Genomic DNA, 56,770 nt, shown 5'->3' on the forward strand with positions numbered 1-56,770 from the left:
TGCTACGTGCATCGAACCCAGGGAACCCAGGATCGAGGCCCTGACCAGGGATGGCTCTTTGGGGCAGGTCGACAGGGCTTTCAGAAGCCAGCGCTGTCCGTTCTTGAGATCACCGTCATTAAGGTATATGCCGGCGAGCCGGTACATCATGTCGCCTGACTGGCGGCGGTTTGACTGTGCCGGCAGAATGCGTATTGCCCGGCGCAGGTATTTTTTCGCGTCACCGGGCCTGCCAAGATAAACCAGTGATTGCGCATACTCCTTCATCAATTGATGATCTTTCAAAAAGTAATTCCTGGGTATTCGTTCAATATACGAACAGAGGGCCAGGTTCTTGCCCTGTTCGATCAGACGGCCAGCGATCTCTCCAAGAATCACCGCGGCTTTCTCATGATCATCCGACTGCAGGTACATCCTCATGGCTTCTTCCTTGCGCCCGGATCCCAGGTACATATCGCCTGCGTCATGGAGTATTTTCTTTGTTCTTTGAGGATCGTCCACTTTGGCGCGCAGAAAATCGCGGTAAAGGTTGTGCATGCGATAGCCTATGCCAGGGATACTGAAGATAAAGGAATTCCTTGATGCCAGGTCAGCCAGAACTGTCTTCGAGTTCTTGTTCTTGGTTACATGATCGCAGAGATCCGGACTTAGCCAGTCAAGCACTGAACAATCGATCAGAAATCGCTTGACGGCAGGCGTTTCCTTTTCAAACACTTCTTGTGAGAGAAACTCGAATATATTGTCCTGGACAATCTGGAAGCGAGGATTTAGGCGGGATAGCCATGAACGCACGCTCTGAACATTTTTGTGCTGGAATGTCTGGATCAGCATCCGCAGGTTTGTGGGCCAGCCTTCGGATCGCTCAGACAGCCATTCAAGGTCCTTCGGGTCTACGGGCAGGGAATAGATCTCCTGGAAAAAGGCGCGGATCTCGTCTTTGGTAAATTTCAAAAGGTCCGTATCCAATTCGAACAATTCATCGCGCGCGCGCAGCAGGGCGCTTGCAAACGGCGGTCTGGTACGTGATGTGATGATGAAATGGGCATTGGGCGGCATGTACCGGATAAGTTTTGTCATGATCTCGTCGATTATATCCTGAGGCGCAAGCTGATGAAAGTCCTCAAGGATGAAAAAAAGATCACTGTTGCCGAAGGCCTGGAGTTCATTAGCGAATACCGTCACGATCTGGGTGACATACTGCGTCGAATAATTGAAAAGATGCAGCAGGGAACGTGTTTTCTTGCCGCTGCCAGGGTAGATCCTTTCCAGTCCTTCGAGGAGGTAATTGAAGAAAACCGCGGGATCAGCGTCTTCTTTTTCCAGGTGGTAAAAGACATAAGACTGCTTCAGATCGGCTAGAAGATGCGACAATAAAGTGGTTTTCCCGTATCCGGCGCCGGCCTGCAGCAATATTATTTTTTTATCCAGGTTTTTCCGGAGGAGTTCGACCAGCCTGCGGCGGCGCAGGGTTTTTGTCTTGATCTGCGGCGGTTGCAGTTTGCTCAGGATTATCATATGATACCACCCTACCTTAGTGATATAATAGCAAAATGGGCTTACATGTCAAGTTTGTGTAAATGAAAAACCCCGCCGGTTATCCAGCGGGGTTTTATTGTCTTTAATTCCTTAGCTTCTCAGCTTCTCTTCACATCTTCATCCCTGCATTCATTATCACGTTCCCATTTCCCAGGACGAGAGGTATTTGATCTGCTCGGGCGTGAGTTTGTCGATCTTGATACCCATGGACTTCAGCTTAAGGCTGGCGATTTCGTTGTCGATGGCAGGGGGCAGGGAATGCACACGCTTTTTCAGTTTAGGATTATTGAAAAGGTATTCCGCGGCCAGCGCCTGGTTCGCGAACGACATGTCCATGACCATTGCCGGGTGGCCTTCGGCCGCGGCAAGGTTCACGAGCCTTCCTTCGGCCAGCAGGTAAATGCGTTTTTTATTCTTCAGCGTGTATTCTTCGCAGGAAGTCCTGATCAACCGTTTCTTGCGGGATATCTTTTTGAGCCCGACCTTGTCGATCTCCACGTCGAAATGCCCCGAGTTGCTGATTATGGCGCCGTCCTTCATTTTCAGCATGTGGTCTTTTCTGATTACGTTGATGTCGCCCGTGACCGTGACGAACACGTCGCCGGTCCTTGCTGCCTCGGCCATGGGCATGACCAGGTAGCCATCCATCCTTGCTTCCAGGGCTTTTACCGGATCGACCTCAGTGACCATGACAGTGGCGCCATGCCCCTTGGCCCTCATCGCCAGGCCGCGGCCACACCAGCCGTAACCGGCCACGACGAAGTTGCACCCGCTGATCAGGATATTGGTCGCGCGCAGGATACCGTCAATGGTCGACTGGCCCGTGCCGTACCGGTTGTCGAACAGGTGCTTGGTCAGGGAATCGTTGACCGCGACGATCGGGAACTGCAGGACTTTGTCCGCTTCCATCTGTTTTAGCCTGATCACGCCGGTGGTCGTTTCCTCGGTGCCGCCGACGACGCCGGGCAATCTTTTCTTGTGGACGGTCGAGATCAGGTCGGCGCCGTCGTCAATAAGTATATGGGGCCGCCGATTCATAACCTGCGCCATGTTCGCGTAGTAGTGGCTGCGAGATTCACCCTTGACCGCAAAAACTCCGATACCCTGTATTGCCAGCGCTGCCGCCACGTCGTCCTGGGTCGACAGGGGATTGGACGCGGTTAGGTAGACATCGGCGCCGCCGGCGCGCAGAGTGATGATAAGGTTCGCGGTCTCGGTCGTGACATGGAGGCAGCAGCCGATCCGTTTATTCTTCAAGGGACGCTCTTTTTTGAAGCGCTCGCGGATCAAACGCAGGACCGGCATTTTGGACTCGGCCCATTCAATCCGTTTCAATCCTTCAGAAGCCAGGGATTTGTTCTTAATGTTGTATTTCATCATAGACCCGCTTCCCGTTTTATCGCATCGGCCATATCGCAGATCTCCCAGGTAAAGCCCTCTTCTTCGCGGCCGAAATGGCCGTAACAGGCGGTCTTTTTATAGATCGGCCGGCGCAGGTTCAGCTTGTCGATGATACCCTGCGGCGTGAAGTCGAAAAGTTTTTTCAAGATGCCGGCGATCTTGTCTTCATTGATCTTATTGGTGCCGTGGGTATCGACATTGATCGCCACCGGTTCGGCGACGCCGATGGAATAGGCGAGCGCCACCTCGATCTTGGCGCAGACGCCCGCGGCTACCAGGTTTTTCGCCACGTAACGCGCCATGTATGCCGCCGAGCGGTCGACCTTGGTCGGGTCCTTGCCGGAGAAACAGCCCCCGCCGTTGCGTCCGGCCCCGCCGTAGGTGTCGACTATGATCTTACGGCCGGTGACACCGGTATCTCCCTGAGGCCCGCCGATCACGAACCGGCCGGTCGGATTAATGAATATTTTTGTCTTGTCATCGATGAACTTCTGAGGGATGATCTCGTCGATGATGATCTTTTTCAACTCTGCGTGGAGTTTTTCGTTCTTGACGTCGGGATGGTGTTGAGCAGAAAGCACGACCGTGTCCACGCGTACCGGTGTATGCCCGTCGTACTCGACCGTAACCTGCGCTTTGCCGTCGGGGCGCAGATAATTGACGACATTCGTCTTCCTGACCTCAGCCAGCCTGCGTACGATCTTATGCGCCAGCATGACGGGGAGGGGCATAAGTTCCTTGGTTTCATTCACGGCATAGCCAAACATCATGCCCTGGTCGCCCGCGCCGCCGATATTCACGCCCATCGCGATATCATGCGACTGTTCCTGGATCGCGGATATGATCGCGCACGTGTGGGCATCGATGCCCATGTCAGTGTCCGTATAGCCGATCTCAAACAGCAAGGCACGGATAGTGTCCGCTATGTCGACGTAGCACGCGGTCGAGATCTCGCCGGCGACAAAGATCATACCACGGGTAGTAAGCGCTTCGCACGCGACCCGTCCAAAAGGATCTTTTTCAAGTATGGCATCGAGGATCGAATCGGCGCTCTGGTCGCAGATCTTGTCCGGATGCCCTTCAGTCACGGATTCCGATGTTATGAAATGGCGTCCCATTTGCCTCCTTACACGATAATTGTCATTAATTATATGGATTTACGGGAAAAAATCAAGATTTGATCTCCGCTAATACTTTCTTCATGAGATCGGGGAGCATACCGGCCTTGTCCATGCGGTCCAGAATCTCGAGGGATCGGTCATAATGCGCCAGCGCTTCCAGATTAGCGTAGCTTTTCTTGGCGCGATCGCCGGCCTCGATCGAATAGCTGAAAGCCTTTTCCCAGGCTTCGCCCTTGTAAAAATGGTGCGCCAGGATGGCAAAGGACGATTCCGGGTCTGCCTGCACTTTTTCTTCGATATAATCACCGATGGTCCGATGGAGCATCTTGCGGGTGTCAAAAGACAGGCTTTCGTACGCCACTTCCTGGGTAATGACATGCTTGAAGCCATAGCCTTCTTTTGTCGGGATCAGGAGATCATGCTCGTTCAAAGCGCGCAGGCTTTGCTGGAGGATTTCCGGGTTGGGGAATATGGACTGGATCGTGTCGCCGGTGAATTCTTTCCCGATCACCGAGGCATACTGGATGGTGTTTTTGATATCCTCACCCAGATTGTCGATCCTGCTCATGATCAGGCTTTCCAGGCGGTCCGGCACCGAGATCCGCGAGAGGTCTTCCTGGACCTTCAGCTTGCTTTCCTCGATGCTCAAAACGTCGTTTTCGATCAGCACTTTCGTCATTTCCTCGATGAACAGGGGATTGCCGTGGGTCCGGTCTGCCATGAACTGCAGTAAAGCGGTCGGGACCTCGGTGATATCAAGGAGCGATTTGACCAGGTCGGCAGTGATGTCGCTCGAGAATTCGGCGAGTTTCATCTCGGTGTGGAATTCATGCTCGGTGAAAGCCAGGGGTGTATCAAACGGACGGTACGCGCAGCACAGGAGTACCGCGTGCTCTTTGATATTACGCGCCAGATAATTGATAAGCAAGAGCGAAGCGTTATCGGCCCAGTGAATGTCTTCGATAATGACCGCCACCGGTTGCTTCTTCGTTTCGCTTGTGAGAAGGTCGACCGTCAGGTCAAAAAACCTCTGCTGGCGCAACTTGGCATCGAGGGATCTGGTGAAGGGCGTTTCGTCGATGGTCACGCCGATATTTTCGCCGATTATAGGCGTCCACTCTCTGAGCGATGGGTCGATGCCGGTCATTATATTCGAGATCTTTTCGACGCGGAGCTCGCGCGTATCATTCTTGTCAAAGCCGAAATAATCCGCCAGTACGGCCTGCAGGGGATAGTACGACATATCCTTACCGAAAGATTCGCAGTTGCCGACGAAGATCTTGAAGCCGCGCTGGCTGCAGGATTGGAACACTTCGCGCACCAGGCGCGATTTACCGATGCCGGCTTCGCCGACGATCGATAAAATGCGTCCGCTTCGGTCCCGGACCGCGGCGATGGTGCTGTCGATGAGCTTTCTTTCTTCATGCCGTCCCACGATCGCCTCGCTATGGCTGAGCCATGAGGTTTTGGCCTCGGCCCGGGCGATCTTCTTAAGGACCATCGACGTGTTGACCGTCAGTTCTTTGCCTTTCACGCGGACCGGTTTTACCGGCGTGAGCTCAAAATATCCGCGGACCCGGGAACGCACGCTGTCACTGATGGTGATCTCCTGCGTACGCGCAAGATCCATGAGCCTGGCCGCCAGATTGACCTCATCGCCCATGACCGTGTATTCGCGGCGCTTGCTCGAACCGACGTCGCCGGCGAAGACCGACCCGCTGTTGATGCCGATCCGCAGGGAGATCTTATACGGTTCGGCCACAGGCAGGATCTCGAGCGCGGTATTGACGGCGCGCTGTTCGTCATCCTCGTGAGCGACGGGGGCTCCGTACACGACCATCAGGCGCTCCCCTGTGGTGCTGAAATCGATCTTAGCGATTATGCCGTCGTACTTCTTGACGATCTGCTGCAGACGCGCGAAGAACGCCCGCAATTTGCCAGTGGCCGAAGGATCCTGGTAATAATCCAGCCCCGAGATATTCAAAAATATCGTGGCCGCATGCCGGTGCTCACCGCTGATCCGCGACAGGGTTGGGTCGGCCTTGATTTTATTGATCAGACCGTGCGGCAGGTACAGGGCAAGGTGATCGAGGCGGGCGCTTTCGGAGGTCAAGGACTGCAGGACATCTTGAACCGGTGCTGTTTTGATGCCGGTGGCCGTTTTCCGCGGATGCTTGACAAGGTGCATCCCTGCTTTTTTCCTTATTGCCGATATCCCCGACCCTGCCTCTTTCAGGAATTCGTCGCTGACAAAAGTCTCACCGGATTCCGCTTCCTCGGTAAGTTCGTAAACGCGGTTGAGGATCGGACCGAGCATCGCGAGTTTATGCCCGATCGATCCATCGCCGAGCTCGAGCAGGATGATCTCACCGCAGTGCAGGCCGACGTGCAGTCCGAGATTGAACACGCCGACCAGCGTGTGGATCTCGCCAAAGCTTTCGATGATCCGGTGCATTTCCTGAACCGCTGCCAACGCCCTCATTTCCTTGGAACTGGCATTGCGGTCAGCCGTGAATATGACATTCATCGCGTCGCCGGAAAAATTTATCAGGTCGCCGCCATATTTGAAAATTATGCTTAGAAAGGGTGCAAAATAACTATTGACCACCTTGGTGACTTCCTCGGAACCCTGACGGCCCATGCCCTTGAGTTTCTCGGAAAAAGCCGTGAACCCCGATATGTCGGCCATCAGGACCGCGGCCTGGATCTTCTTGCCCATTTTGAGTTCGTCTTTATCAGCCTGGGTGACCAGGATGCGGGGTAGATAGCTCGCGATGGCATTTATTAGCACGTCATTTGTGATCGTGTCTTTCTTGGTCATAGAGGGTCATATTATAGTAATAATTATGTTATTGTCAATGAAACGCTGAGAGAGATTTCTGGAAAAGCCCAGAAATCTTCGATTTCACTTTGATAGATTGACATGATTTTTTTTACGTTTATAATAGCGTATGATTGACGCCAAGCCAGATAAGCCGGTCTTGCATCGCGATCCGGTTTGCGGAATGGAGATAACAGAAGCAGACGAAGCCGGGCGCTACGAGTATCATGGTGTTACCTATCATTTTTGCAACCAGAACTGCCTGGACCGTTTCAAGGCGGATCCGGAAAGGTTCCTCGCAAAGCCCAAGCTGATCCTGGATGAAAGTCTGGTGAAGAAGATCCCGGGAAGAACCGAGACCGTCATAATGCCGGTATCAGGCATGTCGTGCGCGAGCTGCGTGCTGACCATTGAAAAGACCATCAATAGCCTCCCCGGAGTCGCTAATGTCGCGGTCAATTTCGCGGCTGAAAAGGCCGTCATCGAATACGACAAGAAGATCACCACGTTGACGGATATCAAGAAAGCGATCAAGGATGTCGGGTATGACGTACCTGAAGAACATGAGGCCGGAGAGGACCGCTCGGCAAGCGAATGGCGGAAAGCGAAAGCAAGACTTATCACGGCCTGGGCCATAACGCTGCCGATCATTGTGTTGATGCTGCTGGAGATGGGTTTTGGCGTGATGATCCATGGCATGGACATGATCATGCTGGTTCTTGGAGCCCTGGTGGTCGCGGTACCAGGTTTTGCGACGCTGCGTTCTGCGGTGAACGCGCTTCGCAATGGCGCGGCTTCGATGGATGTGTTGATCGGCATGGGCACGGTAACCGCTCTTGCGACCGGCGTCTTGCGTATTTTTCACGTGCCGATCGAGAACTACGCCGGGATCTCCGGTATGATCATGGCGTTTCACCTGACCGGACGCTATATCGAGACCGTGTCCAGGGGACGGGCATCCCAGGCGATCCAGCGCCTCGTCCAGCTGGGCGCCAAGACCGCGAGGATCCAAAGCGAGGGGCAGGAAAAAGAGGTCCCGGTCGCCCAGCTCAAGATCGGCGACGTCATGATCGTGAAACCCGGGGAAAAGATACCGACGGACGGCGTGGTCGCTAATGGTGAATCCAGCGTTGACGAGTCGATGGCGACCGGCGAGTCCATGCCCGTGAAAAAGGGTGTTGGGGATCAAGTTATCGGCGCGACCCTGAACCAGCAGGGGTTGTTGTCGATCAAGGCGACCAAGGTCGGCAAAGACACATTCCTCGCGCAGGTGATCAAACTGGTCGAGGAATGTCAGGGCACCAAGATCCCGATCCAGGCATTCGCCGACCAGGTCACGGCTCGGTTCGTGCCGGTCATTCTCGCCTTGGCACTGCTCGTGTTCGCCGTGTGGGTCTTCGGGGGACAGCATCTACGGCCGGTCCTGTTCTGGGCTCGGTATTTTTTGCCCTGGGTCAACCCGCAGCTTAATCCTTTGTCCCTGGCCGTGTTCGCCGCCGTCGCGGTCCTGGTCATCGCTTGTCCCTGCGCGCTGGGTTTAGCAACACCGACCGCCCTGATGGTCGGTACCGGGATCGGCGCCGAGAAAGGCATCTTGTTCCGCTCGGGCGAAGCGGTCCAGACATTGAAGGACATTAAGGCGGTTGTATTTGACAAGACCGGCACGATAACGAAAGGCCGGCCCGAGGTGACCGATATCATCAGCACGGGCGAGGGGATGACCGAAAATGATGTTCTTGCCTATGCCGCTGCGCTGGAGTCGGGTTCTGAACACCCGCTGGCAAGCGCGATCGTCGAATGGGCACGCGTGCACGGCATCCGGTTCGATCCACCCGGACATTTCGCGGCGCATTCAGGGAAAGGCGCCAGCGGTATCGTGCGGGGTAAGGAAGTCGTTATCGGCGGCGGCAAATTCATGGAGGAAATGAGAATAGATCAAGGTTTGTTCCATAAAAAGGCATTGGCGCTCGAGCAGGAAGCAAAAACCGCGGTCCTCGTGGCGGTCGGGGGAAAATTGGCCGGTATTATCGGCGTCGCCGATACGATCAAGGATGATTCAGCCGCTGCGTTGTCGGCGCTGAAAGCGATGGGTATCGAACTGGTGATGCTGACCGGCGACAACGAGCTGACCGGCAGGGCGATCGCGGCCAAGGTCGGGATCGAACGCGTGGTCGCCAATGTCCTGCCCGGCGACAAACAAATGGAGATCGAAAGGCTGCAGAAGGAATTGGGGTTGGTAGCGATGGTCGGCGATGGTATTAACGATGCGCCCGCCCTGAAGCAGGCGAACGTCGGCATTGCCATCGGCACCGGGACCGATATCGCTATCGAATCGTCGGACGTGACGCTGGTCAGGGGTAGCCTGACGGCCGTGGTCACAGCGATTAAGCTGTCGCGCGCTACTTTTAAGAAAATAAAACAGAACTTGTTCTGGGCGCTGTTCTACAACGTCATCGCGGTACCGCTCGCCATGCTCGGCATGATGCATCCGCTCATCGCCGAGATCGCCATGGCGTTCAGTTCGATCAACGTGGTGACCAATTCCATCAGCCTGCGCCGGGTCCGGTTATGAAAGGATGTGATAATGAAACCAGATATTGAGATCGCGCAGCAGACCAAGCTCTTGCCGATCCGAGAATTGACTGCGAAACTGGGAATAAACGACGATTTTGTGTTGCCCAACGGTAATTATAAGGCGAAAATATCGTTGCGGTTTTTTGACGCGATCAAACAGCGTCCGGACGGCAAGCTCATCCTGGTAACGGCGATCACGCCGACCGCGTACGGCGAAGGAAAGACCACGGTCTCGATAGGACTGAGCATGGCCCTGAATAATCGCGGCAAAAGCTCGATCGTGGCGATACGCCAACCGTCGCTGGGACCGGTCTTCGGGATCAAGGGCGGGGCAGCCGGCGGCGGGTATGCCCAGGTCCTGCCCATGGAGGATATCAACCTCCATTTCACGGGCGATATCCACGCGGTGGCCGCGGCGCACAACCTGCTGGCGGCACTGCTTGACAACCATATCCATTTTGGCAACGCTCTGAACGTCGACGAGCGCGAGATCATGTTGAAACGGACCATGGATATGAACGACCGTGCCCTGCGCAATATCGTAGTCGGTCTTGGCGGCAAGCCGAACGGGCCGGCCCGGGAGGAAGGTTTTATCATTACTGCGGCGAGCGAAGTTATGGCGATCCTGGCGCTGTCCGGTTCGCTTGCCGAACTCAAGGAGCGGCTGGGCAGGATGCTGGTCGCCTTTGACATGGCCGGCAAGCCGGTCGCAGCCTGCGATCTGAATGCCTGCGGTTCCATGGCGGTTCTGCTCAAGGACGCCATCAAGCCCAACCTGGTCCAGACGATAGCGCACACGCCGGCATTCATCCATGCCGGGCCGTTCGCCAACATCGCCCACGGCACCAGCAGCATTGTTGCGACGAAAATGGCATTGAAACTGTCCGACTACGTGGTTACTGAAGCCGGTTTTGGATCGGACTTAGGAGCGGAAAAGTTCGTTGATATCGTGTGCCGGACTGCCGGGTTCACCGTGGACGCCGCGGTCATCGTGGCAACCGTAAGGGCGTTGAAACTCCATGGCGGAGCTCCGGAAAAGGATTTGAAGGCAGGCACGATGGAAAATTTGAAGAAAGGATTTGCCAACCTCGCCAAGCATATCGAGAATGTGAAAAAATTCGGCATCCCGGCCATTGTAGCGATAAACGTGTTCGAAGGCGATACGGCAGATGAGATCGCAGAAGTAAGAAATTTCTGCACGGGACAGAAGGTCCCGTGTGCTGAAGTCCGCTCCTTTGATTTGGGGGCAGAGGGCGCTTTGGAACTGGCTGATGCCGTGACCGCGGTGATGGCCGGTGAAAAAAGTACGCAGCAGACGATATATGATTTGGAGGACCCGGTCGAACAAAAGATCGAGAAGATCGCGACTGAAATTTACGGCGCGAACCGCGTCATCTACACTCCCAAGGCCGAGAAAGACCTGAAAAAGATAGAAAAATCAGGGTTTAACAACCTCGCCGTGTGCATTGCCAAGACCAACCGCTCGCTGAGCGATGATCCAACGGTCTACGGGCGTCCGGAAAACTTCAAGATTGCCATCACCGACGTAACGATCTCGGCGGGCGCCGGGTTTTTGGTGCCGCACGCGGGTGAGATCATGCTTATGCCGGGCCTGGCCAAGGCCCCCAACGCCGTTCGGATCGATATCGACGCGGCCGGCAAAATCACCGGCCTGTCGTAAATGTGGGGTCAAATCTCAACAATATAACATGCCGCAATTAGTAATTCTATAACAGTGTAAAAACTTAATTGTTATAATGTTGAGATTTGATCCCAGGAGTACCCAAGGGGAGTGACTAAAAATCACTCCCCTTGTTCTATTACTACGATAATGTCTAACAGATTTCTATCTAACTTTTACTGCTTTGTGTACAATATTTCCATCTACTTCTATGAAATAAATCCCTGGTTTTATCTGCTCTGACATGACAACCTGACCGATGATGTTAAAAACCTTGTACTTTTTATCCTTTGGTAATCGCAGAAAATCGCTAACGATCGTAGCACCAGATTTGCTGATTTTTATGAAATTGGAATTATTTTCCACTATCCCAACCACATCCTTCAAGATCGATACGCTTGAACTGTAATAATTAGCTGCGTAAACGCGGTTTTGAATCGGATTCCAGGCGAAAACCCGGGGACCGCTCCCCACATTAATATATCCGATTATGCCGTTACTGACACCATTAATAATTGAAACGTAATCATCCGCATAGTTAGCGCAGTAGATTTTGTTGTTATTAGGATCATGGATCAGCGCCTCAGGGTATTCCCCAACAAACTTGGTAGTTATAATAGAATCTCCTTCGCCATCGATTATGGTTACGCTATAACTGAGCTCATTAGCGCAATAGACTTTATTGCTGTTTGGATTGTAAATTATGGCACGAGGTTGTATGCCAACTGCAATCGTGGTAATTACCACATCTGTCTCTCCATCAATGATCGTTACATTCGTGCCCAGCCAATTAACACAATAGATCTTATTATTGATCGGATTGAAGGCCATTGAAACAGGGCAGTTATCAACAGTGATCAAGTTTATCACTGAATCGGTATTGCCGTCAAATACTGTTATATTGTTGTCACCGCTATTAGCACAGTAAACCTTATTGTTGGTTGGATTAAAAACAAATGCACGAGGGCCATCACCAACGGTGATGGTTATGATAATATCATTAGTGGCGCCGTCGATTATCGTGATATTGTCATTATCGCTGTTTGCGCAATAAACTTTATTGTTGATTGGATTGTGCAGCAAGGATGTTGGACTGTATCTAATATCGATTGTCGTAATAACGCTATCAGCCACGCCGTCGATCACGGTTACGTTATTACTTTCCTCGTTGGCGCAATAAATTGCATTGTTATTGGAATTGTAAGCCAAAGCCACGGGAAAATCACCGACCGGAACCGAAGTGATAACCGAATTAGTTGCTCCGTTAATAATCGTTGTATTATTGCGCCTCCGATTAGCGCAATAAATCTTATTATTGTATGTATTATATGCCAAAGCGCAGGGCATAGATTGCCCCAAAGCAATCGTTGCTGTCACAACATTATTGACACCATCGATGACCATAACATTATCGCTGCCCCAGTTCCCGCAAAATACTTTCATATTCGCTGGATTGTAAACTAAAGCCAAGGGATTATATCCAAGGGCGACTGTAGCGATGACATTATTGCTTGCACCATCAATCACGGTCACACTCTGGCTGTTGCTATTAGCGCAGTAAATTTTGTTATTGGTTGAATTGTAGATCAGTTCACATGGATTGGAACCCACAGGGATCGTTGCGATGATTCCGTTGGTTGCACCATCGATCACGGTTACATTATTACTCCCCGTATTTGCACAGTAAATTTTGCTATTAGTTGAATTGTACGCCAGGGCATGCGGACCAGATCCAACAGGGACCGTGGTGATGACCGCATTGGTCGCGCCATCGATTACGGTGATATCACCACTTCCTTCATTGGTGCAATAGATCTTATTATTAATCGGGTTGTAAACCAGCGCAGACGGCCATGTTCCTGCCGAAATTGTCACGATGACCGAATCGGACGCGCCATCAATCACAGTGATATCATCACTTAAATAATTTGTGTTATAAACTCTATTATTAGTTGAATTATATGCCAGAGCCCTTGGTGCGGTCCCGACTGCAACCCATCTGATAACATTATTGGTAGCGCCATCAATTATTGTGATATTATCACTCCATTGATTGGTACAATATATTTTATTATTGGTGCGATTGTGAGTTAACGCATATGGATAACCTCCTACTGACACAGTGGTGATCAAAGAATTAGTTGCACCATCAATGACCATGACATCATGGTTGCTTATGCGAGTGCAATAAACTTTATTATCTATAGAATTATGGATCAATGCGCAAACATAATAACCAGTGTCAGATGCTATCCTGGCAATCCCCTTATCGGTTGCACCATCAATTGCAATCACATAATATTTACCACCGACATATATCGTATTATTTATGTCATTATAGGCAAGGGAGTATGGTCCCTGTAGTCCGCAATAGGAATCGGGCACACAAATCGTTGTTTCCAGCCACTGAGCACTGGTTACACTTATGAATATAAAGAATATACCTATATAAAATTTTGTCGTATTCATAAACCCTCTAGTAAATTGTATACCAAACGATTCCGATGTCAAGGCATTCCTGAGGACTGTTAGGCCACTACGCGGTGTTATGCAGGTTGACCCTGCCTTGATGATCAGCTTTTTACTAGATACCCGAGATCGGTCAACGTTTCAATGAATTCGTTAAAATCCCGGTCAGCGTACGCGCGGACCGGTGAAGAGCGTGACCCCGGGCGCGACCTTTTCCGGCGCGCCGCCTGTGAAGATGATCACTTGCACCCGGTTGAGCTTGGTATAAACGTTGATCTAATTAACCTGCCCCTTTAAGATCCGGGTGCTGACAAGATCTTTGCCCCGGCGCAGGGTTATGCCCTGGGCATCTACCGTCACCGAACGGATCACGTTTTTCTGCCACAGCATGTAATCAACCAGCATGTAAAGCCGATAAAAATGCTGCCGATTATGAACAGCCCGAGCGTGAAGATCGTCCGTATGAAAAGCAGCAACAGCAATAAAATGATCCCAATGATTACGCCGCCCGCGCAAAAGTGGGGTCAAATCTCAACAATATAACATACTGCGATTAGTAATTCTGTAACAGTATATAAACTTAATTGTTATAATGTTGAGATTTGACCCCAGGAGTACATTAATAACAACGGATCAAAAATCGTTTTTTGGGTATCCTGATCGCAGCTACTTGCCCGTCAGCTCGAATTCAAAAATTGCCGCGCATTCCTTGCGGGCCATGATATCCGTGTCGTGGGAAATTATCATGTATTTTCCCGCGGGCAGGTCCATGGGGTGATATTTTGTGGTCAGGTAGGCGGTCCGCCCCTTTCCGATCTCTTCCTGGATCATGACATCAACGATCTCCTTTTTCATTTTGACCTTATTATACACTTCATAGGTGGTCCGCAGCTGGTGCAGACTATCATCGGTCTCCAAATTATAGACTTCATGATACAGATAAAAGGGTTTATGCACAGAAAACGTATTTTTAGCCAGAGGGATGAACCGGCCCGGTGGCTTGCGGAATTTTTCAACCGTAGCGAAATTATCGATCAGTATCGCGGGTACAAGGTCGCTAATCTTTTTCGCCTCCTCGGCATATTCCAGGAGATTTAAATTAAGATCTTTTTTACCCACCTTACGGTTCTTTAGATCATACAGGCGATAAACAGCGCGATACTGTCTTGGCTCAAGCCATAAATTCAGTTCATCATAATATATGCCCGCGCCTTCTCCAACGGACTTTAATGATCTTCGTGATTCGTAGACCAGACTATCATTGCGGCGGTCATAAACCTCGGTCACCTGGAGAAATAGCAGTGACGTATCGGCGATTTCAATATTCAGGTACAGCTCTACGCGAGTCAAACCTTTTTCCTGGATGAACCGCCCGAATGTCAGATCAAAATCTAAAACCCCGGTTGATTCTGCGGTCATGTTGCTTTCGGTCGTATCTTCATTCAGGTAGTTGATCTTTGCCTGTTCCCCAAATTCGGTCATCGCGATATTTTTAAATGCCCGGAATTCCTGGACAAAATCGAATTCGATGCCAATACTTTTGTAGGTCCAGATCTCGGCCGGTTTTACGATCTCTTTTGATGCGCTCATCATCATCTTCTGCTGGTTGTATACGGTCCGGTCAGTGGGCATCCCGTATTTTATATAGACCGGCAGCCGGTCGTCATTCAGGGGTTCATACCGGCCGAATTCCCGAAAGGCAAAGTCAGTCCGTTCCTCGAATTCGCTTCTTTTCTCCTCGTTACCCTGCCAGTACGCGTCACAGAACGAGGCTCTTTCGCTCGCTGATGTCAGGTCCAGGTACGTCGCTGCCAGGCTGGAATCGGTCGCCTTGAATCCAAGGAACGTTTTTTTCTCTTTATCGGTCAGGCGATAATACCGCGCGGCCAGGCGATGCATGTAGCTAAGGCTGCACCCCGCGACGATCACGGCCAGCAGTACAATTTTAATACAACGGCTCTTTATCATGATGCGACCGGCCTTTGGACTATCCATGTTCAATGCAGCAATACCGGTATCCAGAACAGAAACAGGATCACGGGAAGAAGCAGCAGCAGCTTTTGATTGGATGATCTTGAGATATTCTGAACAAAAAGCCCGCTGTCGCCGGCTATGTATGCATAAACATCGACCAAACTGACCGCGCAGGCACGACCGGGGGTGTAATGGAACCCCGCTTCTTCCAGGTTCGCCGGTCGATTGATATTTATGATGCGCAGGCCCGCGGCGTGATCCGCAATATAAGCATATGGCACGCGCACGCAAACACCGCGGGCGATGCCGATCGTTTTGTAATAACCGGTCATTACCGGTTTGAAAATATCCCTGACATCGACGATGCAGAGACCTTTATAGTCCGCCACATAGGCATAGTACCCTGCGACATCGATATCGAGGGCATAACCGGGCGTATCACAAAAACCGACTTCGCAAGGGGATCCTGGATCGGCCACGTTCACGATCCGCAGCCCGGCATCATGATCCGCGATGTATGCCTGATACCCTTTGACACGGACGCTCAAAGCCGGGCCCGGCGTTCGATGACGGCCGGTCATCACGGGGACCGCAGGATCTGATATGTCAATGATCATCAACCCCGAATCTCCAGCCGCTACATAGGCGTGGATATTGGCCATATCAACGGCATAGGCATAACCCGGGATTGCGAGCGAGCTTAATTTACGCGGAATTGCCGGATCCTTGACATCCCAGATCTCGAATCCGCCGGCACCGCAGGCAACGCAAAGGATATACGAAGAACAATCCAGATCATGGATCAGGCCCGAGGCCACTATGCTTTCCGACAATTGGCGGGGTTTACCGGGTCTTGAAATATCATATATGACAACGCGGTTGTCCAGACCGGCGAACGCCAGGCTGTGATACTCATCGCAGGATGCCGCGTAGGATACCCCATGAACTTTCTCTTTCTGCGATGATGATGCCGCCGGGAATAATTGCAGCAATACGGAATCAGCCGGGTTATTCAGGCTTTGTGCCAGGCCTGCGGACAACGCCGCGGTCATGAAGAATAACATGAAAGATCGCATGGTACCTTTTTATTCTATGGCTAAGCCTAGGATATTGAATTATGATTGTTTGTCAACACTCCGTGCAGATCAATGTCACTTGACATTCCCCGGACAATCGTTATCCTTGTTAAGAAGGAAAACCCATGCTGGCGTTAATGCTTTTTCAGGTTTTGCCCCTTGAAGTCGATTGTTATCGGTTCGGACAGAACCAGGTGGAATGCTGGTACCAGATCGACCTGGCTGCCATTCGCACAGCCACTGGACAGGATACGGCTTTCAAGAGTTATTCATACCGTTTCGTGGTACGATCAGTGACAAATCAGGATTCGATCGTCCGAGAAGGCAGAAAAGTCGCCAGCACCGCCGGCCTTGGCGCCGGCAGTTACATTCTTGATTTTGTGCAGCTACACCTCTTCCCCGGAACGTTCACCTATCGGTTGGAAATCACCGCCGGGGATAGCACGGCAACAAAAGAAGACACTATCATGGTGGAATCCGACACCGTAGTTTTTAGTGCCAGCGATATTATTCTTTCTAAGAAAAATCTTGCAGGTTCCAGGCCTTCCAGCAGTGGTCATGAATTTATCCCCATGGTCGCGCCAGAGTACACTTTTACCGATACGCTTGTTTCTTACATGGAAATCTACGGGCTTGTGCCCGACAGCCTGTTTTACGAAGTCATATATGAGATAATTGACCGTGACGACAGATCAATCTGCGGAAAAAGCGTGAAACGGACCAAATATGCCTATAATCAGGTCGACACGTTGAATGTTCCTTTGCGGGATCTGGACAACGGTGATTTTGAGCTTAGCTTGACTATCATTGATCCGGCACAGGATCAAAAACTCAATAGAAGCGCGCCGTTTGTGGTCAGACCGGGTCCGGATTCGCTGGTTTTGAAAAACATGGCGTACTGCCATGAGATCCAGTATCTCGTTTCAGACGCTGAATACAAAAAATTCAGCAAACTGGATGAAAAAGAGAAAGCCGGCTATCTCGTTAAGTTCTGGCTGAAGAACGATTATCATCTTTTTGAGCAGAGAATGCTATTGGCCGACGAAAAATTTTCGACCTCAAGATGCCAGGGGAAAGATAGTTACCGGGGCCGGTTCTATATATTAAAAGGACCGCCGGATGAAATTGAATCAATGCCCATGCTGAACTGGGCAAGACCGCTAGAATTGTGGCATTATTACGCGCTGGGATTTTCGGCGCTCTTTTGCGATAAAAAACAGGACGGTAATCCGCTCCTGATCAAGGTCTTAAAAAGCGGTGAAAGTTACGATGAAGAAAGCGTCTTGAGGGATATCGCACCGGGGACCTTTAAAGCAGAGCGCACGCCTGAAGACGAAGAGTGGGATAAAACGCGCTAACTATTTTTTACGGGATATCCTAACCCTTTCAGTGTCTTGATAAATTCGTCAAAATCGCGATCGGCGAACGCGTCGTTCGTCAGACGGACCCGCGGTCCGGTGAAGAGCGTGACGCCGGGCGCGACTTTTTCCGGCGTGCCGCCCGTGAAGATCACGATCTGCGCGCGGTTGAGCTTATAGTAAACGTTCACCTGGCTGACCTGTTCTTTCAGGATCCGGCTTGAGATAAGGGCTTCACCGCGTCGCAGGGCGATGCCCTGTCCATCGACCGTCACCATCCGCACGCCATTTTTGTGCCACATCAGATAATCAACCAGCATGTAAAGCGCGATAATAAAACTTCCGATGATGAAAAGCCCGAGCGTGAAGATCGTCCGTATGAAAAGCAGCAACAACAGCAAAATGATTCCAACGATCACGCCGCCCAGGTTTACGATCAGGAGCGAGCCGCGAGAGGCGGTCATGGAAAAAAATGCATTTTTGTCTTTTTGCTCTTTTATCTGCTGTATTTCATAACGGTCAGGGCGATAACGGCTTTCCATGACCCTGACGGTCAACTGCTGAAGGATCTGCAGTTCGTCATCCAGCTTACTCCCCGGCGTCGTTTCATCGATGCGGATCCTTTCCACTTCTTTGCCGGTAGTTTTTTCCCGGACGACCACGAAATAATCGAAGCCGTTACAAATACCCGGTTGTTTTATTTCGGTCATTGATTCAGAATATAAAATTAGTTGTGCAATGTCAAGTATGAGATTGCTTCGTCCCGCATAGGTGGCACGGGATTCGCAATGACAGGATGGGAACCATGGGTTTTAGCGCGGCATCATTGTGCCGATGGGCAGGATCATTTCCTCCATCGATATGCCGCCGTGCTGGAACGTGTATTTGAATTCCTTTTCGTACTCGGAAGGTTTGGTGGCATAAATAAAATAATAGTCTTCCTTGGCAATGGCGAACCTTACCGACGAGTTCTCGGCCGGCAGTGCGACATCGCCCGGGTTGTTGAGCATATATGCGGTTTTTTCATCGACCCGCAGGGCGGGTCCGTACTTGTAACGCAAATTTGGGGAAATCTCCCGGCCACCGTAGATGATCGAAGGTCGTCGTACATGAATGAAGCCGTGATCGGTCGTCAGGATGACGGGTCTTTTTCTTTTGGCGATCAGCCGGAAGAGCTCCTGGATCGGGGAGAGCGGGAACCAGTAGCTCAGGAGGTTCAACAGGACGCGCTCGTCATCGAGCAGGCCTTTCATGTCACCGCGGCCCGGTATGGAATGGAGCAGCAGGTCGAAGAAGTTGATGATGATGATGGCGATATCGCTGGTATCGCCGGCGATCTTCTGGACATTTTTTTCGATCTCATCGATCGTCGATAATTTATGGAAGGAAAAATTGAGCCGCAGCCCGCTGCGGTTCAGCAGTTCGGTAAAGAGCTCTTTTTCAAAGCGGTTCTGGCCCTTTTCCTCGAACAGCCAGTACTGCGGGTATTTCCGGACAATATCGAGCGGCAGAAGGCCGGAAAAAATGGCATTCCGTGAATAGGGCGTGGCACTGGGGAGTATGGAATAGAAGTATTGCGTCTGGATCTCGTAATAGTCACGGAAAAAAGGCTGGAGCCGTATGTACTGGTCAAGCCGCATCGAGTCGAAGATCACGAAGAACACCGGACCTTCCTTAAGATGAGGGAAAATGACCTGGGGGAATACGTTATGGGACATCAAGACGCTGTCTTTTTTTATGAAATTCTTATAATTGTACTCGATATACTTGGTGAAACCGGCGTTGGCTTCCCGTTTTCTCTCGTCGTGGATCTCCTTGAGTTCCTTGCTGCCGAATTCCAGGAACTTGGTATCCCAGGCCACCAGGCTGCGGTAGTATTCGATCCATTCATGGTGGTCACTGGGCTGGCCCAGGTCCCGAAACTGCGTGGCATAATCCTCCGCCATTTTTTCTATGATCAGCGACCTGCGTTTGAGGATGCGGTTGAGCACGGAAAGCAGCTGGTTGAAGCTGAACGGTTTTGTGATATAGTCGTCGACCCAGCCGCCGTACGCCTGTTTCATAAGGCTTTCCTCTTCGCTCTTGGTGACCATGACGACGAGCTGCTGGGGATTGTCGGTTTTCACTTTCTTCAGAACTTCCAGGCCGTCGACCCCGGGCATGATCTCATCGAGAAAGATAAGGTCAAAGACCTCTTTGGAAGCAAGGTTGACGCCGTCCTCGCCGGAAGTGGCGGTTTTCACTTCATATCCTTCCTGGTTCAATAAATAAATGAAAGGTTTTAAAAGATCGATCTCATCGTCTATCCATAAAAGCTTCATTTCTTTTTCCTCTCCGGCTGAGATGCCGCCGCTGGGATCACGATCTGAAAGGTCGTGCCTTTGGGTCCGGTTTTTTTCAGGATCAGCTTACCTTCATGGTAATCCTCAATGATCCTTCTGGTCAGGACCAAGCCCAGTCCCCAGCCGTACTTTTTAGTAGTATAACCGGGTTTAAAAATTTCTTTTTCTTTCTTGATGCCGCCGCCGGTGTCCGATATCTCGATGACCGCTCCTTCGTTCGCATACGTCTTGATCGAGATAACGCCTTTTCTCGATCCCATCGCGTCCAGCGCGTTCTTCAAGATGTTCTCCACCGCCCAGCCGAGGAGGACATCGTCAAATAACGCCGGTGGGAGCGGTTCGTAGTTTTCAACGAACTCGATCTGGGCATGCGCGCGACGTTTGATGTAGTCAACGCTCCGTGTGACCATGGGCATCATGTCTTTTTCCACGAGCCGGGGCGGAAGGCCGATGCGCGAGAATTTCTCCAGCACTTCCTTCATCCGCTCGGTGTCCTCGGCGATGCCGGTGTAGATATCTTTCGGCAGGTTGCCTTTCAGCGTCTCAAGCCAACCGCCCAACGAACTGAGCGGGGTCGCCAGCTGGTGAGCGGTCTCCTTGGCGAGACTGTTCCAGATCTTTTCCTCCTCGCTCTTGCGGTATATCAAATAACCCCAGAAACCGAGGAACAGGAAGGCGATCAGAAAAGCGGTCTCGATAAAAGGGAGGATCTGCAGCAGACGGGTGAACGGCGAAAGACCGTAGTGTACGTAACCGACGACCGTGGAATCTGCGCCCTGACGGATCACGATGGGGATCGGGATCTGGTTCCGGTCGAGTTTTTTTACGACCGTTGCGAGGCTGGTATCCGCGACATTCCGGGACGAGTACGGGACGCCCTTTTCGGTCGTGAGGATGACCGGGAAATCGATCCGCTGGATCACTTCCTGGAACAGGATCTCAAGGAGGACTTCTTCGTCCATGCCCGGTCCGGAAGCATATTTGGCGAAGATCCGGGAAGTGGTCTCGGTTTCGCGCCGGATCCGCTGGATGAGAAAATTGGAATAGATGTAGGTGACGATACCCATGAGTCCGATACCGATCAGAAAATATATCGCCAGCGTACGGGAGGTGAATTTATGGCCGAGCTTCATGGCGTCTCTTTGATTTTTCGCGATACACGATCTGGTCCGCGTGATCGATCAGTTCGCCGAAATTCCTGCCGTCAACCGGGTACGTGGCGATGCCGAAGGAAAAATCAACGGTCACGTTCCGCGCCGTATCTTTTTTCAGGTGGCGGATGATGTTTTGCACGGTCAATCGCGCCGCCCTGGCGCCCGCACCGGGGAGGAGGATGATGAACTCATCACCGCCATAGCGCGTGACAAAACCGGTCTTGCCGACCGCAACCGCGAAGATGCCGGATATCTCCCTTAAGATCCTGTCGCCGCGCAGATGGCCGTACTTGTCGTTGAACTGCTTGAAATTATCCAGGTCGATCATGATTATGGAAAAAGGTGACGCATCGCGCGTCACCAGGTCCGCCATCCGGTCTCTCAAGAAGCGGTAGTTATAAATGCCGGTCAATTCGTCGGTGTTGGAGAGCCCCTCGACCTTGGCAAACAACTGGTTGTTCTCGATCGCCAGCCCGAGAAAATCCCCGAAAGTTTCCAGAAGCTTGATCTTTTCCAATGACGGCGCCAGGTTGTTGACGGGAGCATCCAGTGACAGGTAACCAAGCAATTCCCGGTTCTTGGAATAGATCGGTGAGATCAGGATATCGCCCTTGTGCCAGAAGTTGGCAATGCGCTCCTTGGTCTTGAGCGGGTGTTTATATACCTCGTACTCGTGAATGGTGTCCGGCGTTTTGCTCACCGGTATGTAAAACGAATTGGATATCCGGAAGCGGTTTTGAAGCAGCGTGTTGATCATGCTCAACGGCGGGTGGATGTCCCGGGCCTTGCGGTATTTGTCCGCCGAGATGCCGACCTGACTCACCCGGTTGAACGTTTCGGTGCGCTGGTCATACAGCGACAGCAGGATCCGGTCGAAACCGAGTATTTTCTGCACCTGGTTCAGCAGGCTGCTGAAGAACGAGCGCAGCTCCAGCGTCGACATCATCATCTTGGTCAGCGTCTGCAGGCCCTGGCTTTCGTTCAGCGCCCGGTTCAATTCATGGATCAATTGGACGCGCTCCAGCGCGATCGACGCCTGGTTGACCAGGAATTTGAGTCGGGTGATCGCGGTATTCCAGCTGAATTTCTGCGGATCTTCGAACAGCAAAAAGAAACCATGAACTTCATTCTTTATCGTAAGCGGCACAAACGTTACCTGCTGGGTTTTGGTCTTGAGAACCTTGTTAAGAAAGCGGTGCTTGGGGTAGTCGGAAGTGAATATATGACGGTAATTGAAGATCTGATAATAGAATTCGGCGGGGATCTTTTCCAGGCTCAGCGTTCGCTCCGTGCCGATCAGGTTATCCTCGGCCAGGTAGAACATCAGCACCTGCTTGGTCGCCAGCATTTTCTGGGCGGCGGATTCGATCTGCTGGATGATCTTTTTCTCATCCAGAGTGGTAATGATGTGCAGGTTGAGTTCGTTTATGATCTGTGATTCAATGATCCGGTCCTTCGAGACCTTGCGGATCGAGACCGCTTTGGTTATCAGCCCGAGCAGGGTCAGGATCGTCTTTTGCTCGACCGGGGAGATAGGGCTCTTGGCCAGCAGCTGGTTGACGATCGCCGTCACCGTGGCCAGGTCCGTGTCCCACAGGTCAAGGGAATCGATAACGGTCAAGATCGTGTCAAAATGCTGCCGCTGACTTATCATGGCGTTACTATCGGTTTGCTAAGTATCCTCGCCAAATGGCCGAGCTCGTCATCGGCACCGCAATATGCGTCGCTGATACAGAGCAGCCTGTAGATATCGGTCATGGATGTGAGTTTCCGGTCGGGAACGATCATATCGCCGTCCCACGACGCGGGAGCGCGGCCGTTTACGAAAAGCAGCGGATGTCTTTTGTTGATCTCCTTGCTCATTTTTTTCAGTTCCGCGACCGGCAGCTTCAGATAGTGGACCGGCTCTTCGATCTTTACGGGGAAATAGCTGATAAACCCTTTTATATCGTCCTTGAACAGTATATTGTAATACGGGAAACAACCGGTGCCGAAGAAGGTCATCCGGCGTTCCACGTCGGTCAAGAACGGCAGGCTCAGGTTGACAGGGCTGTTTAGTTCGATCAGATATATGAATGTCCTGCCGGCCAGGCTCGCTTTAGCGCGATCGAATTCCTTGGTCAGGACGGTCAAGGATTTTTCATAGAAGATGATCTCGAACAGGTTCGGCTTGGCGATCTTGAGGATGGGTTCCAGGTTTCTGGAAGCAAGCATGACGATGTGACCAAGCGAATGCAGTTCGCCCAGAAAGGGCAGCCATGTTAAAAATCCAGTGGTCGCAGCCGGCGGGGAAACCAGGTAATTTACCCTTTTCTTAATGCCGATCGGCTTGAAGTTCTTCACAAACCGTTTTTTGTTGGCGCGGATGTACAGTGATTGTGCGATGTTCATTGGGCCAATTTTTTCTGGCTTTCAATATATTCGGGCGGTTTGCCGCGAGCGATGACATCCTTGGTTATCACGCACCGCTCGATCGCTTTTAACGAAGGAAGGTTGAACATGATATCCAGCATGTGATGCTCTATGATCGACCTCAGCGCGCGCGCGCCGGTATTGTATTTCATGGCTTGCTCGACGATTTCTTCCTTGGCATCGGGCGTGAATTCAAGCTTGACGCCTTCCATTTCAAAATACTTGCCGTACTGCTTGAGCAAGGCATTGCGGGGTGTCTCCAGCACTTCCATCATGACTTCTTTGGAAAGCTTGTGGACCGGCGCAATGACCGGGACGCGGCCGACAAACTCCGGGATCAAGCCGTACTTGATCAGGTCTTCCGGCGCCACCCGTGCGATCAGTTCGTCATGGGAAAGGTCGGCCAGGGAGCGGTCGGTAACGAACCCGATCGTCACTTTTTTAAGACGGCGGGCAATGATCTCCTCGATCCCGCTGAACGTGCCACCCAGGATAAAAAGAATGTTCCGCGTATTGATCTTCAGATATTCCTGCTCCGGGTGCTTGCGGCCGCCGTGCGGCGGGCAGTTGGCTTCCGTGCCTTCCAGGATCTTCAGCAGCGCTTGCTGGACGCCTTCGCCAGATACATCCCTGGTGATGGAAGGCGAATCGCTCTTGCGGGCGATCTTGTCGATCTCATCAAGATAAATGATGCCCATCTCCGCGTTTGGAATATGGTAATTGGCCGCCTGGATAAGACGCAGTAAAATATTCTCGACGTCTTCGCCCACGTAACCGGCCTCGGTCAGCGGCGTAGCGTCGGAAATGGAAAAGGGAACGTGCAGGAGCCGCGAAAGCGTTTCCGCCAGCAGGGTCTTGCCGGTGCCGGTCGGTCCCAACAGCAGGATATTGCTTTTCTGGAGCTCGACATCGCTGTTCTTGGTCGTGATCCGCTTGTAATGATTGTAGACGGACACCGAGATGACCTTCTTCGCCCGTTCCTGACCGATGACATACTGGTCAAGGAATGTTTTTATTTCCAATGGTTTGGGCAGCACGAAGGGTTGCAGCGGGGGCGGTTCTTTTTCGTCTTTGAGCAGGTCGTGGCACAGCTGGATGCAGTCCGAACAGATGTAGGCTTGTTTGCCGCGGAACAGCCGTTTTACGGATGCTCGCGGCCGCTGGCAGAATGAGCAGACCGTCTTTTTCACGATTCCTTGGTTTCCTTCGTTTCTTTTGTTTCTTTCCTGGTCACGATCACGCTGTCGATTATTCCGTACTCATTTGCTTCTTGCGCGGACATAAAATAGTTGCGGTCCGTGTCCTTCGCGATTTTTTCCACGCTCTGTCCCGTGTGTTTGGACAGAAGTTTGTTGAGCGTTTCGCGGATCGTGAGCACCTCGCGCGCATGGATAGCGATATCTGATGCCTGGCCCTGGTAAGCGCCTTCGGGCTGGTGGATCATGATGCGGCAGTGGGGAAGACCGTAACGTTTGCCCGCTGCCCCTGCGGAAATAAGCAGGGCGGCCATGCTGGCGGCCATGCCGATGCAGATCGTGGAAACCGGGGATTTTATGTACTGCATCGTGTCATAGATGGCGAGGCCGGATGACACGATACCCCCCGGCGAATTGACATACAGGAATATTTCTTTGTTCGAATCCTCGGCATCAAGGAACAGAAGCTGCGCGATCGCAAGGTTGGCAACGTTATCATCGATCGGCGTGCCGATGAATACGATCCGGTCTTTCAGTAGTCGCGAGTAGATATCATATGCCCGTTCTCCGCGACCGCTTTGCTCAATGACGAACGGTACGGTTAGCATCGCTTGCCTCCTTGGGCGAAAGGATCCGCCCCTTTTCGCTGATCTTGCCGTTCTTCAAAAGATGCTCAATGGTTTTTTGACGCGTCATGATCCGCCGGAAATACGTAATGATGTCAAGGCGGTTATCGTCGTCCAGTTTCATGCCCATATGCTCTATGAGGGTAAGGATCTCTGATTCATCGATCGCGATATTGTCTAAAACGGCGATCTTGTCGAGGATGAGATTGAACCTGACCCTTTTTTCCGCCATGTCCCAGAATCTTTCCTTGGTCGCGTCGGAATCCGGGAGATTATTCCTCTTTATCATGTCCTGATACTCGTTGTTGATCATTGATTTGGGCGTATTGAAACGGACCCGTTCCAGGAGCACCTGGGCGATGGACTCTTTCATTTCCTCTTCGATCCTTATTTCCTCGCGTTTCTGCAGGTCTTCGGTCAGCTGTTTTTTCAAGGTTTCCAGGCTCTCGAACCCGAGATTCTTAGCAAACGCTTCGTCTATGTTCGGCAGGACCTTTTCTTCGACCTTTTTTATTGTCATTTTATAGATCTGGTTCGCGGCCTGGGCTTCTTTATACTGGCCCTTTTGCACGCCGACCAGCGTGCGGTTGATCTCGTCCGGAAAGTTCCGGTCGCCGATCCTGATCATGACGTCCTTTTCAGAACTCTTGACCTGGTTATTCTCGATGATCTCAAGATCCATGGTGACGAAGTTGTCGACCGCGGCTTGTCCCGTCACCTCCTGGATCAAAGCTGCCCTTTCCCTCATGTTGTTCAGCGTTTCATTCATTAGGTGTTCAGGCGGTAGCGGCTTTTCCTTGATTATCTCAAGCCCGATGTAGTTTTCCACCGTGAATGCAGGCACGATCTCAAGCCGCATCTGAAATTTGATCTTATCGCCTTCTTCGATGTTCAGGAGCTGGACCGGAGCCGCGGGTTGCCATTTCTTTTCCGTGAGCAGTTCAATGTAGTATTTGGTGATCAGGTCGTTAAGGGCCTGTGCTTTGATCGTGTCCTTGAATTTGGTTTTAATTATCTCCCTGGGCACCCGGCCTTTGCGAAAGCCCTTGACCGACGTATCTTTTCGCAATTTGTCCGTCTCGTGTTCCATGAAAACAGCAAGTTCTTCGACAGGGACAAGTATCTCCACTTCCTTTTCAGATTCATTGTCGACTTTCAACTCATATTCCAAAAAAGACCTCCTTGGTCAAAAGACAGAAGTTGGGATGTTAAGAAGTTAAGAGGGTATGAAATAAATGAAAAACAGTTTTTTTGTTTAAATATTTTCTTTATTCTCAACTTCATAACTTCCCATCTTCATTTTATCATTTTTTCTGCTATTCCCAGCCTCATAACTTCATAACCTCATATCTTCATTACTTTAATGCGAGGAGGGGGAGTTGAACCCCCATCCCTTACGGGGCTGGATCCTAAATCCAGTGCGTCTGCCAGTTCCGCCACCCTCGCGTAAAACCATCAGCTCAAGATTTAAGCGCCAGATCAGAACGCTAAAAACCATGTAGAACTGATCATCAAACGCAGAGTATAACGATCTTATGCTAATTATACCCTAAATGATTGTAATGTCAAGTAAACCGAATTTCGGGGTTTTTGCTGAAATCTCGGCAGTTTTCATCACTGTAATCATCAGTGAATCGCTGTAATCGAAGATTTCTTGTATTATACAGAAATCTCGGCAGAATTATCTGAGGGTTACTCCTATAATACCATTATGCGTAGGATATTCCTGAAGGAAATTGTAGTCATAGTGAAGATAAAATATGCCTAACTTAAGGGTGAAACCGGCCATTGCCCGGTGTTCATTCTGGGCTGACATTGTGACGTTTATTTCCTCGGTTTGAGGTACGGAACCTCCCCCGGATTCCGGGATCTCATACTCAAAATTATAATGGAAGTAGATCTTTGTCCCTTCCAGGCCGACCCCGATAAAAGGCTCAAAGACGATCAGGTTCTTTGATACCAGGAATTGAAGGTTCCAGGTTTGGCTGCTTAGGATATCTGTTCCGGTGGAGTCGATCAAGTGGAACCACTGCATGGCGCCGCCGATCGCCAGGTCAATGGGAAGCGGGATGGTTTTCATGAACGGCAGTGAATTTAGGTTCTGCTTGAGCCCAATACCCAGGAAATGTATCCGGGTGTCCTGATAAGTATAAGGAATGTATCGGATCGCTGCTTCGGTACCGAACATAAGGCCGACATTGAGCTGAGGCATGACAAGGGGAACACCGGAAACGTTAAAGCCGCCGGGTATAAACGGGGGGATACCGCGGGCATTTTCAGATGCCGGTACATCGGTCCGGTTATCCGGTCCGACTATCGTGCTCACGCTGTCAAGAAAGAGCGTGTCGTATACGAGCACACCACTTTCAAGCGAACATACGACAACTTCGGCTTGATTGAATATCTTTGCCATCTCGGGGATCTGGATCCACATGGCGCGGACGCCGAGATCGAACCCGAGCAAACTGTGGCTGGTTGCGGAATGGAACAAACCAGTTGAGATCCCGGTTCCAAATGCGGTAACTATGGGTTGGGTATAACCTTCAAGCAGGTTCTGGCTTACGCTCTTGATCTTTTCGGCAAGCGAGGACTGCGCCTGGATGACCGGCGTCAGGCAGAAAAAGCCAATGACCAGCAATGTAACTGATAATGATGCGCGAGTTTTCATTTCATACCTCCTTTAAAAGCTGCGGGGCCGACGAGACTCGAACTCGCGACCTCCTGCGTGACAGGCAGGCGTTCTAACCAAACTGAACTACGGCCCCTGTCGCAATTATATTCATTATCGAATATTAGTCAAGGGGAGTCGATTCTTTGACCTTGACTACGCCTGTGATTTTATTATATTATTTAAATAAAATGACAAAGAAAATAAAAAAGAAAAAAGCAACGGGAAAAAAGTCCAGGTCACCGCCATTCAATTACTGCGACTACCGCTGTGAACGGTGCGCCGAGCAGGAAAACTGCCGCGTCTACAAGGACGACCGTGACCGCATGCTTGAACACTATGTCAAGGGCGAGGACCCGTATGATCCCAAGGTCTTTGCCGATGATCTGAAAGAGATCTTTGAAAAAACCAGTAAAATGATATCCAGAATGGCAGAAGAGGAAAATATCGACCTCGGCGCGGTCCCTGAGGAAGAGGTCCCTAAAGCCGATCCTGATTCGTATATCATATACCGCCTGGCCCATCAGTACTGCATGGACGCCCACGCGCTGGTAAAGAAAAAGCGGCACGAAGGGATCCCCCAGTGCATCGAAGAGGAATGGGGCGATTTCGTTTGGTATCATACGCTGCTGCCAGCCAAAACAGCAAGGCTGGTTTCCGGCTTTATCGATGATGACCTGGAAAGGGAATGGCGCAAGGCTGAAGAGGACGGTACGATCAGCGTCATCGTGAAAAGCATCACTCTTTCCCGACAGGCATTGCAGGTCATGCTTGACGAACTGCCCGATGATCTCCATGATATCGCGGATCTCCTTGAGCTGCTGGGCCGGTTCGAAAAACAACTGCAGACCGATATGCGACAAAAGGTCGGCGGGGAAACCTTAAAAAATAAGTGACCGATCATTGAAGAAACAATTTTCTTCGCAGCCGCGCAAAGCCAAAGTGAAAGGTAAGCTCAAAGCGCCCGACGGAATAACATTCCTGGGGACGGGCGGCGCGCGTTTTGTCATCGCCAAGCAGCTGCGGGCGACCGGCGGCATGTTGTTCAGGATCGGCGGCAAGAACGTGCTGGTCGATCCGGGACCGGAGTCGCTGTGCCGGTTGCTTTCATACGTGCCGGGAGTGACGCCTGATAAGCTTGACTGCATAATTTTGTCGCACAAGCACATTGACCATTCGGCCGATGTCAATGTCTACCTGGACGCGCTATCCGAGGGTGGCTTTAAGAAGCGAGGGCTACTGGTGGCTCCGCAGGACGCGTTCGGGCAAGACGGCGTGATCTATAATTACCTGCTGGATTTCATGAAGGAAATAAAGATCATAAAACCGGGTTTGTCATTCACGCTCGACGGTTTGGAATTCACATTTCCTGTCCGGCACGATCACCGCGTCGAAACGTATGGTTTTAAACTGGGATACGCCGGATATGCGGTGTCATACATAACGGATACGCGTTTTTTTAAGGAATTGATCGATGCTTACCGGGCGGATATCATTATCATGAACTTGATCAAGCTTGAGCCGTCCGATATCGATCATCTGTCCGTGCCAGACTGCGTCGAACTGATAAAAGGCATAAGACCAAAAGCCGCCATCATCACGCATTTTGGCATGACCATTATCAGGGCTGGTCCATGGAACATCGCGCGTCAGCTGACGAAAGAAACCGGGGTCAAAGTGCTTGCGGCCGAGGACGGCAGACACTACGAGATAAGCAAGCTGTTAGCTACCTAATCAAAATCCCCCTTCGTCCCCCTTTTTAAAGGGGGATAAGAGGGGGATAAGATTTTTTAGGATGTGAGTATATTAAATTATATTTTCACGACCTTGACCGTGTGCGTTTTCCCACTACAGTCGGCTTTCAATATATAAGCGCCGTTAGGCAGCGGCCGGCCGGCATCGTCCTTGAAATCCCACTGAATTATTCTGTTCCCGGTCGTTGAGATCCCCGACCATAATGTCCTGACCGATTGGCCCAAGCTGTTGTAGGCGACAAGGTTGACCGGTGAGCGTATCGATACATTCATTTCGATCACTACGGAATTACCAGACGGGTTGCCCCGGACAACGAGCCGGTTATTAACCGCCGCCTGTTGTCGCTGTTCAGCGACCGCGTAATTATGGCCCGTCGGTTTGAGGAACGGGTCGCTAAGCAGGGTCATGCCGTAATGCCAGCATAGCTCATCGAAAGTCACGCCGTCCGATGTGATATATGTGAACCAGTCCTTGAACGCTTCTCCCAACGTCTTTTGCTGTGAAAGCGGTTCATAGAAGTAATAAAATTCAAGCATGCTGCCGGTTTTTGTCGAACCCACTTCGCCCAGACCATAGCTTTGGTTGAACATCGACTGGCCGCCGCCATACCCACTTGTGGTGTAGCGCGAGAAGGAGCATGCAAAATGGTTGTAGAAATTAGCCGGGGGGTTCTGCGACGCGTACTCAGAGGAATAGTAGTAGTCATAGCTGCCGCCGTTATTGTAGACGAACTGATGCAGGTTGGGCGACGAGTGGGCAAAGAGCGCGACCCAGGCCATGGGCGTGTTGAGCTTGACACGGTAGATCGCCGCGCGCGTGGTCTCTTTATCCCAGTAATTCATTGTATCAGGATAGAGCAGAGAGACGTTTGCCGACCATTCGGGCCCCCAGTAGTTCCAGTCATCGTCGCAAAAGACTAAAGCCTGATGCTGGAGCGCTAGAGTATCATAGCGATAAGCGTTGTTCTTTCGGAAATAATTTTTTAAAGTCACGGTATCCGTGCCGATCCCGGTAGGTGTCAAGCGTCCGATAAAGATCTCGGGGTTGATCTCGCCTTCATGACCGTCGAATTTACCGTTACCTGCCGCCATCGTGTCCAGCCACGTGCCGTTGAGGTCCATGTAATACAGGTCCATGGGAAAATCCGCGTATCCATAGGTGTTGAAGTCATCGGCGACCTCGAACCATGCGACCGGCAGACTTCCGACCAACAACGCGCCTTCGATGTTATTTGTATTATACTGGCTCTGCAGGAAAGTGCGGAGCGATTCGGGCGTGCCTCCCGTCATCTGGAAACTGTAGATCGTGTAGCCTTCATACTGAAGGTTGTCAGTAAGCTGGTCGAGCGCGCCGATCAGCGCCGCGGCGATGCTCTGCTGGCAGATGATAACAACATTGCCCTGCCGTCCGTCGCCCTGAACAAATCGGTCCTGTAACCACGAGAAGGTTGTATAAGGGTGCTGGTTGATCCAGTCTTCATACGTTTCCGGATGCGAGCCTGGCGGGCCTGCCCAACGAAGCAGTGGGATCCGGGAATAATCAGCGGCAAAAGACAATGTAATTGCTGCTGTTAACAAAATCAAAATTGATGGTTTAGTATTCATGCAATCTCCTTTTTTAGCGAATATATTTAATGTTTTGAACATGGTCTTTATTGCCTTTTAAAATATGCACGAAATAACTGCCTGAAGAGACCTGGATACTTTTTTCATCTGAGCCGTCCCAAACAAGCTGATACTTGCCCTGGGCTGCTGTGGTATTATCGAGCAATGTTCTTACCAGACGACCCGCCGCGTCATAGATAGTTACCTTGAGCGGAGCGGAGATTTCTTCGGCAGCTACATTAAAGGGGATCGTGACATTGGTATTGCCCGAGGCAGGATTAGGGTAGATTCTGCCGGCGGATTTTATCGCATAAGTGCCTTTTTGATCCTCGACCCCCGAGGTATAAGCGTAAACCACCACGTAGGAATCGCTCGAGCTGCCGTAACGTACGATAATGATCTCATCACGGCCGTCGCCGTCCAGGTCCTCAAGGGTCCCGTTTCCGTAGAATCCGGTTATCAGCGGGCTTTCGTATTCCTGGGTATGCGTTGACGCATCGTAGACCCTGAATCTGCCGTAATAAGAAGGACTGGAATAATAATAACCTGCGATGACAAGTTCGCCCGCGGCATCATTATCAGTAGTCAAGGGAACGAGCATGCCGTTGCCGTCGATATCGCGGGGGTGGAACACATTGAGGTAGTCATACCCGGGAAATGATATTGTCCAGGCGGAAGTGTAATTGCCATTGTAGAACATGAAGGCGCTGCTGGAACGCGCTTCCAGTTCGACCAGGTTATCTGCGTCAATATCAAAGCCATAGGCACCGCCCCATCCGTATTGCCCGAGGTTCGGGCTGGTCCATTCAGCGGTGTACTGGGCAAAGCAAAGGTTGGTAAATATTAATACTACCATAGTTTTTATATTGAATTTCATATAACCTCTTTTTTGTTTAATCGATCTCAGCATATATTGTTTACAGCAATAAACAAATTTAGATTCTTCGCTTCATTCAGAATGACAGATTCAAGTGTCATTCTGAGTTTCGTGAAGCTAAACGAAGAATCTGAGATTGCCACGCGACCTGCGGTCGCTCGCAATGACAGAACGGTGGTAATCCCGTTTGCTGCAAACAACAGCAGCATCGGGGCGGAGGGATTTGTCGAGTTCCGCACGACTTGTGCGGGACGCAGATCCTGTTTCTACCTTCATTAGATAAAAGAAACAGGGAACCCGCGACTACCCTAACTTATCCCCGTACGACTTCTGTAATCCATACGCCTTCAATTCGGGGCGGAGGGATTTGAACCCACGACCCCATGGTCCCAAACCATGTGCGCTAAGCCGCTGCGCTACGCCCCGTAAACTTCAGGTTACAGATCCAGTACCTTGATTATTATATACCTAATTCAGCATGTGTCAAGGAAAGGAAGTTCTCGACTCTCTCGACTACGCTCGAGACAAGTCCGCTCGAACGGTATTCAGTTTTATAGACACCCCTCACCCTTACCCTCTCCCACAAGGGGAGAGGTAATATTATGGAAGATTGGGAGGCAAAATACATGGACTCCCGTTGGAATTGATCCCGTACCATGATATGGAATAGGAATGACAGGTGAAAAAAAATGGATTCCCGCTGGAGTTTACCCCGTACTCTGTCTGATACGGGGCGGGAATGACAGCACCGTGGAATTAAAAACCGATGGACCAGTCGATGGTCCAGTGCGGCTGGCTGGTCGCGAGGTCTTTGTACAGGAACGGAAAATTAACAGAGACCGGACCGATTGCGATCTTCAACCCCGCGTCGTAAGCGTCGCGCAGACTTCCGTCGCCTGCGGTTTGATCACGATATATGCCGTAATCTCCGAATAAACGGAACGGGATGTTCCGCGGTAGTTCCAAACCAATGCAGTACAGTTCGCTGGTCTTGATATGCTGCGTCTGATAGCCGTTCATGTTGCCATCGCCGGTAATATGTACGTGTTCCTGGGGCGAGAGGTAGCCCTCTTGGCTGAACACGAGGTCTGCCAGCTGCGATATCCTTAGTTTCCCGGCCAGGAAAAACTGCTCCTGGCGGGGAGCCGTGCCAAATATCTTTCCGCAGAACAGGCGGGCCTGGACCGGTATCGGGACCGATTTTATTGTCGATACTTCAAGAAAAGCCTTCGCGTAGGTGTAATCGCCGTTCACGGACCGGTCGGTCAGTGATAAAGAGACAACTACGGACAGATCTTTCGCGATGACCTTCACAGAATTGTCCAGGATCATATTCTCGCCCAGATCCCAGTCCAGAGAATCCACAAAATCGAACGAATTCAGACGGTAGTAAGCCAGGTTATTTTCTATCGCGATCGATCTCTGGGTTGAGAAAGGGATGCCCAGGTTGGTCATAAAACCGCCTTTTATCTTGTCCTCATTATGGGAATTAGAATACTGGGCAAAGATCCGCGAGCGCAAGCCCTTTTTAAATATCACCGGTGTCTGGTAGCTGAAATTGGGATAGAATCTTCTACTTTTTGTGCCGTAAATAAGACCCGCGATCCACTGGTGACGACCCTTGACAAAGTCAAAATCAATGAATTCGGCACCCGCCAGGTACAGACCGGGCGTGAAGCCGTTGTCATCGCTGTACCACAGGTAAGGGCAATAAAAGATCTGGTAGGCATCGAACGACGGCAGGGCAAGGATCGGTTTTATTTCAATACGCCGGGGATAATAGTTATTGTAGTAATTCGTCTCGAGCGCGTAGCCGTAGGGATCGATGTGGACGCGCTTGACTTTTTTTGCGGGTGCGCAGTCGATGATCATTGTCTTATCGTGCCCATCGACGTGGTAGATCTGGCCGCCAAGCTCGGTCTCAATGAATACATCGACCGGCACGGGGACGTCGCCGCGGTTGACGATCTCGACCGTGCCTCCGCTTACGCTTTTTATATACCAGTCGCAGAACTCGGTCGTATTGAGAAAACCATGAAAGAACGGCTGCAGGTCCTGCTGGCTGACCGATTCGCACACGGCGATAAAATCAGCGCTCGATGGATGTTTGTACGCGTACTGCCCGTAATATGTCCGCATGATGCTGTCGAACATCGGGCGTCCGAGCATGCCCTCGAGATTTTTCAGCATCAGACCGGGTTTGGCATACGCGGCATTAACGTAAGCCAGCGGGAGTTCAGTGAACTCGTAGCTGGGTGTGAGTACCGGTTTCTCAAGGCCGTTCGTTTGAGTGAGGTAATAAAATAAACGCTGATAATATGGTTCGGTGAGCGGCGGCAGGAAAGGCGATTTCAACAACGATCCCTGCTCGCCATATTTATCTTCAAAATAGCGCATTTCGACGTAAGTGGTGAAGCCTTCGTCGAGCCAGGCTTCGTCGGTCTCGTTATTGCCGATCACACCGTAGAACCACTGGTGGCCGATCTCGTGGGCAATGGCCTGTTCGAAAACGCGCGTGATAGGATCTTCGTCTAAGCCAATGATGACCAGTTGGGGATATTCCATGCCGCCGCCACTGGAGGCGTATCCATCCACGATACTCAAGGTTTTGTACGGGTAAGGACCGAACCATCTTTCGTAACGCTGGACCGCGTCGACCGCATACGTGGACGCGTTCTTCCATTTTTTACGGTCCTTAGCCGTAAAAAAAACGTCGATCGAAATATCACCGACCATCGTCTGCTCGACGTGAAAATCAGGGTCGCACACCCAGGCGAAATCATGGACATTCTCGGCGCTGAACCGCACGGTCTTGCGACCGGCCGAAGGTGGTTTTATATCATCACGGATCAGTGAACGCGTGAATTCCACGTCGGCTGAATCCACCCGTTCACCCGTGACCGCGATCACGTAATTGCCGGGCAGCTCGATCGATACGTCAAACTGGCCGTACTCACCGTAAAATTCGCCCAGCGCGTGATATGGGTCATTATGCCATCCGGCCTGGTCATAAACACACGGTTTTGGATACCATTGGGACATCTCAAAGTGATCCTTGCGGTAGCCCATCCGCGATGTAATGCGCGGAATCTTAACGCCGCAATCTATACGCATGGTCAAAGAATCGCCGGGCATCAGCGTTCCGGACAGGGCTACGGCCATGATCGTTTCATTGATCAAGCAGGACAGGGACTCATCGTTTGCGGTGATGCCGTAGATGTCTATGAAGCTGCGATCCCTGACCGGTACATCCATTATCGTTGAGAAGGAGATCTTTTTCATTTCCCGGGCGAATGTGGTGTTATCATCGCGAAAAGCGTTAGGGTACAGGTGGAAGTATATCGTGTCCAGGGGAGAGGGTGAATTATTGTGATATGTGACATACTCTATACAATTCAAAAACTTGCGCTCGGTGTCGAGGTCTGCGCTGATCGCATAAGAGACGTACTGCTGCCACGCCGCGGCCAGTACCAGGATCAGGATCATCGCGTTAATTATACGGATTTGATTGGAATATTCAAGGGTATCCCGCCGCAGGACTTGACATCCCGTGAATCAGTGGTTATAATCCGGAAAAGGAGGCAATTCATGAATAAAAACATCGGTATTAACGCATGCGCGCTGTTGTTCATTGTTATATGCTCGGTAAACCTATCCTTTGCCCAGTGGATCCCTCAAAACCTTCTGGTAATGCCCGGCCAAAGTTATTATCCGGAGATCGTTGACGTGAACAACGACAGCATTTATGACATCGTCTCGCACTGCAATCCTGGCGGAGTATGGTTATGGGCGAGCGACGGCGGTTACTTGCCAAGCTGGACGCCGCTGGATACGATCACCATGCCGGGTATCTATATGTTTTGCGCTGCGGCCGGTGATTTCAACCAGATCTGTTGTTCTGGTCAGGTAAGGATGGCGCTTAAGGCCTGAGTCCGGTTACTGGAGCGGGAATATCTTTACGTAAGTTTTTTGTTTGAGTTCTTCAATGAGCCGGTCGTAGTGTTTTTGCAGTTCCTGTTCATACAGGTATTGGTAGATCCGTTCCCGCAGTTCGTCGAATTCAAGATGCTTCTCCGGCGTCTTTTCCCGGGCATAAAGCAGGTGATAACCGTAGGGCGTTAGGATCGGTTCGCTGACCTGACCCTGGGCCAGGTCTTTTACCACTTCGTCGAACGGCGGGGTCAGCTGGTTCACATAAAAATCGCCCAGGTCAACGTTAGGATCCATTGAATTGATCTTTGCCAGGCTGTCGAAATTCGCGCCTTGTTCGATCTGTTCCTTGATCCGGCGGGCCAGGTTGGCGACACGGATAGTGTCGGCTTTTGTCGTCTCGACCGTGAGCAGGATCTGCCGTGCCAGGACCCAGTCTGGTCCTTTGTTCAGCACTTCCACGATATGGTACCCGAGGCGAGTGGGGAACGGCTGCGAAACGACCCCGGGTTTGAGCGAGAAAATGACCTTTTCAAATTCCTCGAGCGTTTCGCCTTTCTTGATCCTGCCAAGCATGCCGCCCTGCCGCTTGGAATTTTCATCTTCGGAAAATTCCTGGGCTATGACGCTGAAATCTCCGCCGGCCAAGATCAGTTTGTATACTTCGATAGCCCGGTCGAACTGCTTTTTCAGGGCATCCTCGCCCGGTCTGATGACAAGGAGGATATGGGCGAGCTTTATCCGGCCCGGCATGAACGCGATCGAATCTTTGTTCTGGTCGTAGAACCGGCGGACCGCGATCGGCGATATCATGATCTTGGTGCCCCATTTTTTCATGATCAGTTCCTGCATTAGCATCTTTGTCCGCTGGCTTTCCTCGGCGTTCTTTTTGATCTCCTCAAGGGTAATCCCGCGTTCTGCAAGCCACTTATAAAAATCGGCCTCCGACGGGAAATTCTGCTTGATGTTCTCGATGATCGTCTTTACGCGGCTTTGCAGCTCATCGTTGGAGATCCCGATCGATTCCACTTCCGCCTGCACGACCATGAGCCGGCTGGCGATGAGCTCGTTGAGGACATAGGTCCTGATCTCCTCATCGGTCCCGAACATGGTCTTTGCGGCCGGATCGCTGGCGATGTACGCCGAGTTGGCGGCGACCTCGCTTTCCAGAATGACATCATCACCGACAATGGCGGCGACCTGGTCGGCGAGCGCGCCAAAAACAATAGACAGGAGTGCGATCAGCATCGGCATCGCTGGATCCCCCGGTGTTGTATCCTTATTTCTTGAGCGGCGCCAGGTCGACCGTGATCTTGTATTTTGTCTTAAGACTGTCTACATAGGAGCGCAGGAATTCCTGGTATTTCTGCGACATCAGGTAATTGTAGATCTGGGAACTGTACGTGTTGAAATCGACCTTGGAAAACATTTTTTTCCTGTCGACCATCTTCACGATAAGAAAGGTTCCCTGGACATAAGGGATGATGCCGGACAATTCGCCGGGCTGCATCTTGAAGATCTGCTCCTCGACGGCAAAATCACCAAGACTGCCGCGCGGGATGTAATCGGTGACCACTCTCGGGTCGGCAGGGTTCTCAAGCCTGGTCAGGGAGCGTTCCCTGGCGATCTTGAAGAAATCCGCACCTGATTTGATCTCCGCCAAAGTCCGCGCTGCAAGCTCATAGTTCTGAAGGACGATCTGACCGAGCTTGACCGCGTACAGGAATTCGTCATTATGCAGGTCGAAGTAGTTCCTGACGTCCTGTTCGCCCACGGCCGAGCCGCCGAACTCCCGGCGGACGATCTCCATTGCCAGCAGGTTCTTGCGATACTGGCTAATGACCAGTTTCACCGAATCTTCCTTATCAATGCCTTTTTTCAGGGCCTCGAGATACAGTATTTCCTGTTCTGCCCAGTTGTCAAGAAAGGCCTTGATATTGTCGTCCGAAAGCTTGCTGAGCTCTGATTCGGGAACGTATTTTCTAAGTTCATCAACGGTCAGGACCGAACCGTTGATCCGGACCAGTATGTCGGTGCTCTTTTTTGTGCATGTCGTGATGACCGCGCAGAGCATCAGGCAGGCAATGAGCCCGGTACGCACAAAAGATCTCGGTGTCATTTTTCCTCCTTCTTTGACATCAATTCGCTGACCGCTTTTTCGTTCAACTGGGGATTGTACTTCGCCCGCAGTTCGGTAAAGAGCGTCTCGCGCAGGGATGCGATCGTATTTTCACGGATCTTTGACGAGACTTGAGTGTATACGTCCTGGAGTTTTTTATCCTTGTAGGTTTCCGGATGATCTTTGAAGTATTTAGTGACCATCGCGGAATCGATAACGATCTTTTCAAGAACATTGTCAGAATAGAACTTCTGGTAAAGCAGCGTGTTCAGGGCGCTGCGCAGGTCGTTCTTGATCTTGGGCAGATTTTCGGCTTTCGTTCGGACGGCTTCTTCGTAGAGCAGGTCCGGAAGAAGAGCGCGCTGGACAAGGATCTTGGGGTCGATGCTGGAACGCTGGTATTGGTAACGGACCGCGTCAATGATCGAACGGACCCTGACGATGTTCGTATCCTTGCCGGTCACTTTTTTCACGATCCAGGTATCGAGGTCCTTGTCGGTGATCAACGAATCTGGTTTTAAAAGACTCGCGAACCCTTCATCATTATATTCCACGTGGGCCTTGTCGATGAGCGCCGTCGTAAATTTCTCGCCCAGTTCCAGGGCTTTTTCGCGCAAAAGTGAGCTCTTGATGCTTTCTTTGACGTCATCGAATTTCGGGGTATCAGCCTTCTTGTGTTCGATAACCTTCAGGATATAGAAGTACTCGCCGAAGAGGATGGGTTCGGTCGTAGTACCGAGCTTTGCTTTCTTCACCGCTTCGAATATCTCGGGCGGCAGCGACAGCGCGGAAAAAGAGCCGATGTCGCCGTTCGCCGTTAAAGTGTCCAGCGAATATTTCAGGAGCGAATCGAATTCGATCCCGCGCTTGAGTTCCTTCCCCAGGAACGTTGCCAGCGATTCACTGGGCAGCACTATCTGCGCAAGGTGGTACTGGTCCATGTACTGGTTATACAATTTCTTCGCGTCGTAATCCGAGATCTTGATCTTGTCGATGACCTGTGCCTCGTAAAAACCGCGGGTGATGATATCTTTGCGGTTCGTTTCATAAGCCGCGGTCACAACCGGGTCTTTTTCATACCCCTGTTCCCGCGCCGCGTAGATCACAAGCATCTGATTGACGAATTCATTGATCTTTTCGGTCCTTTTTATCGAATCGTCGGTAGGAGCGAACTGGATACGGCTGTTAAAATCATCGACCGTGTATTGCTCTTTATTGATCGTAAGCAGGACCTTATTGTCGACACAACTGGCAAAAATCGATAATGCCAAACACAGTGCGAAAACGTATTTTAAGTATTTCATGATGTAAGCCTCCTTGACCGAAATTATACACAATCTCGGCATAAAGTCAACCCCGTCTTCCAATTCCCCTCCCCCTTGATGGCAGCATTAAAGATTAAACCCTCACCTTATTCCTCTCCCTTAAAAATGGAGAGGGTAGGGGTGAGGGATAACTGGTGTCCCTGTGGGAGGGAGGATAAAGGTGGGGGTGATTTGTAAATACTCGACTTTCACAAGTCTATAAATTCGAATTTTTGCACTAGTTAAGGTGGTTCTCGACGCTCTCGACTACGCTCTAGACAGGTCCGCTCGAACGGTAAACCACTGATGAACGGCTGAGATTGCTTCGCACGAAGATCACTCGCAATGACACCCCCCACCCTAACCCTCCCCCTCAAGGGGGGAGGATAAAGGTGGGGGTGAAAGGCCCATAAGATTGCTTCGTCTCCCTCGATAAACTCGGGATTCCTCGCAATGACGGAAAAAAGTCTGGATTCCCGTTTGCACGGGAATGACATAGGGCTGAGCTCTTGACAATGGAAGCGTTGATATTATAATGTAAGCAGAGGGTAAAGATGGTTAACCTGCTCATGCTTGTCATATTCGCCGGGACCACCGGTAAGATCCAGGGCGTGGTCAATGACGCGGATTCCGGCGAACCCATTCCCGAAGCGAACATTGTCATCACGGGCACGGGTATCGGCGCGGCCGCGGATGATAAAGGCTATTTCGCCATTTTAAACCTTGTGCCCGGCTCCTACGATGTGGAAGTATCCTGCATCGGATACGAAACCAAGCATATAAAAAAGGTCATGGTTCAGGTCGATAAAACTTCCAGGCTGTCGGTCAGCTTACAGCCGGCGCTGATCGAGATGCCGCCGGTGAGCGTTATTTATAAGCAAAAAGACATTGAAAAGGACTGGACCGGCACGACCTATATTATCAGAAACGAGGAGATTCGCACCCTGCCCATCGATTACACGACCGGCCTGATCCAGTTCCAGCCGTCGGTCGCCCTCATGGATACGTCATTGCACGTGCGGGGCGGCAGGCCGACCGAAGTCGCGTACCTTATCGACAATGTCTCGATCATTGATCCGCTCACCGGCGAACCGGCGATCAACCTTTCAAAGAGCGTCGTCGAGGAGATAATTTTTTTACCGGGCGGCTTTGACGCCGAGTACGGTCGTGCCATGTCCGGCGTCGTCAATGTGATCACGCAGAACCCGATCGGTAGATTAAAAGCGGAAGCATCGGGCAAGAGCGAGCGGGTCATGCCGCTATATTATGATTTCGGCTATGAGAACGCGCAGGCAATCATGCATCTACCATCATTCTTGCGATCGAAAGCGCTGATTTCACTGGACATGATGCACACGGATGACTGGCAGCCCAGGCTGGTATTATTACCGCACAAACAGCGGGATGATTACGCTTTGTATGGCAAGTGGGTAATGGCACCTTCGGGCAAACTTAGGGTGAGTTTGAGCGGAGCACAATCCCATTCCCAGTTTGATTTGTATAACGGGTATCACTGGCGTATGCATCTTGAGCGTTTCCGCTCAGATCTGAAAAAAGGGAATTTGCAGGCTTTTAATTTGAATTATCTGCCGGATTCGCGCAAACTCTTCAACCTGACCTTGAGCCGGCTGTACTCCAGATATGTTTACGGTGTCAGGTTATACAAAGATTACGGTTTGTTCGAAGATTTTGAGTTTAAGGATTACCGCGACCTGGAGTTTTTCATCGGAGCCGGCAGCATAAATAACCCCTTCGGAGTGCGTCGGGCATATGTACCTTATGACGCTGATTATTATGAGTACCGCGACCGGTCATCGCAGGTCTTTAAAGCCAATGCCAGCACAGTGCTGGATATCCACGAGTATCATGAGATCAAAGGAGGCTTGGAATATACCTGCAATATCTTCGATAATTTCACTTATTGGGTCAGCAATGATACGCTTGATCCGATCGTTGATGTATGGAATTACAAACCCGAAGAAGTTTCGGTTTATCTTCAAGATAACATTGACTATAAAGGATTGTATGCGAAGATCGGGTGCCGATATGATTATTTTTCCAGCAAGATCCCAGGTGTGAATCCAAAATCCAATATTTCACCGAGGCTGGGATTCTCTTTTTTAGTTACCGAAAAATTCTTGTTCCGGGCAAATGTCGGCAGGTATACCCAGCCGCCATTGTATGACTGCATGTATAGGTATTATTTGCAGCTGCCATATCCTGATTGGGTGTGGTATTACATGAAAATCATCGGTAATCCCAATCTGGAGCCGGAAAAAACAACAAGTTATGAAGTCGGATGTCAGGGCGCGATCCGCAAAAATATGAACATCACATGCAACGCGTTTTATAAAGACATAACCGGTTTGACCGGGACAAGAGCAATAGAAAATGAAGCTCATATCTACTGGTCTTACTTCAATGTCGAATATGGCAGCGCCAAGGGCATCGAAACAATCCTTGATTATTCCAATTCCGTGTTCACCGGCAAGATATCGTACACGTTATCCTGGGCAAAGGGCACGAGTTCCTATGCCGCTGAAGTCCATGACGATTACTGGCGCGATACGACATATATCCCTTCGGCCGACGAGTATGACCTGGACTTTGACCAGCGCCACCGGTTCCTGGCGCAGGGCACGTTCAGTCTGCCCATGGCGGTCAAACTGCACCTTTTTGGTTATGTCGGTTTTGGTTTTCCCTATGCCGAGCCAAACGCCGAAAACAAGGTTTCAAACGCCCCGCGTTCAGAACTGCAGAAACAAATCGACTGCGTCGTGACCGCGCCCATAAGGATCGGCCGGTTCACGGTGAACGCGCTGGCCGAGGTCATTAATATTTTGGATATCAGGTACCAGAAGACTCCGTACAGTTCGATCTATATGTATTCACCTCCCAGGGCCGAGGAACTTGATGATTACATGACCATGGATGCGCCCTATTATCACCCGGCCGTGGATTTTAACCATGACGGCGTGATCACTCCCCGGGAAGAATATACTGCGCATCAAGACATGTGGAGATTTTATAACCAACAAGCCTGGATTAACGTTAATTCCGCGCCGCGGCGGGCAAGGGTGGGGATAACGCTGAATTTTTGATCCATCTGGACTGGAAGACATAAGCCATTCGGCATGGATGCAGTTATGGTTATTGGTAATTGGTTAATGGTTAAATATTTAACTATATTATTTTCGATTATTTAACCATTTAACGATTTAGCCAAGAATTCTTTTTCATGCGTGGTTCTTGATTTAATATAGAGATTGTATATATTTATTCATGGAAAGGATCATCCTCTACATCACCATTCTGATCACCGCGGCTTTCATTATTATTTCAAAGATCTTCGATCCGATCTGGCTGATCGTGCTCGTACTGACGATACTCTGGTATCACCGTGAAGAAAGCAATATCCGGCCGTTTTTCATTATCAACCTTCTGCTCTTTCTCTGTTATTTCGTTTTTCATTATTTTTCCCTGCTCGTTCCTTTCATAATCGGTATGGGGCTTTCGTATATACTGGCGCCGGCCGTGAACTGGCTGGAAAGGCGGCGCGTGCCCAATGCGGTCGCGATCCTGGCGGTACTCATTCCTTTCATTGTCGTGATCCCGCTGGTCATCTTCATGGTCATATTCGGGCTGGTCGACGAGGTCCAGGTCATGATCAGCAGGATCCCAGATGTCATCCAGTACGTGCAGGACCTTCTGGGGCTTATCATCGCTAAATTATCCAACATTGGGATCAGCATAGATCCGGACCTGATCGCGAATACCGTCACTGACCAGCTGACCAATATCCTGAGCGGTTTTTTCATCACGATCGGGCAGATCGGCAAGGGCATCCGGGATCTGGTCATCATTTTGTATAATCTGGTATTGATACCGCTCTCCGGATACCTGTTCCTTGCCGACCGCAAGAGGATCGCGCTCTGGTTTAAAGAACTGTTCCCCGCGGACGAGCAGGCGCAGGTCAGTGAATTCATCGGCCGGTTGAACATATCGTTCGCCAAGTTTTTCCGGGGACAGCTCCTGCTGATGCTCGTGGTCGGCGTGATCGTCGGGTTTTGCCTGTGGATCCTGGGGATAAGATATTACCTCTTGCTGGCGATCGTGGCCGCGCTGGCAAATATCATTCCGAACGTGGGTTTTATCCTGAGTTTCCTGCCCGCGATCCTGATCGGCGCTTTGAGCCCTTCTCCTTGGGCTGCCTTGATGAAAATATGCGCGGTCTACCTGGGCGAACAGCTCCTGGAAAATTTCCTGCTGGGACCCTTGATCGTCGGCCGGGCATCGCGCCTTAACCCGGTCGTGGTTATGATCGTGCTCGTGCTGGGCGGCGCGGTCTTCGGGATCTGGGGCGTGATCATCGCCGTACCGGTCGCGATCTTCCTGCGCGAATACTTGAATTATTTTTTGGGCCTGAATCTGTAAGATTTTGTCATTCCCGCCCCTGCTTCCGCAGGAGTAAACTTGTCCCCGCATAAGCGGGAAGAAGGAATCCAGAAGATAAAAGAAAATGAAAAAGCCTGGATTCCGCATCAAGTGCGGAATGACATATAAGGATAACGAAAAAAAGAAGGTTCATCGAGAATGCCGAGCCAAAAGGAGAACAATATGAAAAACATGCCCAATCTTACTGGTATCGTAGTTACGTTTTTTTTATCGATAACCGCATCATTACATGCGCAGGTTTTTTTCCCGGTGCAGGACGCGTACGTATCTCAGTACAATCCCACAAGTAATTTCGGTGACGTCGGATGGCTCTGGGTATATAGTGATCTATGGTATGATGGCACGATCGCCCGTAGTCTCATCGAGTTTGACCTCACCAGTATCCCGCCCGGTTCTCCGGTTCAGGCGGCAATGCTCAATATCTATATGTTCAACCAGGCCGGGAGCGACATGATCGTAGAGCTGCATTCGGTGCTGCAGCCCTGGAGCGAAATGACCGTCACCTGGAATAACCAGCCGGTGCATGACACCAACATCGTCGCTCTCCTGCCTTACCAGGATTATGGCTGGTGGCATTTCCCGGTCACCGGGATCGTGCAAGACTGGATAAATAATCCCGTCATCAATAACGGCCTTAAGATGAAACATCAGGTTGAACAGTATCCTGACAGCCTGGGCTACGCCGTTTATTTTTATTCGCGCGATACGACCCTGGAACAACCGAATCTCGAAGTGATCCTGATGGATGTCGAAGAGCAAGAAGCCGCGGCTATACGGCCGCTGAAGGTTTTTCCCAACCCCGCGCGCGGGCAGTTGATCCTGGAAACGAGCACCGCCCTGGATGCGCCATTTCGGTTCGCCTGGTATGACCAGACCGGCAGAAAAATCCGGAATGCGACAAGCCAGGCGTTCAGAGCAGGAAACCACAGGTGCATATTATCAACTCATAATCTGATCCCGGGAGTATATTTTCTTAAAGTTGAAGATGATAAAGGTGCCTATTTTAAACGGGTAGTCATAGTGGAGTAATCACAAAAAGTATCGGTTACTCAAGTTCCCTCCGCCGAAGAGATCTTAAAACAAAAGGGCACCGGTATTATGCCGGTGCCCTTTATCATTGAAAGTGATGCCTGTTATTCTTTTCCTTTTGCCGCAGGTTCTGCCTTAACTTCGGTTTCGGCCTCAGCCTCGGCAGGTTTTACCGCCTCGAGGTCCAGAGCTAATTTCTGATATTCCCGGATGCCGGTACCCGCCGGAATGATCCGGCCCACGATCACGTTCTCCTTTAGTCCTTCGAGCCGGTCGAGCTTACCTTCGACCGCGGCGTCGGCCAGGACCTTTGCTGTTTCCTGGAAGCTCGAAGCCGAGAAGAACGATTCGCTGGAAAGCGCGGCCCGCGTGATACCCAGTAGTATCGGTCTATAGGTCGCCGGTTTCTTGCCGTCCACCAGCGCCTGCTGGTTGATAATGATGACGCGGCGCTTGTCGACGATCTCGCCGCCGACGAACGGCGTGTTGCCCGGGTCCTCGATCTTGACCTTTTGGAGCATCTGGCGGACGATGACCTCGATATGCTTGTCGTCGATCTTCACGTCCTGGATGCGGTACACTTCGAGGATCTCGTTGACCAGGAACCGCTGGGTTTCCATCGGCCCTTTGATTTTAAGGATATCATGCGGGTCAATAGCTCCCTCGCACAGCGGGTCGCCGGCGCGCACGTGCTCGCCGGAGTGGACTTTCAGGTACCGCGTGGTCGGGATCTTGTACGCGCGGACATCGCCGACATCGGGCGTAACCGCGATGTTCCAGATACCTTTTTCCTCGTCAATGTCGCTTACGCCGTCGATCTCAGATACGATCGCCGGGTCTTTCACGAATTTGGCTTCCAGCAGTTCTTCCACGCGCGGCAATCCACCGGTGATATCCTTGCTCTTGCCGATCTCCTTTGGTATTCTGGCGATCAGGGTGCCGCCACTGATCTCGTCGCCGTCCTTGACCAGCAGGTACGCGCCCGCCGGAATGGAAAAAGTCTTAAGGTTTTTACCCTTCTTATCCTGGAGATGGACTTTGGGATGGTGTTTGCGCAGACGGTCTTCCACGATAATAAGCTGCTTGCCGCCCGACCGCTCGTCGACCCAGTTCTCCTGGAGCGTGACCCCGGGGATGATGTCCGCGAACTTGATGACGCCAACGGCCGGTGACACGATCGGGATCGAGTACGGGTCCCACTCGAACAGGATGGCGCCGACATCCACCTTGGTTCTGGGCTTAATGTAGATCACGGCGCCGATCGGTATATTGTAATTGTAACCCATCTTGCGACCTTCGCTTTTGATGACAAGGCGGGCTTTGTCGTTAAGACTGACGATCAGTCCGTCCGGCCGTTCCGCACCCGAGAGGTTCTCAAAACTCACCTCGCCTGAGTACTCCGCGAATTTTGACGTGCTCTCCGCGATACGCAGAGCCGCGCCGCCGCCGTGGAAGGTCCTCAACGTGAGCTGAGTGCCGGGTTCGCCGATCGACTGCGCGGCAATGATGCCCACGGCTTCGCCGATCTCGACCATCTTGCCTGTCGCCAGGTTCCGGCCGTAGCATTTCGCGCACAGACCGACTGGTGCTTCGCAGGTCAGGATCGAGCGGACTTTCACCCGTTCAATCCCGGCCTTTTCGATCTTCATGGCCGTGTCGTCCGATATCTCCTGTCCCGCTTTCACCAGGACTTCCTCGGTGACCGGATCGATGATGTCGACCAGGGCAACGCGGCCGGTGATGCGTTCGCTCAGGGGTTCCACGATCTTTTCACCTTCCTTAAGCGCGCCGATCTCCTGGCCCATGATCGTACCGCAGTCGTCGTGCGTGATCGTGACGTTCTGGGCGACATCGACTAGGCGCCGCGTCAGGTACCCGGCGTCAGCGGTTTTCAATGCCGTGTCCGCAAGACCTTTGCGCGCACCGTGGGTCGATATAAAGTACTCCAGCACGGTCAGACCATCCTTGCATGATGATTTGATCGGTGTTTCGATGATCTGCACCGCAGTGACCTTGCGCTGGGGTTTGGACATGAGACCCCGGAGGCCGCAGATCTGGCATGCCTGGTTTCGGGAACCGCGGGCACCCGATTCAACCATCATGAACAGGGGATTGAATCCATTCTGGTCTTTGCTGAGTTCGCTGATAAGCTCTTCCTCGATCTCCATGCCGACCTTGGTCCAGGTGTCGATGACCTTGTTGTACCGCTCGCTCTCGGATATCAGACCGCTCTTGTGCGCGCGGTTGATATCGGTGATCTCTTTGGTGCCCCGCGCCCAGATCTTATCCTTGTTCCGGGGGCTGATCATATCGTCGATGCCGATCGTCAAGCCTGACCTCGTCGCGTATTCAAAACCGAACTTCTTGAGGTTGTCGAGCAGTTCCACCGTCTTTTCCGTGCCGAACCGGTGCAGGCTGTCGTCGACGATCCCGGCCAGGGCTTTCTTGTTGATGGTGATATTCTTGAACCGCATTTCCGGCGGTATCAGGTCGTTGAAAATGACTCTGCCGGCTGTGGTGTCGATGATCTTCTTGTTGTAAAGGTACTTGATCGGCTGGTGCAGCGTGATGGCTTCGTTGAACAGGGCGTGGTTTATCTCATCGATCGAAGAGAGTATTTTGGGCTTGCCGGTTCCGGCTCTTTCCTTGGTAAGAAAGTGCAAACCAATGACCATATCCTGGGTCGGGGTCATGACCGCTCGGCCGTCAGCCGGTTTGCGGATATTGTGGATGGACAGCAGGAGCAGATAGCATTCCATTATCGCTTCGGGCGACAGGGGAACATGAACGCTCATCGTATCGCCGTCAAAGTCGGCATTGTAAGGAACGCAGACCATCGGATGAATGGCGATCGCCCGGCCTTCCTTGAGCACGGGGAGGAATGCCTGGATCGAGATCCGGTGCAGGGTCGGCGCGCGGTTGAGCATGACCGGATGGTCCCTGATCACATCTTCGAGGATCTCGTAGACCTCGGTCGAACGCGCCCGGACTAGACGGCGGGCGTTCCGCTCGGAATCGACCACGCCGCGCTCCTCGAGTTTCCGCGCGATCATGGGCTTGAAAAGTTCGAGTGCCATTTCCTTGGGGATGCCACACTGGTAGAGCTTAAGCGATGGGTCGACGACAATGACCGACCGGCCTGAATAATCAACGCGCTTGCCCAGCAGGTTCCTGCGGAACCGTCCTTGTTTTCCCTTGAGGGCGTCGGCCAGTGATTTCAGAGGACGGTTGCCCCGGCCCTTGATCGGCCGCGAGCGCCGCGAATTGTCCAGGAGCGCGTCGATCGCGTCCTGGAGCATACGCTTTTCATTGCGGACAATGACTTCCGGCGTTTTGATCCCTGAGATCAGGGATTTTACCCGGTTGTTCCTCGTGATAACCCGTTTGTAAAGGTCGTTCAGGTCCGACGTCGCGTACCGGCCACCCTCGAGCGCCACCAAAGGCCTCAGGTCAGGCGGTATAACGGGGATCTTGGTCAGGACCATCCATTCCGGCCGGTTGCCGGAAAGACGCAGGGCTTCCACGAGCTTTAGCTTGTTCAGCAGCTTCGTGCGCCGCGCCGGCAGAGTTTCTTTTTCCAGTCGGATCCGCAGGTCGCTCGACAGGTTTTCCAGGTCGATCTCCTTGAGTAATTCATACACCGGGCTTCCGCCCATGTCGGCCTTGAACCCTTCGTATTTGGCTTCCCGGGCCGCCTGGAATTCCTCTTCGTTCAATATCTCACCCTTGGAGTGCGGGGAATTGCCTGGTTCCAGTACGACATAAGCTTCGTAATTGAGGATGGTTTCCAGCTGGTTGATGGAAAGGTCGAGCAGGAGTCCGATCTTGCTGGGCGGGATTTTGTAAAAGAAGATATGGGCGACGGGAACGGCAAGGTCAATATGCCCCATCCGGTCGCGCCGCACCGAGGCCGCAGAGACCTCGACCCCGCACCGGTCGCAGATCGTGCCCCGGTATTTTGCTTTCTTGTACTTGCCGCAGGCACATTCAAAATCCTTTACCGGTCCGAAGATCCTTTCGCAGAAAAGGCCATCTTTTTCGGGCCGCTGCGTGCGGTAATTGATCGTGTCGGCGCGCGTCACTTCTCCTTTTGACCAGGAAAGGATCGTTTCAGGGGAAGCCAGGCTGAGCCTGATTCCGTTGTAACCCATCTGATCGGGTTCGTCATGCGAGCTACTTCTCATCGGATTCCTCCCCTCTTTCAAATATCACGTTAAAGCAAAGTCCCTGGAGTTCTTTCAGGAGCACGTTGAACGAAGCCGGAGCACGGGGCCGTGGCGGGTTCTTGCCCCGGATCAGGGCTTCGTACATGGCCGCGCGGCCTTCGACGTCATCGGATTTGACGGTCAGCATTTCCTGCAGTGTATATGCAGCGCCGTAGGCTTCAAGGGCCCAGACTTCCATCTCTCCCAGACGCTGGCCGCCAAACTGCGCTTTTCCGCCCAGCGGCTGCTGCGTGATGAGCGAGTAAGGTCCGCTTGAGCGGGCGTGCATTTTTTCGTCGACCATGTGGATGAGCTTGAGCATGTACATCTGACCCACAGTGACCTTGGATCCAAAGGGCAGGCCGGTCTTACCGTCCCGCAGCATGACCTGGCCGTCTTCCGGTAGGTTCGCTTCCTTTAATTTATTCTTTATCTCACCAACGGTCGCGCCGTTGAACACCGGTGTGACCGCGTAAAATTTCAGCTTGTCGGCCGCCCAGCCAAGATGGGTTTCCAGGATCTGTCCCACGTTCATACGCGATGGCACTCCCAGCGGGTTCAAGACGATATCGATCGGCGTGCCGTCGGCTAGGAACGGCATGTCCTCCTCGGGCATGATCTTGGCCACGACGCCCTTGTTACCGTGCCGGCCGGCCATTTTGTCGCCGACCGCGATCTTTCTTTTCTGGGCGATGAATATCTTGACGACCATGAGCATGCCGTACGGGAGTTCGTCGCCGCGCGTAAGCTTGTCGTCCTCGGTCTTTTCATCCGCGAAGATCCTCAGGAGGTTCTCCTCGCCTTCCAGCACGATCTTCTCCACTTTTTCGTTGATCTTGGCGTTATCCGTGAACTTCTCGTCCGCTACGACTTTGGTCGCATTAAGGGTGCCGAAAAATTCTTCATTAAACGTGCTGCCCTTTCTCAAAAGTACCCTGCCTTTGTCGTCCCGGATCGTGGATGCGGCGGTCTCGCCGTCGATAGTGCTCTTCAGCAGATCGTTGCGCAGGGTTAGCGCTTCATCCTTGAGCAGCTTGAATTCGTCCTTGAACTTTTTCGTGCGTTCTTTGATCACAAACTCGGCCAGCGGATCAGTGGTCCGCCGGGTGAGGACCTTGACATCGATGACCACGCCTTCGACGCCAGCCTCGACCCGCAGCGATGTGTCCCTGACATTGGTGGCTTTCTCCACGAAGATCGCCCGCATGAGCCGTTCTTCGGGGGTCAGCTCGGTCTCGCCTTTGGGCGTGATCTTGCCGACTAAGATGTCGTCGGGACCGACTTCCGCACCGATCCTGACGATCCCAAACTCGTCGAGGTCCTTGATGAGGAAGTCAGGCACACCGGGGATATCCCTGGTGATCTCTTCGGGGCCCAATTTCGTCTCCCGAACCTCGCAGTCTGATTCCAGGACATGCACCGATGTAAAAGCATCGTTCTTGACCATCCGTTCGCTGACCACGATCGCATCTTCAAAATTGAATCCCAAAAACGGCATGAACGCGACGAGGATGTTCTTGCCCAGCGCCAGAACGCCTTCCTTGGTGGCGTATCCATCGGTCAGGACGTCGCCTTTCTTGGTTTTCTGCCCGGGCTGGACCAGCGGTTTCTGGTGGATGCACGTGTTCTGGTTGGATCGCAGGAATTTGGCGAGTTGATATCTCTTTTTTATGCCCTTGCTGTTCTCGATGATGATTTTGTTCGCGTCAACGTATTCGACCTTGCCTTCCTCGTCGGCCAGCAGCAGGTTGCCGGAATTACGGGCGACCCGTTCTTCCATGCCGGTCCCGACCAGCGGAATATCCGGATTGATCAACGGGACCGCCTGGCGCTGCATGTTGGATCCCATCAGCGCCCGGTCGGCATCGTCGTTCTCAAGGAAGGGGATAAGCGCGGCCGTGGGACTGAAAACCTGTTCCGGCGAAACGTCCATTAGATCGACGTCCTTGGGCGAAGCCATGGGAAAATCGCCTTTTTGACGGCACAGGACCTGGTCCGTGACTATTTTTTGCGCTTTATCCAGGGGCGTGTTCGCCTGGGCGATGGTATGGAGGTCTTCTTCGTCAGGCCGCAGAAAAACCACCTTGTCCTTGACATTGCCATTCTCCACGATCCAGTACGGCGCGACAATGAATCCGTATTTATCTATCTTGGCAAAACTCGCAAGGCTGGAAATGAGACCGATATTCGGTCCTTCCGGCGTTTCAATGGGACAGATCCGCGAATAGTGGGAATAATGGACGTCCCGAACTTCGAATCCAGCGGTTTGCCGGGTCAGGCCGCCCAGACCAAGAGACGAGATCCTTCGTTTGTGCGTCATCTCGGATATCGGGTTGGTCTGTTCCATGAACTGCGACAGCTGGGAAGTTGTGAAGAACTTATTAATGATGTTGGAAACCAGGTGCGGATTGAGCAGGTCTTGAGGCGAGAGCGCCGATTCTTCCATCAGGGAAGCGCGCTCCTTGATATTTTGGATCAGCTGGGTGATCGCCAATTTAAACTGCGTTTCCAGCAGTTCACCGACCCGGCGTACCCGCCGGTTGCCAAGGTGATCAATATCGTCGGATGGGAGATCGCCGCTGACAAATTTAAAAAGTTTACGGAGGATCTGGATAAGGTCATCGACCTCGAACTTCGTGTCATGGGCGTGCTTGGTCGTGCCCAGGCAGGCGTTCAGTTTGAACCGGCCGACCTCGCCGAGGTCAAAGTGATTTTTGTCAAAGAGCAGGTTGTTGATATATGTCGTCGCGATCTCCAGGGTCGGCGGTGGCATCGAGCGGAGTAAAGTGTAGATCTTCCTCGAAGCCTCTTCCTTGCTGGTCGTCTTGTCTTTTTTAAAGGTGTTGGTCAATATGGTCACGCCGATATCATGGGAATCAATGATCTTGACCTTCTTGATCCCCTTGTGGGACAGGAATTCATAGTTCGAATCATCGATGAGCTCGCCGCAAGCCAGGCTATTCTCACCGTCCTCGACCGTTTCGGCAAGGAAAAAATTCTTGGCATCTTTGAGGTCAACTTCCTTTATGGGGAAGAACAGCTTAATGATATCCTCGTTCTTTTCATAACCCAGGCTTTTCAGGAAGGTCGTGCCGAGGAGCCGGCGACGGCGGTCCAGGATCGCATAAAAGATGTTCAGGTGGTCGACGATATATTCGATCCACTGCCCATGATAAGGGATGATCATGGTCGAGTACTCGGCGCTCTCCTCGCTGAAATAGACCCCGGGCGAGCGGTGGATCTGGTTGACGACGACTCGTTCTACGCCATTGATGATGAAAGTCCCGCGGTGAGTCATGAGCGGCAGGTCGCAGAGGTAGATCTCCTCTTCGACCACGGGCCTGAGCTCGCCACTTTCTTCTTTGCTAACCAGGCGGAAACTGACCTTTAGGGGCGCTGCGAATGTAACGCCTTTTTCGATCGCTTCCTGGACCGAGTATTTTGCAGCGCTCAACCGGTGCGAAACATAAACCAGCCGGTATTTATTATGAATATCGGATACCGGGAACTGTTCGTCAAAAATGCGCTTGACCGAATAACGCATGAACTGATCATACGACTCGGTCTGGATCTCAAGTAGATGCGGCATTTCAAAGGACGTTTTGCGCTTTGAGAAATCAATGATATTTCTCATAAACCTCCTAAAGCAGTGCGGATAATGATCCGCAGTACCGTATCACTTTTGGTTCGCAGGGTGCGTTTCCTGCGAAATCGAGCCTTTAAGCGATGATGATCCTGCGGTTCCTGCGAGTGCAGCGATGCTGCAATTCATTATGTCGTAAAATTACTTCAGTTCAACCGTCGCGCCGACTTCTTCCAACTTGCTTTTCATGTTCTGCGCTTCTTCTTTTGTCGCTCCTTCTTTCAAAGCCTTAGGCAGATTATCCACGATGTCCTTGGCTTCCTTCAATCCGAGACCGGTAAGCTCCCGAACCACTTTGAGGACCTGGATCTTCTTGTCGCCGCAGGCGGTCATTACGACCGAGAAATCCGTCTTTTCCTCGGCTGCAGGCTGCGCTGCACCAGCCTGGCCCTGGGCGGCGACGACCTGGACCGGAGCGGCTGCGGACACGCCGAATTTTTCCTGCAGAGTTTTTACTAATTCCGAGAGTTCCAGAACTGATAAAGCGCTGATGTCTTCGACTAATTCTTCAACAGATCGCTTTGTTTTGGTTGTCATTTTGCCTCCTTACCTTTCATGTTAGTGCTTACTGCATCAAGCGTGTAGATGAGATTCCTGATAGTCCCCTGCAGGACGCCCACCAGATTCCCCGCGATGTTCATGGATCCGAGAAGCTGAGCGATCAATACTAGCCTGGAGGGGATCCGGGACAGCTGGGTCACCGCCTGGGTATCATAAAACGAACCTTCGATATACCCGCCTTTGATCTTTAGATTAGATGTTTCCTTAAGAATTTTTGCCAGCACCACCGGGTCATCGTAAGCGATCGCGATCCCGGTTGATCCCACGAAAACGGACTTGAGGGTCGTTTCTTCAAGACCAAGATCCCGGAACGCGATACTGCCCAGGGTGTTTTTTATGACCAGATATTCACCCTTGTGTTTTTTTAATTCGCGGCGCAGTCCTTCCAGGGTATGCACGGTCAGTCCGGTGAAATCAGTGAAGTAGAATCCTTTTCCTTCTTTGATGATATCCCGGCTCTTCTGTAGTATTTCGTTGTTCTTGGCTGACGGCATTACGCGCCTCCTTTGTTCTTCAGAAGTTCTTTTTCGTCTACCCTGACGGCCGGTCCGATCGTGGATGACAGCGTGACGGACCTGACGAACTGCCCCTTTACGCTGGCCGGCTTGACCGCCAGCAGGTCTTCGATAAAGGTCGAGACATTCTCGCACAGTTTTTCGGCGTCGAACGATATTCTGCCGACCGAACTGTGGATGCATCCGCCCTTATCGGTCTTGAATTCGATCTTTCCTTTTTTCAAGGCCTTGACCTGGCTGCCGACATCAAAGGTTACCGTACCCGATTTAGGGGAAGGCATAAGTCCCTTGGGGCCCAGGATCTTTCCCAGCTTACCGACCTCTGACATGGAATCCGGCGTGGCGATCATGATGTCGAAATCGAACCACCCGCCCTTTATTTTTTCGATGAATTCCTCGAACCCCACGAAATCGGCACCCGCGTCCTTCGCTTCTTTTTCTTTTTCACCCTTGGTCAGGACCAGGATCTTTTTCTGGCGTCCCGTGCCGTGCGGCATATTGGAGATACCGCGCACCTGCTGGTCTTGTTTCTTGATGTCAATGTTCAACTTGATCGAGATATCGACCGACTCGTCGTATTTCGCGTTAGCGATGGATTTGACTTTTTCGATCGCTTCCTTCAGGGGATATGGTTTGGCTTCGACCTTGGTCTTCTGTTCGCGGAATCGCTTAGAATGTTTTTGTTTCATCCTTCCTCCACCGTAATGCCCATGCTGCGCGCCGTTCCGGCGATTATCTTGATGGCCTGTTCCAATGACTGCGCGTTAAGATCTTTCATCTTCCGCTGGGCGATATCCTCGACCTGTTTCTTGGTCACTTTGCCGACCTTCTCCCGGTTAGGTATCGCCGAACCTTTGGCAATGCCCGCCGCCTGCTTAAGAAGAACTGCGGCCGGGGGGCTCTTAAGGATAAAGGTGAAGGTTCGGTCATTATAGATCGTCACGACCGCGGGGATGATCAGTCCCGCGAGGTTCTTGGTATCGGCATTGAAGGCCTTGCAGAATTCCATTATATTCACGCCGTGCTGGCCCAGAGCAGGACCGACCGGAGGCGCAGGCGTGGCGCTGCCGGCGGCGAGCTGCAATTTAACGATAGCGATAACTTTTTTAGCCATGCCTAAACTCCTTTAGCTGCCCAAATGGTAACTGGTTAAAAGGTTAAATGGTAAAATCTGTGTTTCATTTAACCAATTGTTATTTAACAATTTAACCATATTTTAGAAGCTCTTCAGCTGGTGGAAACCCAACTCGATGGGCGTTGGTCTTCCGAATATAACCACGACGACCTTAACCTTTTCCCGTTCAGGGTATACGGCTTCGATCGTTCCGATAAAATCGGTGAAAGGACCGTCAATGACCGTGACCCGCTCGCCTTTGGCAAACGGGATCTTGGTGATGACCTTTGTTTTGGCTTCTTCCACCTGGGTCAAGAGCGCATCCTTTTCTTCTTCGCTCAACGGTATCGGTTTATTCTTCAGGCCGAGGAAATGCGTGACACCCGGGATCGAGTTGACGATCTGAAGCGTTTCATCGGATGGATCCATTTCGATGATGATGTAGCCGGGGTAGAGCCTCCGTTCCTCAACGATCTTTTTCCCTTTTTTGACCCGCACCAGGTTTTCGATGGGGATGATGATCTTGCCAAAACGCTCGGCCATGTTCTTTTCGTTGATCACGCGTTGTAAGATCCGCTTGACTTTCTGCTCGTGCCCGGTCAGGGTATGAACGACGAAGCACTCCATGGGTTATTTCACCACCAAGCTAAGAGCGGAAGAAAAAATCGTATCCAGGATAAAAATTATGATGGCCATCAACGCCGATATTATGATCACCACGATCGTGGAGTTCATAAGTTCGCTGCGCGTCGGCCACGCCACTTTCTTCATTTCATTCCAGATCTCTTTCAAGTAATTGATCAATCTATTTATCACGATTATCTCGATTTGTTGGCAGGCCTGGAGGGATTTGAACCCCCAACCCTCCGGTTTGGAGCCGGATGCTCTGCCGTTAGAGCTACAGGCCTACATTTTTCTTTTATTTCACCTCTTTATGCTGAGTGTGCTTCCGGCAGAACCGACAGTACTTTTTGACTTCCAGACGGGCTTGTTTCTTTTTGTCCTTGGTCGTCGTATAATTCCGGTTCTTGCAACTCTGGCAGGCAAGTGTGATTATGATCCTCATGTTTTATTTAGCCCTTTCAACCATTTTCTATTTAACCATTTAACCATTTATTCTATTATTTTAGTGACGACGCCGGCGCCCACGGTCTTGCCGCCCTCGCGGATGGCGAACCGCAAACCTTCCTCGATCGCCACCGGCGTGATCAGCTCAACCTCAAAATTGGCATTGTCGCCCGGCATCACCA

The 56,770-nt window shown here is 51.6% G+C and carries 41 protein-coding genes and 4 tRNA genes; 9 read left to right on the top strand and 36 right to left on the bottom strand.

Going from position 1 to position 56,770, the window contains the following annotated elements; genetic code table 11:
- The 4 genes from VF399_11170 to VF399_11185 all read right to left on the bottom strand — a co-directional run.
- On the bottom strand, positions 1–1,515 hold a 1,515-nt coding region (locus VF399_11170; protein ID HEX7320901.1), incomplete at its 3' end, for a hypothetical protein.
- Positions 1,516–1,671: 156 nt separating this feature from the next.
- Positions 1,672–2,913 carry an adenosylhomocysteinase gene (gene ahcY / locus VF399_11175; GenBank protein ID HEX7320902.1) on the bottom strand — a complete coding sequence of 414 codons (1,242 nt, stop codon included), beginning with the start codon at positions 2,911–2,913 and terminating at the stop codon, positions 1,672–1,674.
- Positions 2,913–4,055 carry a methionine adenosyltransferase gene (gene metK, locus VF399_11180; protein ID HEX7320903.1) on the bottom strand — a complete coding sequence of 381 codons (1,143 nt, stop codon included), beginning with the start codon at positions 4,053–4,055 and terminating at the stop codon, positions 2,913–2,915. Before metK ends, ahcY begins: the two co-directional genes overlap by 1 nt.
- A 52-nt stretch (positions 4,056–4,107) precedes the next feature.
- Positions 4,108–6,879 carry an adenylate/guanylate cyclase domain-containing protein gene (locus VF399_11185; protein HEX7320904.1) on the bottom strand — a complete coding sequence of 924 codons (2,772 nt, stop codon included), beginning with the start codon at positions 6,877–6,879 and terminating at the stop codon, positions 4,108–4,110.
- A gap of 130 nt (positions 6,880–7,009) precedes the next feature.
- Between VF399_11185 and VF399_11190 the strand changes: the two genes are divergently transcribed.
- Both VF399_11190 and VF399_11195 read left to right on the top strand, forming a co-directional pair.
- Entirely contained in the window at positions 7,010–9,451 is a 2,442-nt protein-coding gene (locus VF399_11190; protein HEX7320905.1) for a heavy metal translocating P-type ATPase, read from the top strand.
- A gap of 12 nt (positions 9,452–9,463) precedes the next feature.
- The gene (locus VF399_11195) at positions 9,464–11,134 is read left to right on the top strand and encodes a formate--tetrahydrofolate ligase (protein ID HEX7320906.1); all 1,671 of its coding nucleotides are present in this window, start codon (positions 9,464–9,466) and stop codon (positions 11,132–11,134) included.
- Between the two features lie 165 nt (positions 11,135–11,299).
- Here the strand turns inward: VF399_11195 and VF399_11200 are convergent, their stop codons facing one another.
- The 4 genes from VF399_11200 to VF399_11215 all read right to left on the bottom strand — a co-directional run bounded on the left by VF399_11200 (position 11,300) and on the right by VF399_11215 (position 16,653).
- Positions 11,300–13,603 (bottom strand): YncE family protein, encoded by a 2,304-nt coding sequence (locus tag VF399_11200; GenBank protein HEX7320907.1) that lies wholly within the window; start codon positions 13,601–13,603, stop codon positions 11,300–11,302.
- A 276-nt stretch (positions 13,604–13,879) separates the two neighbouring features.
- Positions 13,880–14,008, bottom strand: a complete 129-nt coding sequence (locus tag VF399_11205; GenBank protein HEX7320908.1) for a hypothetical protein — start codon at positions 14,006–14,008, stop codon at positions 13,880–13,882.
- Between the two features lie 261 nt (positions 14,009–14,269).
- Positions 14,270–15,598, bottom strand: a complete 1,329-nt coding sequence (locus VF399_11210; GenBank protein ID HEX7320909.1) for a hypothetical protein — start codon at positions 15,596–15,598, stop codon at positions 14,270–14,272.
- A 2-nt stretch (positions 15,599–15,600) separates the two neighbouring features.
- Complete coding sequence (locus tag VF399_11215) at positions 15,601–16,653, bottom strand: hypothetical protein (protein ID HEX7320910.1); 1,053 nt, start codon at positions 16,651–16,653, stop codon at positions 15,601–15,603.
- A gap of 125 nt (positions 16,654–16,778) precedes the next feature.
- Here VF399_11215 and VF399_11220 point away from each other — a divergent pair, with 125 nt between their 5' ends.
- Entirely contained in the window at positions 16,779–18,011 is a 1,233-nt protein-coding gene (locus VF399_11220) for a GWxTD domain-containing protein (protein ID HEX7320911.1), read from the top strand.
- On the opposite strand, the gene VF399_11225 is transcribed toward VF399_11220, so the two are convergent.
- From VF399_11225 to VF399_11275, 11 genes are all read right to left on the bottom strand, one after another.
- A complete protein-coding gene (locus tag VF399_11225) occupies positions 18,008–18,721 on the bottom strand; it encodes a hypothetical protein (GenBank protein HEX7320912.1) in 714 nt (237 codons plus the stop codon). The two genes, VF399_11220 and VF399_11225, sit on opposite strands and share 4 nt — an antisense overlap.
- 102 nt (positions 18,722–18,823) lie before the next feature.
- Complete coding sequence (locus VF399_11230; GenBank protein ID HEX7320913.1) at positions 18,824–20,332, bottom strand: bifunctional response regulator/alkaline phosphatase family protein; 1,509 nt, start codon at positions 20,330–20,332, stop codon at positions 18,824–18,826.
- Positions 20,329–21,486 carry a HAMP domain-containing sensor histidine kinase gene (locus tag VF399_11235; protein HEX7320914.1) on the bottom strand — a complete coding sequence of 386 codons (1,158 nt, stop codon included), beginning with the start codon at positions 21,484–21,486 and terminating at the stop codon, positions 20,329–20,331. Before VF399_11235 ends, VF399_11230 begins: the two co-directional genes overlap by 4 nt.
- A complete protein-coding gene (locus VF399_11240) occupies positions 21,470–23,161 on the bottom strand; it encodes a diguanylate cyclase (GenBank protein HEX7320915.1) in 1,692 nt (563 codons plus the stop codon). Before VF399_11240 ends, VF399_11235 begins: the two co-directional genes overlap by 17 nt.
- Positions 23,158–23,898 (bottom strand): hypothetical protein, encoded by a 741-nt coding sequence (locus tag VF399_11245; GenBank protein HEX7320916.1) that lies wholly within the window; start codon positions 23,896–23,898, stop codon positions 23,158–23,160. The genes VF399_11240 and VF399_11245 overlap by 4 nt, the downstream gene beginning before the upstream one ends.
- Positions 23,895–25,112 (bottom strand): ATP-dependent Clp protease ATP-binding subunit ClpX, encoded by a 1,218-nt coding sequence (gene clpX, locus VF399_11250; GenBank protein HEX7320917.1) that lies wholly within the window; start codon positions 25,110–25,112, stop codon positions 23,895–23,897. The genes VF399_11245 and clpX overlap by 4 nt, the downstream gene beginning before the upstream one ends.
- On the bottom strand, positions 25,106–25,723 hold the full coding sequence (gene clpP / locus VF399_11255) for an ATP-dependent Clp endopeptidase proteolytic subunit ClpP (GenBank protein ID HEX7320918.1): 618 nt from the start codon (positions 25,721–25,723) through the stop codon (positions 25,106–25,108). The genes clpX and clpP overlap by 7 nt, the downstream gene beginning before the upstream one ends.
- Positions 25,698–26,912 (bottom strand): trigger factor, encoded by a 1,215-nt coding sequence (tig, locus tag VF399_11260; GenBank protein HEX7320919.1) that lies wholly within the window; start codon positions 26,910–26,912, stop codon positions 25,698–25,700. The genes clpP and tig overlap by 26 nt, the downstream gene beginning before the upstream one ends.
- Positions 26,913–27,105: 193 nt before the next feature.
- Positions 27,106–27,187 (bottom strand) — tRNA-Leu (locus VF399_11265).
- A 235-nt stretch (positions 27,188–27,422) separates the two neighbouring features.
- Positions 27,423–28,409, bottom strand: a complete 987-nt coding sequence (locus VF399_11270) for a DUF6588 family protein (GenBank protein HEX7320920.1) — start codon at positions 28,407–28,409, stop codon at positions 27,423–27,425.
- Between the two features lie 22 nt (positions 28,410–28,431).
- Positions 28,432–28,506: transfer RNA gene (locus VF399_11275), tRNA-Asp, on the bottom strand.
- Between the two features lie 94 nt (positions 28,507–28,600).
- Between VF399_11275 and VF399_11280 the strand changes: the two genes are divergently transcribed.
- Together VF399_11280 and VF399_11285 are read left to right on the top strand one after the other, a co-directional pair.
- On the top strand, positions 28,601–29,305 hold the full coding sequence (locus VF399_11280; GenBank protein HEX7320921.1) for a hypothetical protein: 705 nt from the start codon (positions 28,601–28,603) through the stop codon (positions 29,303–29,305).
- A 7-nt stretch (positions 29,306–29,312) separates the two neighbouring features.
- Entirely contained in the window at positions 29,313–30,143 is an 831-nt protein-coding gene (locus VF399_11285; GenBank protein ID HEX7320922.1) for an MBL fold metallo-hydrolase, read from the top strand.
- 77 nt (positions 30,144–30,220) lie between these two features.
- Here the strand turns inward: VF399_11285 and VF399_11290 are convergent, their stop codons facing one another.
- The 4 genes from VF399_11290 to VF399_11305 all read right to left on the bottom strand — a co-directional run bounded on the left by VF399_11290 (position 30,221) and on the right by VF399_11305 (position 36,131).
- Entirely contained in the window at positions 30,221–31,768 is a 1,548-nt protein-coding gene (locus tag VF399_11290; GenBank protein HEX7320923.1) for a hypothetical protein, read from the bottom strand.
- A gap of 13 nt (positions 31,769–31,781) precedes the next feature.
- Complete coding sequence (locus VF399_11295) at positions 31,782–32,645, bottom strand: FlgD immunoglobulin-like domain containing protein (protein HEX7320924.1); 864 nt, start codon at positions 32,643–32,645, stop codon at positions 31,782–31,784.
- A 352-nt stretch (positions 32,646–32,997) separates the two neighbouring features.
- A tRNA-Pro gene (locus VF399_11300) sits at positions 32,998–33,071 on the bottom strand.
- A 330-nt stretch (positions 33,072–33,401) separates the two neighbouring features.
- On the bottom strand, positions 33,402–36,131 hold the full coding sequence (locus tag VF399_11305) for a M1 family metallopeptidase (protein ID HEX7320925.1): 2,730 nt from the start codon (positions 36,129–36,131) through the stop codon (positions 33,402–33,404).
- A gap of 102 nt (positions 36,132–36,233) precedes the next feature.
- On the opposite strand from VF399_11305, the gene VF399_11310 reads away from it, so the two are divergent.
- On the top strand, positions 36,234–36,575 hold the full coding sequence (locus VF399_11310; protein ID HEX7320926.1) for a hypothetical protein: 342 nt from the start codon (positions 36,234–36,236) through the stop codon (positions 36,573–36,575).
- Positions 36,576–36,581: 6 nt separating this feature from the next.
- On the opposite strand, the gene VF399_11315 is transcribed toward VF399_11310, so the two are convergent.
- The 3 genes from VF399_11315 to VF399_11325 are packed head-to-tail and all read right to left on the bottom strand — an operon-like array spanning position 36,582 to position 39,998.
- Positions 36,582–37,829 (bottom strand): peptidylprolyl isomerase, encoded by a 1,248-nt coding sequence (locus VF399_11315; protein HEX7320927.1) that lies wholly within the window; start codon positions 37,827–37,829, stop codon positions 36,582–36,584.
- Between the two features lie 25 nt (positions 37,830–37,854).
- Complete coding sequence (locus VF399_11320) at positions 37,855–38,694, bottom strand: peptidyl-prolyl cis-trans isomerase (protein HEX7320928.1); 840 nt, start codon at positions 38,692–38,694, stop codon at positions 37,855–37,857.
- Positions 38,691–39,998 carry a peptidyl-prolyl cis-trans isomerase gene (locus VF399_11325; GenBank protein ID HEX7320929.1) on the bottom strand — a complete coding sequence of 436 codons (1,308 nt, stop codon included), beginning with the start codon at positions 39,996–39,998 and terminating at the stop codon, positions 38,691–38,693. Before VF399_11325 ends, VF399_11320 begins: the two co-directional genes overlap by 4 nt.
- Positions 39,999–40,552: 554 nt before the next feature.
- Between VF399_11325 and VF399_11330 the strand changes: the two genes are divergently transcribed.
- The 3 genes from VF399_11330 (at position 40,553) to VF399_11340 (ending at position 45,482) form a co-directional block, all read left to right on the top strand.
- The gene (locus VF399_11330; protein HEX7320930.1) at positions 40,553–43,099 is read left to right on the top strand and encodes a TonB-dependent receptor; all 2,547 of its coding nucleotides are present in this window, start codon (positions 40,553–40,555) and stop codon (positions 43,097–43,099) included.
- 181 nt (positions 43,100–43,280) lie between these two features.
- Entirely contained in the window at positions 43,281–44,432 is a 1,152-nt protein-coding gene (locus VF399_11335) for an AI-2E family transporter (GenBank protein HEX7320931.1), read from the top strand.
- Positions 44,433–44,591: 159 nt separating this feature from the next.
- Complete coding sequence (locus VF399_11340) at positions 44,592–45,482, top strand: DNRLRE domain-containing protein (GenBank protein ID HEX7320932.1); 891 nt, start codon at positions 44,592–44,594, stop codon at positions 45,480–45,482.
- 104 nt (positions 45,483–45,586) lie between these two features.
- Here the strand turns inward: VF399_11340 and rpoC are convergent, their stop codons facing one another.
- The 10 genes from rpoC to tuf all read right to left on the bottom strand — a co-directional run.
- Positions 45,587–49,666, bottom strand: a complete 4,080-nt coding sequence (gene rpoC, locus VF399_11345; protein ID HEX7320933.1) for a DNA-directed RNA polymerase subunit beta' — start codon at positions 49,664–49,666, stop codon at positions 45,587–45,589.
- On the bottom strand, positions 49,656–53,321 hold the full coding sequence (rpoB, locus tag VF399_11350) for a DNA-directed RNA polymerase subunit beta (protein HEX7320934.1): 3,666 nt from the start codon (positions 53,319–53,321) through the stop codon (positions 49,656–49,658). Before rpoB ends, rpoC begins: the two co-directional genes overlap by 11 nt.
- 150 nt (positions 53,322–53,471) lie before the next feature.
- Positions 53,472–53,867 (bottom strand): 50S ribosomal protein L7/L12, encoded by a 396-nt coding sequence (gene rplL, locus VF399_11355; protein HEX7320935.1) that lies wholly within the window; start codon positions 53,865–53,867, stop codon positions 53,472–53,474.
- Positions 53,864–54,385, bottom strand: a complete 522-nt coding sequence (gene rplJ / locus VF399_11360) for a 50S ribosomal protein L10 (protein ID HEX7320936.1) — start codon at positions 54,383–54,385, stop codon at positions 53,864–53,866. The genes rplL and rplJ overlap by 4 nt, the downstream gene beginning before the upstream one ends.
- Positions 54,385–55,095: a 50S ribosomal protein L1 gene (gene rplA, locus VF399_11365; GenBank protein ID HEX7320937.1), complete on the bottom strand. Its 711-nt coding sequence runs from the start codon at positions 55,093–55,095 to the stop codon at positions 54,385–54,387. Before rplA ends, rplJ begins: the two co-directional genes overlap by 1 nt.
- Positions 55,092–55,520 (bottom strand): 50S ribosomal protein L11, encoded by a 429-nt coding sequence (gene rplK, locus VF399_11370; protein HEX7320938.1) that lies wholly within the window; start codon positions 55,518–55,520, stop codon positions 55,092–55,094. The genes rplA and rplK overlap by 4 nt, the downstream gene beginning before the upstream one ends.
- Before the next feature lie 102 nt (positions 55,521–55,622).
- Positions 55,623–56,147 (bottom strand): transcription termination/antitermination protein NusG, encoded by a 525-nt coding sequence (nusG, locus tag VF399_11375; protein ID HEX7320939.1) that lies wholly within the window; start codon positions 56,145–56,147, stop codon positions 55,623–55,625.
- A gap of 205 nt (positions 56,148–56,352) precedes the next feature.
- Positions 56,353–56,428: transfer RNA gene (locus VF399_11380), tRNA-Trp, on the bottom strand.
- A gap of 11 nt (positions 56,429–56,439) precedes the next feature.
- Positions 56,440–56,586: a 50S ribosomal protein L33 gene (gene rpmG, locus VF399_11385; GenBank protein ID HEX7320940.1), complete on the bottom strand. Its 147-nt coding sequence runs from the start codon at positions 56,584–56,586 to the stop codon at positions 56,440–56,442.
- Positions 56,587–56,633: 47 nt separating this feature from the next.
- A partial coding sequence (gene tuf / locus VF399_11390) for an elongation factor Tu (protein HEX7320941.1) occupies positions 56,634–56,770 on the bottom strand: 137 nt, incomplete at its 5' end.

It is taken from the genome of bacterium (assembly GCA_036382775.1).
Lineage (GTDB): Bacteria > Hydrothermota > Tepidihabitantia > SM23-42 > JAOAFX01 > DASVHD01.

Coding starts and splice junctions, on each gene's coding strand:
- ahcY (HEX7320902.1), bottom strand. CDS start 2,913: ATGAAATACAACATTAAGAACAAATCCCTGGCTTCTGAAGGATTGAAA.
- metK (HEX7320903.1), bottom strand. CDS start 4,055: ATGGGACGCCATTTCATAACATCGGAATCCGTGACTGAAGGGCATCCG.
- VF399_11185 (HEX7320904.1), bottom strand. CDS start 6,879: ATGACCAAGAAAGACACGATCACAAATGACGTGCTAATAAATGCCATC.
- VF399_11190 (HEX7320905.1), top strand. CDS start 7,010: ATGATTGACGCCAAGCCAGATAAGCCGGTCTTGCATCGCGATCCGGTT.
- VF399_11195 (HEX7320906.1), top strand. CDS start 9,464: ATGAAACCAGATATTGAGATCGCGCAGCAGACCAAGCTCTTGCCGATC.
- VF399_11200 (HEX7320907.1), bottom strand. CDS start 13,603: ATGAATACGACAAAATTTTATATAGGTATATTCTTTATATTCATAAGT.
- VF399_11205 (HEX7320908.1), bottom strand. CDS start 14,008: ATGCTGGTTGATTACATGCTGTGGCAGAAAAACGTGATCCGTTCGGTG.
- VF399_11210 (HEX7320909.1), bottom strand. CDS start 15,598: ATGGATAGTCCAAAGGCCGGTCGCATCATGATAAAGAGCCGTTGTATT.
- VF399_11215 (HEX7320910.1), bottom strand. CDS start 16,653: ATGCGATCTTTCATGTTATTCTTCATGACCGCGGCGTTGTCCGCAGGC.
- VF399_11220 (HEX7320911.1), top strand. CDS start 16,779: ATGCTGGCGTTAATGCTTTTTCAGGTTTTGCCCCTTGAAGTCGATTGT.
- VF399_11225 (HEX7320912.1), bottom strand. CDS start 18,721: ATGACCGAAATAAAACAACCGGGTATTTGTAACGGCTTCGATTATTTC.
- VF399_11230 (HEX7320913.1), bottom strand. CDS start 20,332: ATGAAGCTTTTATGGATAGACGATGAGATCGATCTTTTAAAACCTTTC.
- VF399_11235 (HEX7320914.1), bottom strand. CDS start 21,486: ATGAAGCTCGGCCATAAATTCACCTCCCGTACGCTGGCGATATATTTT.
- VF399_11240 (HEX7320915.1), bottom strand. CDS start 23,161: ATGATAAGTCAGCGGCAGCATTTTGACACGATCTTGACCGTTATCGAT.
- VF399_11245 (HEX7320916.1), bottom strand. CDS start 23,898: ATGAACATCGCACAATCACTGTACATCCGCGCCAACAAAAAACGGTTT.
- clpP (HEX7320918.1), bottom strand. CDS start 25,723: ATGCTAACCGTACCGTTCGTCATTGAGCAAAGCGGTCGCGGAGAACGG.
- VF399_11270 (HEX7320920.1), bottom strand. CDS start 28,409: ATGAAAACTCGCGCATCATTATCAGTTACATTGCTGGTCATTGGCTTT.
- VF399_11280 (HEX7320921.1), top strand. CDS start 28,601: ATGACAAAGAAAATAAAAAAGAAAAAAGCAACGGGAAAAAAGTCCAGG.
- VF399_11290 (HEX7320923.1), bottom strand. CDS start 31,768: ATGAATACTAAACCATCAATTTTGATTTTGTTAACAGCAGCAATTACA.
- VF399_11295 (HEX7320924.1), bottom strand. CDS start 32,645: ATGAAATTCAATATAAAAACTATGGTAGTATTAATATTTACCAACCTT.
- VF399_11305 (HEX7320925.1), bottom strand. CDS start 36,131: ATGATCCTGATCCTGGTACTGGCCGCGGCGTGGCAGCAGTACGTCTCT.
- VF399_11310 (HEX7320926.1), top strand. CDS start 36,234: ATGAATAAAAACATCGGTATTAACGCATGCGCGCTGTTGTTCATTGTT.
- VF399_11315 (HEX7320927.1), bottom strand. CDS start 37,829: ATGCCGATGCTGATCGCACTCCTGTCTATTGTTTTTGGCGCGCTCGCC.
- VF399_11320 (HEX7320928.1), bottom strand. CDS start 38,694: ATGACACCGAGATCTTTTGTGCGTACCGGGCTCATTGCCTGCCTGATG.
- VF399_11325 (HEX7320929.1), bottom strand. CDS start 39,998: ATGAAATACTTAAAATACGTTTTCGCACTGTGTTTGGCATTATCGATT.
- VF399_11330 (HEX7320930.1), top strand. CDS start 40,553: ATGGTTAACCTGCTCATGCTTGTCATATTCGCCGGGACCACCGGTAAG.
- VF399_11335 (HEX7320931.1), top strand. CDS start 43,281: ATGGAAAGGATCATCCTCTACATCACCATTCTGATCACCGCGGCTTTC.
- VF399_11340 (HEX7320932.1), top strand. CDS start 44,592: ATGCCGAGCCAAAAGGAGAACAATATGAAAAACATGCCCAATCTTACT.
- rpoC (HEX7320933.1), bottom strand. CDS start 49,666: ATGAGAAGTAGCTCGCATGACGAACCCGATCAGATGGGTTACAACGGA.
- rpoB (HEX7320934.1), bottom strand. CDS start 53,321: ATGAGAAATATCATTGATTTCTCAAAGCGCAAAACGTCCTTTGAAATG.
- rplL (HEX7320935.1), bottom strand. CDS start 53,867: ATGACAACCAAAACAAAGCGATCTGTTGAAGAATTAGTCGAAGACATC.
- rplJ (HEX7320936.1), bottom strand. CDS start 54,385: ATGCCGTCAGCCAAGAACAACGAAATACTACAGAAGAGCCGGGATATC.
- rplA (HEX7320937.1), bottom strand. CDS start 55,095: ATGAAACAAAAACATTCTAAGCGATTCCGCGAACAGAAGACCAAGGTC.
- rplK (HEX7320938.1), bottom strand. CDS start 55,520: ATGGCTAAAAAAGTTATCGCTATCGTTAAATTGCAGCTCGCCGCCGGC.
- nusG (HEX7320939.1), bottom strand. CDS start 56,147: ATGGAGTGCTTCGTCGTTCATACCCTGACCGGGCACGAGCAGAAAGTC.
- rpmG (HEX7320940.1), bottom strand. CDS start 56,586: ATGAGGATCATAATCACACTTGCCTGCCAGAGTTGCAAGAACCGGAAT.